Origin of the sequence: Streptomyces sp. NPDC048496, assembly GCF_043200055.1 — a bacterium.
Taxonomy (GTDB): Bacteria; Actinomycetota; Actinomycetes; order Streptomycetales; family Streptomycetaceae; genus Streptomyces.
Map to the genome: position 1 here is coordinate 54,652 of NZ_JBICXB010000007.1, position 53,318 is coordinate 107,969.

At 70.4% G+C, this 53,318-nt stretch carries 61 protein-coding genes, 1 tRNA gene and 1 pseudogene (1 of these 63 running past the window's edge); 40 read left to right on the forward strand and 23 right to left on the reverse strand.

The genetic code is table 11. The annotated features are described in order from the left end of the window. Positions 1 to 208: 208 nt before the first annotated feature. The 8 genes from ACGFSA_RS10040 to ACGFSA_RS10075 all read left to right on the forward strand — a co-directional run bounded on the left by ACGFSA_RS10040 (position 209) and on the right by ACGFSA_RS10075 (position 5,686). Positions 209 to 1,102 (forward strand): alpha/beta hydrolase family protein, encoded by an 894-nt coding sequence (locus ACGFSA_RS10040; RefSeq protein WP_393302383.1) that lies wholly within the window; start codon positions 209 to 211, stop codon positions 1,100 to 1,102. A 41-nt stretch (positions 1,103 to 1,143) separates the two neighbouring features. Then, positions 1,144 to 1,398: a MoaD/ThiS family protein gene (locus tag ACGFSA_RS10045; protein WP_393302386.1), complete on the forward strand. Its 255-nt coding sequence runs from the start codon at positions 1,144 to 1,146 to the stop codon at positions 1,396 to 1,398. Between the two features lie 10 nt (positions 1,399 to 1,408). Then, complete coding sequence (locus ACGFSA_RS10050; RefSeq protein WP_393302389.1) at positions 1,409 to 2,782, forward strand: hypothetical protein; 1,374 nt, start codon at positions 1,409 to 1,411, stop codon at positions 2,780 to 2,782. A gap of 135 nt (positions 2,783 to 2,917) precedes the next feature. Further along, the gene (locus tag ACGFSA_RS10055) at positions 2,918 to 3,634 is read left to right on the forward strand and encodes a DUF2993 domain-containing protein (RefSeq protein ID WP_393302392.1); all 717 of its coding nucleotides are present in this window, start codon (positions 2,918 to 2,920) and stop codon (positions 3,632 to 3,634) included. 212 nt (positions 3,635 to 3,846) lie between these two features. Continuing rightward, on the forward strand, positions 3,847 to 3,954 hold the full coding sequence (locus ACGFSA_RS10060; protein WP_393302395.1) for a putative leader peptide: 108 nt from the start codon (positions 3,847 to 3,849) through the stop codon (positions 3,952 to 3,954). Between the two features lie 144 nt (positions 3,955 to 4,098). Next, positions 4,099 to 4,944: a sulfurtransferase gene (locus tag ACGFSA_RS10065; RefSeq protein ID WP_393302398.1), complete on the forward strand. Its 846-nt coding sequence runs from the start codon at positions 4,099 to 4,101 to the stop codon at positions 4,942 to 4,944. 47 nt (positions 4,945 to 4,991) lie between these two features. Beyond that, positions 4,992 to 5,279, forward strand: coding sequence for a DUF1416 domain-containing protein (locus tag ACGFSA_RS10070; protein WP_393302401.1), 288 nt, complete (start codon positions 4,992 to 4,994; stop codon positions 5,277 to 5,279). A 146-nt stretch (positions 5,280 to 5,425) separates the two neighbouring features. After that, the gene (locus ACGFSA_RS10075; RefSeq protein ID WP_366691807.1) at positions 5,426 to 5,686 is read left to right on the forward strand and encodes a DUF3099 domain-containing protein; all 261 of its coding nucleotides are present in this window, start codon (positions 5,426 to 5,428) and stop codon (positions 5,684 to 5,686) included. 72 nt (positions 5,687 to 5,758) lie between these two features. Here ACGFSA_RS10075 and ACGFSA_RS10080 read toward each other — a convergent pair whose 3' ends face one another. Beyond that, entirely contained in the window at positions 5,759 to 6,121 is a 363-nt protein-coding gene (locus tag ACGFSA_RS10080) for a DsrE family protein (protein WP_393302404.1), read from the reverse strand. Between the two features lie 68 nt (positions 6,122 to 6,189). Here ACGFSA_RS10080 and ACGFSA_RS10085 point away from each other — a divergent pair, with 68 nt between their 5' ends. From ACGFSA_RS10085 to ACGFSA_RS10100, 4 genes are all read left to right on the forward strand, one after another. After that, on the forward strand, positions 6,190 to 6,465 hold the full coding sequence (locus ACGFSA_RS10085; RefSeq protein ID WP_393302406.1) for a hypothetical protein: 276 nt from the start codon (positions 6,190 to 6,192) through the stop codon (positions 6,463 to 6,465). Positions 6,466 to 6,744: 279 nt separating this feature from the next. Continuing rightward, a complete protein-coding gene (locus ACGFSA_RS10090; protein WP_393302409.1) occupies positions 6,745 to 7,317 on the forward strand; it encodes an FABP family protein in 573 nt (190 codons plus the stop codon). Positions 7,318 to 7,382: 65 nt separating this feature from the next. Next, a complete protein-coding gene (locus ACGFSA_RS10095) occupies positions 7,383 to 7,865 on the forward strand; it encodes a Fur family transcriptional regulator (protein ID WP_393302412.1) in 483 nt (160 codons plus the stop codon). Between the two features lie 219 nt (positions 7,866 to 8,084). After that, positions 8,085 to 9,050, forward strand: coding sequence for a YgfZ/GcvT domain-containing protein (locus ACGFSA_RS10100; RefSeq protein ID WP_393302415.1), 966 nt, complete (start codon positions 8,085 to 8,087; stop codon positions 9,048 to 9,050). A 232-nt stretch (positions 9,051 to 9,282) separates the two neighbouring features. Here ACGFSA_RS10100 and dtd read toward each other — a convergent pair whose 3' ends face one another. Then, on the reverse strand, positions 9,283 to 9,732 hold the full coding sequence (gene dtd / locus ACGFSA_RS10105; RefSeq protein WP_393302418.1) for a D-aminoacyl-tRNA deacylase: 450 nt from the start codon (positions 9,730 to 9,732) through the stop codon (positions 9,283 to 9,285). 117 nt (positions 9,733 to 9,849) lie between these two features. Between dtd and ACGFSA_RS10110 the strand changes: the two genes are divergently transcribed. From ACGFSA_RS10110 to ACGFSA_RS10120, 3 genes are all read left to right on the forward strand, one after another. After that, positions 9,850 to 10,470, forward strand: a complete 621-nt coding sequence (locus ACGFSA_RS10110; RefSeq protein ID WP_393302421.1) for an ABC transporter substrate-binding protein — start codon at positions 9,850 to 9,852, stop codon at positions 10,468 to 10,470. A gap of 48 nt (positions 10,471 to 10,518) precedes the next feature. Beyond that, positions 10,519 to 11,493: an asparaginase gene (locus tag ACGFSA_RS10115; protein ID WP_393302424.1), complete on the forward strand. Its 975-nt coding sequence runs from the start codon at positions 10,519 to 10,521 to the stop codon at positions 11,491 to 11,493. A 72-nt stretch (positions 11,494 to 11,565) separates the two neighbouring features. Continuing rightward, positions 11,566 to 12,816 (forward strand): GNAT family N-acetyltransferase, encoded by a 1,251-nt coding sequence (locus ACGFSA_RS10120; RefSeq protein ID WP_393302427.1) that lies wholly within the window; start codon positions 11,566 to 11,568, stop codon positions 12,814 to 12,816. A gap of 156 nt (positions 12,817 to 12,972) precedes the next feature. On the opposite strand, the gene ACGFSA_RS10125 is transcribed toward ACGFSA_RS10120, so the two are convergent. The 4 genes from ACGFSA_RS10125 to ACGFSA_RS10140 form a co-directional block, all read right to left on the reverse strand. Beyond that, complete coding sequence (locus tag ACGFSA_RS10125; protein ID WP_393302430.1) at positions 12,973 to 13,755, reverse strand: ABC transporter permease; 783 nt, start codon at positions 13,753 to 13,755, stop codon at positions 12,973 to 12,975. Beyond that, on the reverse strand, positions 13,752 to 14,741 hold the full coding sequence (locus tag ACGFSA_RS10130) for an ATP-binding cassette domain-containing protein (RefSeq protein WP_393302825.1): 990 nt from the start codon (positions 14,739 to 14,741) through the stop codon (positions 13,752 to 13,754). The genes ACGFSA_RS10125 and ACGFSA_RS10130 overlap by 4 nt, the downstream gene beginning before the upstream one ends. Before the next feature lie 81 nt (positions 14,742 to 14,822). Beyond that, positions 14,823 to 15,680, reverse strand: a complete 858-nt coding sequence (locus ACGFSA_RS10135; protein ID WP_393302433.1) for a DUF4097 domain-containing protein — start codon at positions 15,678 to 15,680, stop codon at positions 14,823 to 14,825. 81 nt (positions 15,681 to 15,761) lie between these two features. Next, positions 15,762 to 16,304, reverse strand: a complete 543-nt coding sequence (locus ACGFSA_RS10140) for a hypothetical protein (protein ID WP_393302436.1) — start codon at positions 16,302 to 16,304, stop codon at positions 15,762 to 15,764. A 487-nt stretch (positions 16,305 to 16,791) separates the two neighbouring features. On the opposite strand from ACGFSA_RS10140, the gene ACGFSA_RS10145 reads away from it, so the two are divergent. The 6 genes and pseudogenes from ACGFSA_RS10145 to ACGFSA_RS10170 all read left to right on the forward strand — a co-directional run bounded on the left by ACGFSA_RS10145 (position 16,792) and on the right by ACGFSA_RS10170 (position 20,012). Further along, positions 16,792 to 17,226, forward strand: coding sequence for a helix-turn-helix transcriptional regulator (locus tag ACGFSA_RS10145; protein WP_358860311.1), 435 nt, complete (start codon positions 16,792 to 16,794; stop codon positions 17,224 to 17,226). 10 nt (positions 17,227 to 17,236) lie between these two features. Continuing rightward, positions 17,237 to 17,653 carry a VOC family protein gene (locus tag ACGFSA_RS10150; protein WP_393302440.1) on the forward strand — a complete coding sequence of 139 codons (417 nt, stop codon included), beginning with the start codon at positions 17,237 to 17,239 and terminating at the stop codon, positions 17,651 to 17,653. 149 nt (positions 17,654 to 17,802) lie between these two features. Next, positions 17,803 to 18,213, forward strand: a complete 411-nt coding sequence (locus tag ACGFSA_RS10155; protein WP_393302443.1) for a VOC family protein — start codon at positions 17,803 to 17,805, stop codon at positions 18,211 to 18,213. Between the two features lie 186 nt (positions 18,214 to 18,399). Continuing rightward, positions 18,400 to 18,863: pseudogene (locus ACGFSA_RS10160) on the forward strand (helix-turn-helix transcriptional regulator). Between the two features lie 5 nt (positions 18,864 to 18,868). Continuing rightward, a complete protein-coding gene (locus ACGFSA_RS10165; protein ID WP_393302446.1) occupies positions 18,869 to 19,504 on the forward strand; it encodes a glyoxalase in 636 nt (211 codons plus the stop codon). 55 nt (positions 19,505 to 19,559) lie between these two features. Continuing rightward, positions 19,560 to 20,012, forward strand: a complete 453-nt coding sequence (locus tag ACGFSA_RS10170; RefSeq protein WP_393302449.1) for a pyridoxamine 5'-phosphate oxidase family protein — start codon at positions 19,560 to 19,562, stop codon at positions 20,010 to 20,012. A 113-nt stretch (positions 20,013 to 20,125) separates the two neighbouring features. On the opposite strand, the gene ACGFSA_RS10175 is transcribed toward ACGFSA_RS10170, so the two are convergent. Further along, positions 20,126 to 20,263, reverse strand: coding sequence for a hypothetical protein (locus tag ACGFSA_RS10175; protein ID WP_393302452.1), 138 nt, complete (start codon positions 20,261 to 20,263; stop codon positions 20,126 to 20,128). Between the two features lie 506 nt (positions 20,264 to 20,769). Between ACGFSA_RS10175 and ACGFSA_RS10180 the strand changes: the two genes are divergently transcribed. The 3 genes from ACGFSA_RS10180 to ACGFSA_RS10190 all read left to right on the forward strand — a co-directional run bounded on the left by ACGFSA_RS10180 (position 20,770) and on the right by ACGFSA_RS10190 (position 22,349). Beyond that, complete coding sequence (locus tag ACGFSA_RS10180; protein ID WP_393302455.1) at positions 20,770 to 21,210, forward strand: helix-turn-helix domain-containing protein; 441 nt, start codon at positions 20,770 to 20,772, stop codon at positions 21,208 to 21,210. 27 nt (positions 21,211 to 21,237) lie between these two features. Beyond that, positions 21,238 to 21,900 carry a hypothetical protein gene (locus tag ACGFSA_RS10185; RefSeq protein ID WP_393302458.1) on the forward strand — a complete coding sequence of 221 codons (663 nt, stop codon included), beginning with the start codon at positions 21,238 to 21,240 and terminating at the stop codon, positions 21,898 to 21,900. 113 nt (positions 21,901 to 22,013) lie between these two features. Then, on the forward strand, positions 22,014 to 22,349 hold the full coding sequence (locus ACGFSA_RS10190; RefSeq protein WP_266983191.1) for a DUF2516 family protein: 336 nt from the start codon (positions 22,014 to 22,016) through the stop codon (positions 22,347 to 22,349). Here ACGFSA_RS10190 and ACGFSA_RS10195 read toward each other — a convergent pair. The 3 genes from ACGFSA_RS10195 to ACGFSA_RS10205 all read right to left on the reverse strand — a co-directional run bounded on the left by ACGFSA_RS10195 (position 22,331) and on the right by ACGFSA_RS10205 (position 26,085). Next, positions 22,331 to 23,671 (reverse strand): PP2C family protein-serine/threonine phosphatase, encoded by a 1,341-nt coding sequence (locus ACGFSA_RS10195; protein WP_393302462.1) that lies wholly within the window; start codon positions 23,669 to 23,671, stop codon positions 22,331 to 22,333. The genes ACGFSA_RS10190 and ACGFSA_RS10195 overlap by 19 nt on opposite strands. A gap of 349 nt (positions 23,672 to 24,020) precedes the next feature. Next, on the reverse strand, positions 24,021 to 25,082 hold the full coding sequence (locus ACGFSA_RS10200; protein ID WP_393302465.1) for a C40 family peptidase: 1,062 nt from the start codon (positions 25,080 to 25,082) through the stop codon (positions 24,021 to 24,023). 217 nt (positions 25,083 to 25,299) lie between these two features. Then, positions 25,300 to 26,085: a class I SAM-dependent methyltransferase gene (locus ACGFSA_RS10205; protein WP_393302468.1), complete on the reverse strand. Its 786-nt coding sequence runs from the start codon at positions 26,083 to 26,085 to the stop codon at positions 25,300 to 25,302. Between the two features lie 193 nt (positions 26,086 to 26,278). Between ACGFSA_RS10205 and mshA the strand changes: the two genes are divergently transcribed. From mshA to ACGFSA_RS10220, 3 genes are all read left to right on the forward strand, one after another. Beyond that, on the forward strand, positions 26,279 to 27,631 hold the full coding sequence (gene mshA, locus ACGFSA_RS10210; RefSeq protein WP_393302471.1) for a D-inositol-3-phosphate glycosyltransferase: 1,353 nt from the start codon (positions 26,279 to 26,281) through the stop codon (positions 27,629 to 27,631). Between the two features lie 79 nt (positions 27,632 to 27,710). Beyond that, complete coding sequence (locus ACGFSA_RS10215) at positions 27,711 to 28,220, forward strand: YbjN domain-containing protein (RefSeq protein ID WP_345512378.1); 510 nt, start codon at positions 27,711 to 27,713, stop codon at positions 28,218 to 28,220. A 237-nt stretch (positions 28,221 to 28,457) separates the two neighbouring features. Continuing rightward, positions 28,458 to 29,246 (forward strand): hypothetical protein, encoded by a 789-nt coding sequence (locus ACGFSA_RS10220; RefSeq protein ID WP_393302475.1) that lies wholly within the window; start codon positions 28,458 to 28,460, stop codon positions 29,244 to 29,246. Between the two features lie 10 nt (positions 29,247 to 29,256). Here the strand turns inward: ACGFSA_RS10220 and ACGFSA_RS10225 are convergent, their stop codons facing one another. The 3 genes from ACGFSA_RS10225 to ACGFSA_RS10235 are packed head-to-tail and all read right to left on the reverse strand — an operon-like array spanning position 29,257 to position 30,131. Further along, the gene (locus tag ACGFSA_RS10225; RefSeq protein WP_266983174.1) at positions 29,257 to 29,499 is read right to left on the reverse strand and encodes a hypothetical protein; all 243 of its coding nucleotides are present in this window, start codon (positions 29,497 to 29,499) and stop codon (positions 29,257 to 29,259) included. Further along, positions 29,496 to 29,744 carry a hypothetical protein gene (locus ACGFSA_RS10230; protein WP_345512371.1) on the reverse strand — a complete coding sequence of 83 codons (249 nt, stop codon included), beginning with the start codon at positions 29,742 to 29,744 and terminating at the stop codon, positions 29,496 to 29,498. Before ACGFSA_RS10230 ends, ACGFSA_RS10225 begins: the two co-directional genes overlap by 4 nt. 60 nt (positions 29,745 to 29,804) lie before the next feature. Further along, positions 29,805 to 30,131 (reverse strand): hypothetical protein, encoded by a 327-nt coding sequence (locus ACGFSA_RS10235; RefSeq protein WP_393302479.1) that lies wholly within the window; start codon positions 30,129 to 30,131, stop codon positions 29,805 to 29,807. A 342-nt stretch (positions 30,132 to 30,473) separates the two neighbouring features. Here ACGFSA_RS10235 and ACGFSA_RS10240 point away from each other — a divergent pair, with 342 nt between their 5' ends. Then, positions 30,474 to 31,052: an FG-GAP repeat domain-containing protein gene (locus tag ACGFSA_RS10240; RefSeq protein ID WP_393302482.1), complete on the forward strand. Its 579-nt coding sequence runs from the start codon at positions 30,474 to 30,476 to the stop codon at positions 31,050 to 31,052. A 225-nt stretch (positions 31,053 to 31,277) separates the two neighbouring features. On the opposite strand, the gene ACGFSA_RS10245 is transcribed toward ACGFSA_RS10240, so the two are convergent. Then, on the reverse strand, positions 31,278 to 32,036 hold the full coding sequence (locus tag ACGFSA_RS10245) for a phosphoglyceromutase (RefSeq protein WP_327245113.1): 759 nt from the start codon (positions 32,034 to 32,036) through the stop codon (positions 31,278 to 31,280). Between the two features lie 206 nt (positions 32,037 to 32,242). On the opposite strand from ACGFSA_RS10245, the gene ACGFSA_RS10250 reads away from it, so the two are divergent. Next, positions 32,243 to 33,550 carry an MDR family MFS transporter gene (locus tag ACGFSA_RS10250; protein ID WP_393302486.1) on the forward strand — a complete coding sequence of 436 codons (1,308 nt, stop codon included), beginning with the start codon at positions 32,243 to 32,245 and terminating at the stop codon, positions 33,548 to 33,550. A gap of 84 nt (positions 33,551 to 33,634) precedes the next feature. Here ACGFSA_RS10250 and ACGFSA_RS10255 read toward each other — a convergent pair whose 3' ends face one another. Further along, a complete protein-coding gene (locus ACGFSA_RS10255) occupies positions 33,635 to 34,420 on the reverse strand; it encodes an ABC transporter permease subunit (protein ID WP_393302489.1) in 786 nt (261 codons plus the stop codon). Then, positions 34,417 to 35,358, reverse strand: coding sequence for an ABC transporter ATP-binding protein (locus ACGFSA_RS10260; RefSeq protein ID WP_393302492.1), 942 nt, complete (start codon positions 35,356 to 35,358; stop codon positions 34,417 to 34,419). The genes ACGFSA_RS10255 and ACGFSA_RS10260 overlap by 4 nt, the downstream gene beginning before the upstream one ends. A 189-nt stretch (positions 35,359 to 35,547) precedes the next feature. Here ACGFSA_RS10260 and ACGFSA_RS10265 point away from each other — a divergent pair, with 189 nt between their 5' ends. Together ACGFSA_RS10265 and ACGFSA_RS10270 are read left to right on the forward strand one after the other, a co-directional pair. Then, on the forward strand, positions 35,548 to 36,762 hold the full coding sequence (locus ACGFSA_RS10265) for a sensor histidine kinase (protein ID WP_393302495.1): 1,215 nt from the start codon (positions 35,548 to 35,550) through the stop codon (positions 36,760 to 36,762). Continuing rightward, positions 36,762 to 37,463: a response regulator gene (locus tag ACGFSA_RS10270; RefSeq protein WP_393302499.1), complete on the forward strand. Its 702-nt coding sequence runs from the start codon at positions 36,762 to 36,764 to the stop codon at positions 37,461 to 37,463. The genes ACGFSA_RS10265 and ACGFSA_RS10270 overlap by 1 nt, the downstream gene beginning before the upstream one ends. Before the next feature lie 9 nt (positions 37,464 to 37,472). Here ACGFSA_RS10270 and ACGFSA_RS10275 read toward each other — a convergent pair whose 3' ends face one another. After that, entirely contained in the window at positions 37,473 to 37,709 is a 237-nt protein-coding gene (locus tag ACGFSA_RS10275; RefSeq protein WP_393302501.1) for a hypothetical protein, read from the reverse strand. Between the two features lie 463 nt (positions 37,710 to 38,172). Continuing rightward, positions 38,173 to 38,850: a phosphate signaling complex protein PhoU gene (gene phoU / locus ACGFSA_RS10280; protein ID WP_384379681.1), complete on the reverse strand. Its 678-nt coding sequence runs from the start codon at positions 38,848 to 38,850 to the stop codon at positions 38,173 to 38,175. A 196-nt stretch (positions 38,851 to 39,046) separates the two neighbouring features. Here phoU and ACGFSA_RS10285 point away from each other — a divergent pair, with 196 nt between their 5' ends. Continuing rightward, positions 39,047 to 40,321, forward strand: coding sequence for a sensor histidine kinase (locus ACGFSA_RS10285; protein WP_393302506.1), 1,275 nt, complete (start codon positions 39,047 to 39,049; stop codon positions 40,319 to 40,321). After that, positions 40,318 to 40,998, forward strand: a complete 681-nt coding sequence (locus tag ACGFSA_RS10290; RefSeq protein ID WP_030929487.1) for a response regulator transcription factor — start codon at positions 40,318 to 40,320, stop codon at positions 40,996 to 40,998. Before ACGFSA_RS10285 ends, ACGFSA_RS10290 begins: the two co-directional genes overlap by 4 nt. A 93-nt stretch (positions 40,999 to 41,091) precedes the next feature. Here the strand turns inward: ACGFSA_RS10290 and ACGFSA_RS10295 are convergent, their stop codons facing one another. Then, the gene (locus ACGFSA_RS10295; protein WP_393302509.1) at positions 41,092 to 41,748 is read right to left on the reverse strand and encodes a DUF461 domain-containing protein; all 657 of its coding nucleotides are present in this window, start codon (positions 41,746 to 41,748) and stop codon (positions 41,092 to 41,094) included. A 610-nt stretch (positions 41,749 to 42,358) separates the two neighbouring features. Between ACGFSA_RS10295 and ACGFSA_RS10300 the strand changes: the two genes are divergently transcribed. The 6 genes from ACGFSA_RS10300 (at position 42,359) to ACGFSA_RS10325 (ending at position 48,863) form a co-directional block, all read left to right on the forward strand. Beyond that, positions 42,359 to 42,841, forward strand: a complete 483-nt coding sequence (locus tag ACGFSA_RS10300) for a CarD family transcriptional regulator (protein WP_006380568.1) — start codon at positions 42,359 to 42,361, stop codon at positions 42,839 to 42,841. Positions 42,842 to 43,129: 288 nt separating this feature from the next. Then, positions 43,130 to 43,876 carry a 2-C-methyl-D-erythritol 4-phosphate cytidylyltransferase gene (ispD, locus tag ACGFSA_RS10305; protein ID WP_393302514.1) on the forward strand — a complete coding sequence of 249 codons (747 nt, stop codon included), beginning with the start codon at positions 43,130 to 43,132 and terminating at the stop codon, positions 43,874 to 43,876. Next, positions 43,866 to 44,363 (forward strand): 2-C-methyl-D-erythritol 2,4-cyclodiphosphate synthase, encoded by a 498-nt coding sequence (gene ispF / locus ACGFSA_RS10310; protein WP_393302516.1) that lies wholly within the window; start codon positions 43,866 to 43,868, stop codon positions 44,361 to 44,363. Before ispD ends, ispF begins: the two co-directional genes overlap by 11 nt. A 242-nt stretch (positions 44,364 to 44,605) precedes the next feature. After that, positions 44,606 to 46,009, forward strand: coding sequence for a cysteine--tRNA ligase (cysS, locus tag ACGFSA_RS10315; RefSeq protein WP_393302519.1), 1,404 nt, complete (start codon positions 44,606 to 44,608; stop codon positions 46,007 to 46,009). Positions 46,010 to 46,089: 80 nt separating this feature from the next. After that, positions 46,090 to 47,046 (forward strand): 23S rRNA (guanosine(2251)-2'-O)-methyltransferase RlmB, encoded by a 957-nt coding sequence (gene rlmB / locus ACGFSA_RS10320; protein WP_393302523.1) that lies wholly within the window; start codon positions 46,090 to 46,092, stop codon positions 47,044 to 47,046. 203 nt (positions 47,047 to 47,249) lie between these two features. Next, the gene (locus ACGFSA_RS10325; RefSeq protein ID WP_393302526.1) at positions 47,250 to 48,863 is read left to right on the forward strand and encodes a DoxX family membrane protein; all 1,614 of its coding nucleotides are present in this window, start codon (positions 47,250 to 47,252) and stop codon (positions 48,861 to 48,863) included. A gap of 276 nt (positions 48,864 to 49,139) precedes the next feature. Here ACGFSA_RS10325 and ACGFSA_RS10330 read toward each other — a convergent pair whose 3' ends face one another. The 3 genes from ACGFSA_RS10330 to ACGFSA_RS10340 form a co-directional block, all read right to left on the reverse strand. Beyond that, a complete protein-coding gene (locus ACGFSA_RS10330) occupies positions 49,140 to 49,850 on the reverse strand; it encodes an NDP-sugar synthase (protein WP_393302529.1) in 711 nt (236 codons plus the stop codon). Between the two features lie 35 nt (positions 49,851 to 49,885). Continuing rightward, positions 49,886 to 50,299 carry a hypothetical protein gene (locus ACGFSA_RS10335; RefSeq protein WP_393302532.1) on the reverse strand — a complete coding sequence of 138 codons (414 nt, stop codon included), beginning with the start codon at positions 50,297 to 50,299 and terminating at the stop codon, positions 49,886 to 49,888. A 231-nt stretch (positions 50,300 to 50,530) separates the two neighbouring features. Then, a complete protein-coding gene (locus tag ACGFSA_RS10340; RefSeq protein ID WP_393302535.1) occupies positions 50,531 to 51,667 on the reverse strand; it encodes an ABC transporter ATP-binding protein in 1,137 nt (378 codons plus the stop codon). A 545-nt stretch (positions 51,668 to 52,212) separates the two neighbouring features. Between ACGFSA_RS10340 and ACGFSA_RS10345 the strand changes: the two genes are divergently transcribed. After that, a tRNA-Thr gene (locus ACGFSA_RS10345) sits at positions 52,213 to 52,285 on the forward strand. Between the two features lie 164 nt (positions 52,286 to 52,449). Here the strand turns inward: ACGFSA_RS10345 and ACGFSA_RS10350 are convergent. Further along, positions 52,450 to 53,318, reverse strand: the 3' portion of a protein-coding gene (locus ACGFSA_RS10350; protein WP_393302538.1) for a hypothetical protein. 97 nt of this gene lie beyond the right edge of the window; 869 of the gene's 966 nt are visible here — the last part of the coding sequence; its start codon lies off the right edge, out of view; the stop codon is at positions 52,450 to 52,452.

The following is a 53,318-nucleotide window of genomic DNA, read 5'->3' on the forward strand; positions in this document are numbered from 1 at the left end:
GGGTGGGGCCCGGGGGAGATCTGTGCGGCACTTCTTCGTACGTTTGTCGTGCTGCTGCCGTACGACGATTGTCATACGTGTTTTATGGTGCGGTCCCGCGCCCCGGGACCGCTGAGCTTGTCGAAACGTCGTCGTAACAACGCGCGTAAAGCACAAAAGGACCCGGGGGCTGCATTGCCCGGATCCTCTTCCCAGCAGAATAGCCCACATGAGTTCTGTGTCCGAGAGTTCGTTTCGCAGTTCTTCTGTTTGCTTGATCACGCCGGGAGTCCGGCGCGCCACATTGCGGACGGATGACGGGCTGCCGATCGAAGCGGTGTACGAACCGTGTACGACCGGTGCCGCCTCCGGCGCCGATGCCGGGGACGCCGGCCCGGCGATCGTGGTCGCGCACGGATTCACCGGTTCGCTGGACCGGCCCGCCGTGCGGCGCGCGGCGGGGGTGTTCGCCCGGCGTGCTGCCGTGATCACGTTCTCCTTCCGGGGGCACGGAGGATCCGGTGGCCGGTCGACGGTCGGTGACCGCGAGGTGCTGGATCTGGCGGCCGCGGTGGCGTGGGCGCGCTCGCTCGGACACCGGCGGGTGGTGACGGTCGGGTTCTCGATGGGCGGGTCCGTGGTGCTCCGGCACGGGGCGCTGTACACGGCTCCCGGAACCTCTCCGGACACGGCACAGCTCGCTCGTCCGGTTCCCGCGCACAGGGGGCGGATCGAAGCGCACGCGGACGCGGTGGCAGCCGTGAGTGCTCCCGCCCGTTGGTACTACCGGGGTACGGCCCCGATGCGGCGCCTGCACTGGGTGGTGACCCGGCCCACCGGCCGGCTGGTCGGCCGGTACGCCTTCCGCACCCGGATCGACCGCAAGGAATGGGACCCCGTGCCGCTCTCCCCGGTCGAGGCGGTCCCGCTGATCGCCCCGGCGCCGCTGCTCATCGTGCACGGCGACCAGGACCCCTACTTCCCGCTCGACCACCCCCGCATGCTCGCCGACGCGGCACAGGGCGGTGCGGAACTGTGGCTGCGGCGCGGCATGGGGCACGCCGAGAACGCGGCGGACGAGAGCTTGCTCACCCGGATCGCGGACTGGGCGGTGGCGGAGTGATTCATCATGGACAGCTGACGCGAGACGAAGGGAGCGTCGCCATGCCAGCGGGAACCATCCGCTACTGGGCCGCCGCCAAGGCCGCCGCCGGGACCGCGGAGGAGCCGTACACAGCCGCGACGCTCGCCGAGGCGCTCGACGCGGTGCGCGAGCGGCACCCCGGTGAGCTCATCCGAGTGCTGCAACGGTGCTCGTTCCTGATCGACGGTGAACCCGTGGGGACCCGCAGCCATGAGACCGTACGCCTTGCCGAGGGCGGCACGGTCGAGGTGCTCCCGCCGTTCGCAGGAGGGTGAACCGCAGCACATGAGCAACAGCGATCAGCAGCATCCGTACGGGCAGGAGCCCGGGACCGGGACCGGTCACGGGTACGCCAACGGGTACGGAAACGGGTACGGAAACGGGTACGGAAACGGCCAGGAACCGCAGCCGTACGGGCAGCAGGTCCCGTACGACCCGAACCAGGCGTTCCAGGGCCCCGGGGTCGCACAGACCTGGGAGGGCCAGACCTGGGACACCCAGTACCAGCCGGCCGTCCAGCCGACGCCGCAGCCGCAGCAGCCCCAGTACGAGCAGCCGCAGCAGTATGCGCAGCCCTACGCCCAGCAGTACGAGCAGCCTCAGTACGAGCAGCCTCAGTACGAGCAGCCCCAGTACGAGCAGCCCCAGTACGAGCAGCCGCAGTACGAGCAGCCCCAGCACCAGCAGCCCCAGCAGCCCCAGCAGCCCCAGCAGCCGTACCCGGCGCAGGCGCCGCAGCAGCCCGTCGCGGCCGCCGCCGGCCCCGCCGGATATCCGATCCCGCAGGGCGCCTCCGGCTCGTACCCGCTGCCCCCCGAGGTCCCGGCCGCCCCGGCACCGGACGCGGCGGCCGCGCGTGACGCCTCCGGCTACAGCGCGCCCACCACCGTGGGTAACAGCCGCATCACCGACGCCCAGCGCGCCCGCGCCGAGGGCCGTTCGCCGATCATCGCGCCGGGGATGCAGCCGGCGGCGATCACCGCGGGGCTCGGGCTGCTGCTCGCCCTCGGTGCCGCGATCGGGCAGTACGCGCTCTTCGTACCGCTGGTGCTCCTCCAGGCCGTGACCGCCGCCGGCTGGTTCCGGCTCAACGGCATGTGGCCCGCCCGGCAGGGCATCGCGCTCGCCTTCGCCGGCGGGTTCGTCGCTGATGTCGTGCTGCTCGTCGCGGGCCGGGAGAACGCCCCGGCGGCGATCCTCGGCACCCTCGGCATCTGGGTGCTGCTCACCGTCATCCTGCAGCTGCGCAGCCACGCGGGCGCCGACGAGCGGATGTACGGGCTGATGGCCACCGTCGCCTCGGCAGCCCTGGCGATCCTTGCCGCCGGGCATCTCGCGGCGGCGCCGGACGCCGTGACGGCCGGCTGTGCGGCTGTCGCGGTCGCCGTGCTCGTCCGGGCGCTGCCGCTGCCCGGACCCGCCTCGGTCGTGGTGGCGCTGCTCGCCGCCGCGGGTGCCGGTGTCGCGGTCGGCGGACTCACCGACCTCGGCGCGAAGGGCGCCTTCCTCGGGTTCGCGGCCGGTGGCTGCGCGCTGATCGGGCTGCGGGTGGCGAGCTACGACTACCCGTCACGTTTTGTGCACATGACGGCCGGGGTGGCGCTGCCGCTCACCGCTGCGGCCCCCGCCGTGTATCTGATCGGCCGCGCGGTCTCCTGACCCGCGGGACCCGCCGCGGACCGGGAACCGCGGAGGGGCTCCGGCTCGTCGATCACCCCGGGCGTGCCGTGCAGCCGCAGCAAGCTCACGGGCGCCAGGGGGTCCGGGCGGACGCGGGGTGGGGGAAGAACGGGCATGCGTGCACTGCGAATACTGCTGGTCATCGTGGTGGTCCTGGGTGGCATCTTCATCGTCGTCGACCGGGCCGCGGTGTACTTCGCCGAGTCCGAGGCGGCGGGCCAGGTCGAGGTCATCGGGGGCACGGTCGACTCGACGGACGTCTCCATCAGGGGTTTCCCCTTTCTGACCCAGGTCGCCGGATCGGCACTCGACCAGGTCGACATCAGGCTCACCGGCATCGAGACCGCCGCCGGCGGGCGCAGGATCCGGATCAGCGTGATGAACGCCGAACTCCACCACGTCACGCTGGCCGACGGCTTCTCCAGCGCCATCGCCGCCCGGGCCACGGGCACGGCGACCATCTCGTACGAGGATCTGACGCACGCGGCCGACGACGGCGTCGTCGTCGAGTACGGCGGCAACGGCAAAGTGAAGGTGACCGGCGCCATCGACATCCTCGGCCGCACCCTCACGCGCAGCGTGACCTCCACCGTCACCCTCGTCGACGGCCGCACCGTGCGGGTGCACGCGGACGAGGTGCCGGGCGAGGGCATCCCCGGACTCGAAGGCCTGGTGCGCAGGAAGACCGACTTCGAGCGGGAGATCGGCGCCCTGCCGAGCGGGCTGAAGCTGCAGCGGATCGAGCCGACGAAGGACGGTCTGGAGATCTCGGTGACGGGCTCGGACATCCGACTCGCGGGATATCGGACATCCGACTCGCGGGATAGATGAACCGCGTGCAGGCTGGGTAGGGCATTCCACAGCCGTTGCGCCACATAGTGAGACGGACCCGTCCGATCCGCAGATGACCGAGCGGCGCGCTCCTCCCGGTGCCGGTCTCTGCGGCACCGGGATCGCTCGACTGTCCCGCATTGCGGACGATCGTGTCTCAAGATGCGACACGACGGTGACATGTCCGCCCGCACGTCCCTACGATCGGTCCTATGCAGTGCACTATCAGCGGCCTCCGTCAGCGGGGCCAGGCGGATCTCACGAAGCGGCGGGCAGTAGACCTGTGCCGCGTCGCCGCCATGCTCTGTCGCACTGTCTGAGCGGGATCGTCGCATCCCGCATTCCCCCGGCCCTTCGACCGCTGTCAGGGCCCATTTCCGTGCATGTGTGTACGTGCAGAAATGCGCCCCCGTACATCCGCACCCCGCGTCATCTCGCCGCAGACTGCCCCGGAGGAGAAAAGAATGAGCCGCAGTGACGTCCTCGTAGACGCCGACTGGGTCGAGGCCCACATCGACGACCCGAAGGTTGCTCTTGTCGAGGTCGACGAGGACACCTCGGCGTACGAGAAGAACCACATCAAGAACGCGATCCGGATCGACTGGACCAAGGACCTCCAGGACCCGGTCCGCCGTGACTTCATCGACCAGGCCGGCTTCGAGAAGCTCCTGTCCGAGAAGGGCATCGGCAACGACACCACGGTCGTGCTCTACGGCGGCAACAACAACTGGTTCGCGTCCTACGCGTTCTGGTACTTCAAGCTCTACGGTCACCAGGACGTCCGCCTGCTCGACGGCGGCCGCAAGAAGTGGGAGCTCGACTCCCGCGACCTGGTCGACGGCGACCAGATCCCGTCCCGTCCCGCCACCCAGTACAAGGCCCAGGCACAGGACCAGTCGATCCGCGCCTACCGCGACGAAGTGGTGGCGGCGATCGGCAACCAGAACCTGGTCGACGTGCGTTCGCCCGACGAGTTCAGCGGCAAGCTGCTCGCCCCGGCGCACCTCCCGCAGGAGCAGTCGCAGCGTCCGGGTCACATCCCGACCGCGCGCAACATCCCGTGGTCGAAGAACGCCAACGACGACGGCACCTTCAAGTCGGACGACGCGCTCAAGGCCCTCTACGAGGACGAGCAGATCGACCTGTCGAAGGACACCATCGCGTACTGCCGCATCGGTGAGCGCTCCGCCCTGACCTGGTTCGTGCTGCACCAGCTGCTCGGCCAGGAGAACGTCAAGAACTACGACGGTTCGTGGACCGAGTACGGCTCCCTCGTCGGCGTGCCGATCGAGCTCGGCGCCAACAAGTAACTCCGCGACCTGGACCAGCCCGACCCCGACCAGAAGGACAGAACACCATGTGTGGAGCAAAGGCCGGCGGCCCCGACGCTTCGACCATCAAGCCCGGTGAGACCACGATCCAGGGCAGCGTGACCCGCGACGGCGAGCCGGTGACCGGTTACGTCCGTCTGCTGGACTCGACCGGCGAGTTCACCGCGGAGGTCCCGACCTCGGCGACCGGACAGTTCCGCTTCTATGCGGCCGAGGGCACCTGGACGCTGCGCGCCCTCGTCCCGGGCGGCACCGCCGACCGCACGGTCGTCGCGCAGACCGGTGGCCTCTCCGAGGTGGCCATCGCCGTCTGATCCGCGGCACAGATCGGCCGGAGGGCCGTACCCCAGGGGGTTGGACGCCTTCTGAACCGGGGTACGGTCCTTCGCGCCGTCCACAGGGTGTGCGCGGGCCCGTTCGCGCCGGGTGCACGGGCCGGGATCGGGCCTACGCTTGAGTTATGTACGCCCGGCGCCGTCGCCGCTACTTCCTGATGATGGGCGGATGCATAGTCCTTTTCGTCTCCGCCTGGGCCTTCGTGCGGCTCTGGTCGATGCCCGTCGCCGTCGGAATGTGCGTGGTCGCCATGGTCATCCCGCCCGTCGCGGCGATGGTCGCCAACCGGCGGGGGCCGGAGGACCGCTGGTGGGACGATCCGTCCGGCGACCCGCAGTCGGACGAGTGGTGGGACGAGCTCGACGGCAAGAAGCGCCGCCAGTAGCAGAACCGTCCGTCGTCGGCAGGAAGTGCCGTCAGTGGACGAGGGCCTGGACGCCCTCGGCAGGAAGTGCCATCAGTAGACGAGGGCCTGGACGCCGTCCGCCATGACCTCGCTGACGAAGACCTGGGCGCCCGCGATCCGTACGCCTTCCAGTACGTCGTTCTCGGTGATGTCGCGCCGAGCCGCGCACTGGGTGCAGAGGGTGATCAGGCCGCCCGCCTGAATCGACTCGATCAGGTCCGGCAGCGGTGCGGCGTGCGGAAGTTCGAACTCGGCGGCGCGGCCCGGCAGGGCGAACCACGCGGATTCGCCGGTCAGCCAGAGCGAGACCTCCACACCGCTGGCGACGGCGACCGCCGCCACCGTGAACGCCTGCGAGCAGCGCTCGGCGGAATCGGCACCTGCGGTCACCTTGATCACGAGCTTCTTCGGCATATGCCGAACTGTAATCGTCGGCCGCACAAACCCACCCCACCGCCATGGGTCAGTTGGGTGCGCAGGTAATGGAGACCTCCGAGAACTCGTCCATCGGTGCTCAGTTCGGCGGGTCGCCCCGTACGGACTTCGACGAGACGTGGTCGGGCAGCGGGCGGGTGGAAAACACCGCGGCCTCTGTGTACGCCGAGGGCAAGCCGTACGGTTCCGAGCAGGTCCGCCACGCACATGTGCTCTCCGGCGACACGCTCGCCCTCGTCATCCAGTCCCGCAAGGGGAAGGCCGGCACGGAACGCGTCCCGTTCCACCAGACGCTGATCCTGCAGAACCAGCTGCTGGGCTGACCCGCACGCCGGGGAGCCCCTTCCCTCGGCACGCCCCGAACCGTCGCGCCGGGCCCCTACCCATTAGGCTGGGGCTCGGCCCCGTATTGCCGCCATACCGCTCGTTATCGCTCGTCCGAGGAGCTCCCGTGCTTGAGGCATTCTTCTCCACCCTGCTGGTTCTGGTCTGCGTCGGCGTTCTTGCCTTCGCGGCCCTGACCGTGAAGAAGCTGTACCAGGGCCAGCGCTGACCCGAGTCCGCACCACTCACCACTCCCTCACAGATCGTCTGAGCCGCTCATGATCGAGATCCCGTCCGACCTCCACCCGGACCTCGTCCCGCTTGCCTTCCTGCTCGGCAACTGGGCGGGCGCGGGTGTGTCCGACTTCCCCGGCGCCGAGAAGTGCAACTTCGGCCAGGAAGTCTCCTTCAGCCACGACGGCCGGGACTTCCTGGAGTACGTCTCGCACTCCTGGGTGCTCGACGCCGAGGGCAACAAGGTCAAGCCGCTGGAGACCGAGTCCGGTTACTGGCGCATCGACAAGGACCGCAAGGTCGAGGTCGTCATGTCCCGCGACCAGGGGGTCATCGAGATCTGGTACGGCGAGCTCGCCCACCAGAAGCCGCAGATCGACCTGGTCACCGACGCGGTGGCGCGGACCGCGGCCTCCGGCCCGTACAACGGTGGCAAGCGCCTCTACGGCTATGTGAACAGTGACCTGATGTGGGTCGGGGAGAAGGCCACCCCCGACGTGGAGCTGCGCCCGTACATGTCGGCGCACCTGAAGAAGGTCGTCACCCCGGAAGAGGTCGAGGCGATGGCGAAGAGCCTCGGCGACCTGCCGGACGACGGCATCGCGTTCTTCAAGTAGCCGCACGCCTTCCAGGTACGCGCACGACCTGCGGTCAGGTGGTCACCCGGTCCTACACTGGGCCTGTGGTGAGCACCGACTGGAAGACCGATCTTCGGCAGCGCGGCTATCGGCTGACGCCGCAGCGGCAGCTTGTCCTGGAAGCCGTCGACACACTGGAACACGCGACGCCCGACGACATCCTCGCCGAGGTGCGCAGGACGGCGTCCGGTGTGAACATCTCGACCGTCTACCGGACCCTGGAGCTCCTGGAGGAGCTCCAGCTGGTCAGCCATGCCCATCTGGGGCACGGGGCGCCGACGTACCACCTGGCCGACCGCCACCACCACATCCATCTGGTCTGCCGGGACTGCGCGGACATCATCGAGGCCGATGTCGACGTCGTCGCCGAATTCACCGCGAAGCTGCGGGACAGCTTCGGCTTCGAGACCGACATGAAGCACTTCGCGATCTTCGGCCGCTGCGCCGGCTGCACGGCGAAGGCGGCGGCCGGTGAGCCGGGCGATCGAGCGGCCGATCGGCCCGGGCCGCCCGCGTCCGCGCAGTAACGGCCTCCCCACGGCAGGGAGTGGGCTCCCGGCGCCCTGCCACTCCTCCCCCAAGCTCTCGGCTTCGCTCGAGCAGGGAGGGACCCCCTTCCGCGTTGTCGTCGGTCACCGACGCTCCGCGTCGACTCCGTCCTCCGCCTTGCCATCGAAGCCGCACTCCGCTCGCTGATCCACTCCCTACCGCGGGGGAGGCCGTGAACCGAGTCGTACGCTGGTCGCATGAAGAGCCCCCTGCTGTCCCTGCCCGGCGCCGTCCCCGCCGAGGGCCGCGACGAAGGCGTCGCCGCGCACTACGGTGACCTGTTCCGCGAGCAGCGAGCCCTCGCCGACGGCACCGGCCTCGTCGACCTCTCGCACCGCGGCGTCGTCACCGTCACCGGAAGCGACCGGCTGGCCTGGCTGCACCTGCTGATCACCCAGCACGTCAGCGAACTCGCCCCGGGGGAGGCCACCGAGGCGCTGATCCTCACCTCGCACGGGCACATCGAGCACGCCCTCTATCTCGTCGACGACGGCGAGACGGTGTGGATGCACGTCGAACCGGGCACCCAGGGCGACCTGATCGCCTATCTGGACTCGATGAAGTTCTTCTACCGGGTGGAGGTCGCCGACCGCACCGAGGACTTCGCCGTCGTGCACCTGCCGGCCGGCTCCATCGCGGAGGTCCCCGAGGGCGTCGTCGTACGGGAGGCGCCGCACGGCCGTGACCTGTTCCTGCCCCGCGCCGACCTGGAGACCTACGCCGCCGAGAACGGCCCGGTGGCCGGCATCCTGGCCTACGAGGCGCTGCGCGTCGAGGCTCACCGCCCCCGGCTCGGCTTCGAGACCGACCACCGCACCATCCCGCACGAGCTGGGCTTGATCGGCACCGCCGTCCACCTTCAGAAGGGCTGCTACCGCGGTCAGGAGACCGTGGCCCGGGTGCAGAACCTGGGGAAGCCGCCGCGTCGGCTGGTCTTCCTGCATCTGGACGGCAGCGACGTGATCCTGCCCGGACACGGCACCCCGGTGCGGCTCGCAGCGGACGGGGCGGAGGGACGCCAGCTCGGCTTCATCACGACGTCCGCCCGCCACCACGAGCTGGGCCCGATCGCGCTGGCGCTGGTCAAACGGAACGTGGCGGTGGACGCGGAACTACTCGCGGGGGACACCGCGGCGGCCCAGGAGACGGTCGTCGAGCCGTAGATGCGCTACGCACGGCCCGAACCCGGCTCAGAGCCTGTCGGGTGACCTCTGATCGGGCGGCCACGCCCTGGCGCGCACGCTTCCCGCGTTGCCGAAATGCCCTAGTAGCTCCTTCCCCAGGCTCTCAGCTTCGTTCGAGCAGGGGAGACCTCATCCGAGGACCTTCCAGCGCCTTGGAATCGCACGCACCAGACCGCGTCCGCTTTCCGATCGAAGGTCACCCGACAGGCTCTCAGACCTCGATCAGTACGGTGAACGGGCCATGGTTCGTGAGCGAGACCCGCATGTCCGCTCCGAACCGGCCCGTCTCCACCTGCGCGCCCAGCGCCCGCAGCTGCGCCACCACCTCGTCGACCAGCGGTTCGGCGATCTCGCCGGGCGCCGCGGCGTTCCAGGTGGGCCTGCGCCCCTTCCGGGCGTCCCCGTAGAGAGTGAACTGCGAAATCACCAAAAGCGGTGCATTCACATCGGAGCAGGACTTCTCACCCTCCAGAATGCGCACCGACCAGAGCTTGCGGGCGAGCTGCGCCGCCTTCTCCACGGTGTCCCCGTGGGTGACTCCGACCAGCACACACAGCCCTTCGCCGACGATTTCGCCGACCACCTCGGGCCCGTTTCCGTCGCTCGCGCCGTCGGCCACCGTGACGCTCGCGCCGTCCACTCTCTGTATCACCGCACGCATACAGACCAACCTATCTTGGGCTGAACGGGTACAGAGCATCTGCATAGGCACGGTGTGGGGTGGCACCATGCACGGGAGGCGGTGTGCCGACGCACCGGTCGAGGGGATGGACAGAGCATGAGTACATATGGAACCGGGCAATCCCCCGGTGTCGTACCCGTCACGCGTGCCGCCGCCGGGACCAGTACGGGTACCAGCACCATGCGTCCGCCCGTGCAGCGGACCGGTCCCGGCCCGGGTGACGGCCTGCCCGGGCCCTCGCAGCCGGAGCTGGGCGCCCTGCGACTGCCGGAACTGCGCGCGCTGCGCCGTGACGCGCAGCGCGATGAGGCAGACCTCAGTTACGTACGCCGTCTGGTCCAGGGGCGGATCGACATCCTGCGGGCCGAGCTGGCCCGCCGCCGGGCCCCCGAGACACCGGTCGTGGACCGGCTCTCCGAAATCCTCGCCGACACCCCGTCGCGGCACCGCTCGTCCGCGCGGCACGTGACGCTGACCACGCCGCGGAGCGACGAGTTCCGCCGGCTGGCCGCCGAGACACTCGCCGAGGTCGAACTCTCCGACCTCGACGCCCGTACGGACGCAGAGCTGGACGCCGCGATGGGACGGCTCGTCCGCTACGAACAACAGGTCTCCCGCCGCCGTCACCGGCTGCAGTGCACCACGGACGATTGCAGCGCGGAGATCGCCCGCAGGTACCGTGACGGGGAAGCACAAGTAGACGACCTGCTCGCCTGAAGCGATCCTTCCGGGGCGGGTCCCGCACAGCCCCGGAAGGCCGCCACGATGAGCTCCACACCCTTCATATCCCCGGCGGCCCCCGCGCTGCCCGTTCTGGCCGAGGTCGTACGGTCCGGCTTCGTCGAAGGCCACCACCGGGGCTCGCTGGTCGTGCTGGCCGCCGACGGCAGTGTGGAGCAGGCGCTGGGAGACCCGGCCGCGGCGGTCTTCCCGCGCTCCTCGAACAAGCCGATGCAGGCCGCCGCCGTGCTGCGGGCCGGGCTCGACCTCTCCGGGGAACGGCTGGCGCTGGCCGCCGCGAGCCACTCGGGCGAGGGGTTCCACCTCGATCTCGTACGCAAGATGCTCGCCGAGCACGGACTGACGCCGGACGATCTGCAGACCCCGCCCGATCTGCCGCTGGACCCGGCGGAGGCGGAGACCTATCTTGCCGCGGGCGGCGTCCGCGAGCGGATCACCATGAACTGCTCCGGCAAGCATGCGGCGATGCTCGCGGTGTGCGCACGCAACGGCTGGGACCCGGCGACCTATCTGGACCCCGCCCACCCGCTCCAGCAGCTGGTCCACCAGGTGGTCGAGGACGCGGCGGGCGAGCCGGTCACGGCGGTGGGTACGGACGGCTGCGGGGCCCCGCTGATGGCGATCAGCCTGGTCGGTCTGGCGCGGGCGTTCCGCTCGTTCGTGCTGGCCGAGGCGGGCACCGCGGAGCGCCGGGTGGCGGATGCGATGCGCGCCCACCCGGAGTACGTCGCGGGTACCCGGCGCCCCGACACGTGGCTGATGCGCGAAGTGCCGGGCACGCTCTCCAAGATGGGCGCGGAGGCGGTCCAGGCGGTGGCGCTGGCGGACGGCCGGGCACTGGCATTCAAGATCGACGACGGCGGCGGGCGGGCGCTCGGCCCGGTGCTGGCCAGGGCGCTGGAGCTGCTCGGCATCGACGCCCCGGTGGTGGACCGGATCGGCCGGGCGCCGCTGCTGGGCGGCGGCGCGGAAGTGGGCGTGATCCGGGCGGCGTTCTGACCGTCCGGGTTCCCCGGGGATGCCCGGAAAACCTGGCGACATTCCCCGTCCCGCATGCCTAGCCTGGGGCGCATGAGCCTTGAGATCCGTACCGTCACCGAATCCGAGTTCCCCAACTGGCTGCGCGCCGTGAACACCGGCTTTCTGCGCCCGCCGACGGTGACGGACGGGGAGATCGCGGGCCGCCTCCCGCACATGGATCTGGCCCGTACCCAAGGGGTGTTCGACGACGGGCGGTGCGTGGCGTCGTTCCGGTCGATCGCGCAGGAGCTGACGGTCGTCGGCGGCGCCGCGGTGCCGTCCGACGCGGTCACCAACGTCACGGTGTCGCCCACGCACCGCCGGCGCGGGCTGCTCAGCCGGATGATGGCCACGGACCTGGCAGCGGCGAAGGAGCGCGGCGACGTGGTCGCGACACTGATCGCCGCCGAGTACCCGATCTACGGGCGGTACGGGTTCGGCCCGGCCACCTGGACCACCGAGTGGGAGATCGACGTCCCCCGGGCCGGCCTGGACCCGCGCTGGTCGGGCCCGTCCGCGGCGGACGGCGGCCGGATCGACCTGGTGGACGCGGCGGACGTGCGCAAGCTCGGCCCCGCCCTGCACGACCGGCTGCGCGCCCGGCAGCACGGCGTGGTCAGCCGCGGAGACCGCTGGTGGCAGCTGAACACCGGCGAGGACCTGCCCGTGCCGGGTTCATGGACGGAACCGTTCTACGCGGTGTACCGCAACGCGGACGGCGAGGTCGACGGCCTGCTCGTCTACCGCGCCGACGACAAGTGGGGCGATGCGAAGCAGCCGCTGAACCGGGCGTCCGTCGTCGGTCTGATCGCCGAGACGCCGGCGGCGGAACGTGCGCTGTGGCACTTCGTCTGCTCGATCGACTGGGTCACCACGGTCCGCTCCGGCTACCGCGCCCCCGACGACCTGCTCCCCCTCCTCCTCCCGGACCCGCGCGCGGCCCGCGTCGTCACGCAGGCGGACTGGATGTGGGTGCGCGTCCTGGATGTCGTACGAGCCCTGGAGGCACGCGCCTACGCCGTGCCGGCCACCCTGACCCTGGACGTCCACGACCCGGCCGGCCTGAGCGGCGGCCGCTTCCGCCTGAACGCCTCCCCGGACGGCGCGTCCTGCACGCCGACCACGGAGAGCGCCGATCTGGCCCTGGACGTACGGGAGCTGGGGACGCTCTACCTCGGCGACGAATCGGTGCTCCGGCTCGTGGCACTGGGCCGGATCGACGAACTCACGCCGGGCGCGGCGGCGGTGGCGGACGGGGTGTTCCGGGCGGGACGGCGCGCCTGGTGCCCGGATGTGTTCTAACGGCCTCCCCCGGTTGCCCCGTTGACCCGCCGGGGTGCTCCTCCAACGGCCTCCCCCACTCCCTGTCGTGGGGGAGGCCGTAAGTGCGGACATGCAAGGGCGGGGTGCTCACTCCCTGCCGGTGAGTGAGCACCCCGCCCCTGTGCGTTCCGGTGCTCAGCGCGTGGTGCCGCTGTTGAAGAGCGAGCGCGACCAGACGTAGCCGACCAGGGCGATACCGGCGCACCAGGCCAGCGAGATCCAGCCGTTGTTGCCGATCTCCGAGCCGGAGAGCAGGCCGCGCAGTGTCTCGGTCATCGGCGTGAACGGCTGGTACTCGGCGAACCAGCGCAGGCCCGGCGACATCGACTCGGCCGGCACGAACGCCGAGCCGAGGAACGGCAGGAACTGGACGAGCAACGGCTTGTTGCTCGCCGACTCGACCGTCTTGGAGATCAGGCCGAGCGCCGCGGACAGCCAGGTCACCGCGAAGGCGATGGCCGTGAGGAGGCCGGCCGCGGCCAGCCACTCCAGCGGGGTCGCCCCGGACCGGAAGCCGACGGCGAGCGCGACGCCGACGACCAGCACGGCGCTCACCATCGTCTGGATGACGCTGCCGATGACATGCCCCGTCATGAACGACGAGCGCGTGATGTTCATGGTGCGGAAGCGGTTGATGATGCCCTCGGTCATGTCGGAGCAGACCGCGATCGAGGTCGACATCGAGCCGGCGGCCACCCCCATGATGATGATGCCGGGCGTCAGGTAGTTCAGATACGCGTCCCGGCCGCCGCCCATGCCGGCGCCGATCGAGTCGCCGAAGGCGTACACGAACAGCAGCAGCATCAGGATCGGCGTCATGGCGGCGCCGAACCCCACGGACGGATAGCGGATCGCGTGCTGCAGATTCCGCCGCAGCATCGTCATCGAGTCGTGCACGGCGTAGGTGAGGGTGCTCATCGCAGGGTCTCCTTCACGTGGAGCGCGGTGTTGGTGCTGCCGTCGCCGGTCAGGGCGAGGAACACGTCGTCGAGGTCGGGGGTGTGCACGGAGAAGTCGGCGGCGCGGATACCGGCGGCGTCGAGCCGGTCGAGCAGGGAGCGCAGCGCGTCGAGGCCACCGTCGCCCGCGATGCGCAGGGCGAGCTCCTCGCCGTCGCGGGCCGCGCCGGGGAAGGCGGCGGCCGCGCGCTCGTACTCGTCGGGGTCGGTGAACCGCAGGCGTACATGGCTGCCGGGGATCTGCGCCTTGAGCTCGTCGGCGGTGCCCTCGGCGACGATCCGGCCTCCGTCGAGCACCGCGATCCGGTCAGCCAACTGGTCGGCCTCCTCCAGGTATTGCGTGGTGAGGAAGACGGTGACGCCGCCGGCGACCAGTGAACGCACGGTCTCCCACATGGTGCGGCGGCTGCGCGGGTCCAGCCCGGTCGTCGGCTCGTCGAGGAAGATCACCTGCGGGTCGCCGACCAGCGTCATGGCGAGGTCGAGCCGGCGCCGCATGCCGCCGGAGAAGGTCACGGCGCGCTTGTGCGCGACGTCCGCAATCTCGAACCGCTCCAGCAACTCCTTGGCCCGCTTGCGTCCTTCGCGCTTGCCGAGCCGCAGCAGGTCGGCCATGAGGAGCAGGTTCTCCTCGGCGGTGAGCAGGTCGTCGAGCGCGGCGAACTGCCCGGTGACGCCGATCGCGGCGCGCACACCGTCCGGCGCTGTGGCGACGTCGTGGCCCGCGACCTGGGCCTGCCCGCCGTCGGCGGAGATGAGTGTGGACAGGATCTGCACGGTGGTGGTCTTGCCGGCGCCGTTCGGTCCGAGCAGCGCGAACACGGTGCCGGACGGGATCCGCAGGTCGATGCCGTCGAGGACGGTCTTGTCGCCGTACGACTTGCGCAGATCGACGGTGGAGACGGCGGTGGGCGGCTGCTGGCCGTCCTGCCTGGGCATGGGCATGACAGAAGAAGGCATGGGGCCCTCCCATTCGAAGGCGTGATGAGCGGTGAAGTGGCCTTGGTTGTAAGGAGAGTGGGCGGGTCAGGCCCGGGCGCGGCGGATGTCGATGTTGCCGTAACGGGTACGGGCTTTGACCTCGACCCTGTCCTCGGTCTCCTCCGGGCTCTCGGACGCGGTGAGCGCGTTGTGCACCTGGCCGGAGCCCGAGCTGGCGTCGAGCCAGGCGGCCGTGCCCTCGCGGATGCCGATCTCGATGGCTCCGTAGGAGGTCTCCAACTGGACGGTGCCGCGGGTGACTTCGTCGAGGCGCAGGGTGCCGTGGGCGGTGGTGGCGGCGACCGATCCCTCGGCGCGCTCGATGAGGATGTCGCCGTTGGCGCCGCTCACGCGCAGATCGCCCAGGGCGTCGCCGACGGTCGTGGTGCCGTGCGAGTTCTTCAGGACGGCGGTGCCGTCGACGGTGCCGACGCGCAGGCTGCCGGAGCTGGTGGTGATCTCGGCGGGCCCCTCGACGCGGTCCACGGTGATGCTGCCGTGGGACGCGGTCAGGTGCAGCGGCCCGGTGGTGTCGAGGCGGACGTCGCCCATCGAGGTCTTCACACGGACCTCGCCGAGCCGGCCCTCGCCGTGCACCTGGGCCCAGGCGCCGGTCATCTCCACCTGCGAGCCCGTGGGCAGTTCGACCGTCACGTCGACGGTGCCGGTGCGCCCGATGAGATAGCGCTGCTTGGGCGTCCTGATGGTCAGCAGGCCGCTCGCGTACCCCACGTCGGTCTGCTCGGCTGCCCGTACGTCCTGGTCCTTCTTCGGGTCGCGCGGCTGCACATCGACGAGGGTGTCGAGCCGGTCAGCGGCGATGAACCGGATGGATCCGGCGTCCACGTGGGCGGTGACCGAGATCGGTTCGGGAGTGTCGAAAGGAGCGTCGAAAGAAGGCATGGCTGTCCCGTCCTCTTGGGTCTTCGCGGCGTCCCTGCTGGTGGGACGTGGTGTGGGTGAAGTGGGGCGGGCGGGGCGCGGCTAGCGCACCCAGCCCGTGAAGCTCTGTCCGACGGTGCGGGTGGTGCGGGTCTTCTCCGTCGTACGCGACTGGGTGCCGCCGTCGACCGCGGCCGACACGGCTCGTACCAGCCACGCGTTGACCGACAGGCCCTCGCGGCTCGCGGCCTCCTCGGCCCGCGCCTTGAGGTGGGCGGGCAGGCGCAGATTGACGCGGGCGGTGCCGCCGCCGCCGCCGCCGTCGTCGCCGTCGGCGGGTGCCGGGGCCGGGGCCTTGAGCGGCTCGGCGGGCCCGCTCTTGTCCTCGTACGTCTCGTCGCGCGGCGGCGGCGTCACCACGAAGTCCGGGTCGAGCCCACGCAGCCGTACGTCGACCGAGCCCGGGGCGAGTTCACGGGTGATCTCGTCCATCGCGGCGGAGAGCACATTGAGCATCGTCAGGCGGGTCGCCGACTCCAGGGGAGCGGTGAGCCGCTCGGCCAGCTCGCGGGCTTCTTCGCCGCCGGCTTCGGCGGCCACCGCGAGTTCGCGGCGGAGGTTGTCGACATACGGCGTGAGGTCCATGACGTCATAGTGGCATCACGATGGCTCCATGTACAAGCCTGTGGGGGGAGTGATTCTGGGTCGGAGCTATTCTGACGGCCCTGACCTGCGAAAATATGTTTGGCATCAAGTTGCTTCAATGTGGTGCCACGTGGAGTCTCGACCTCTCTGGCACCTCTAGTGGCGCCACGTGATGCCACTAGGTGCCGCACTCCTCCCACTCGGTGGCGGGACCCGCGAGGACGGCCTCGGCTGCGGCAAGCAGATCGGCCCCGCAGTCGGCGGCCGGCCGACGGAGGAACGCCCGGTGCACTTCGGCGAGCCGCGCCGACGGCTCGACGGCATCAGGCAGAAGAGCCTGCCGAGACCCTGCGAAATCTGGAGCGGATCGGCCTGGCCGGCCGGACCGTGATTCGCGGCGGCCGCGGAGGTGGCGTCGGCGTTGGCCTGCGGCAGCCCGCCGCCCGACGGCCCAGGAGCACTGACCTGACGGCGTTAGGCTGGCCCGGTGACGCTTGAGGATCTCGTACGGCTGCGCCGGGCCCGTGACGTGATGGACCGCGACTACGCCCAGCCCCTCGACGTCCCGGCACTGGCGCGCGTCGCCCTCATGTCGCCCGGGCACTTCTCCCGCAGCTTCCGGGCTGCCTACGGGGAGACCCCGTACAGCTACCTGATGACCCGCCGTGTCGAGCGGGCCAAGGCGCTGCTGCGGCGGGGCGACCTGAGTGTGACGGAGGTCTGCTTCGCGGTCGGCTGTACGTCGCTGGGGTCGTTCAGCTCGCGCTTCACCGAGCTGGTCGGCGAGAGCCCGAGCGCGTACCGGGCCCGCCGCCACGACCCGGGCGCCGCCATTCCGGCGTGCGTCGCCAAGATCCTCACGCGGCCGGTCAGGAACGGACCGGTCAGGATCGGGGAAGCGGAATCCGCCGACCGCCCGTAGCGTCGAAGGCATGAACATCAAGCTGTCCCAGTGCTTCATCGCAGTCGACGACCATGACAAGGCGCTCGCCTTCTACCGCGACGTTCTCGGCCTGGAGGTACGCAACGACGTGGCGTTCGAGGGGATGCGCTGGGTGACCGTCGGCTCACCCGCGCAGCCGGACGTGGAGATCGTTCTCGAACCGCCGGCCGCGAACCCGAACGCCTCGCCGGAGGACAAGCAGGCGATGGCCGAGCTGCTGGCCAAGGGCATGCTGCGCGGCGTGATCTTCTCCACCGACGACTGCGACGCCACCTTCGAGCGCCTCCGGGCCGCAGGCGGCGAGGTGCTCCAGGAGCCGGTCGACCAGCCCTACGGCGTCCGCGACTGCGCCTTCCGCGACCCGGCCGGCAACATGCTGCGCTTCACCCAGCCGCGCGATCGGTGACGTCCGCTCGCGCCGGCGCGGCTTGTGATCGCCTGGGAGCCGTTGCGGGAACCCTGACTGACGCAACGTCAGGCGGCGTGCGCGACAGGTGGCCGGGCGGATCAGGAATCGAGAAGCGTGGTCACCGACCCGCAGTTAACGTGACGGGCATGGACATCACCATTCACACGACCTTCCTCCCGCATGACGACCCGGACGCCGCCCTGGCCTTCTACCGTGACACCCTCGGCTTCGAGGTCCGCAGCGACGTCGGACACGGCAAGATGCGCTGGATCACGGTCGGCCCCGTCGATCAGCCCGGCACGTCCATCCTCCTGGCGCCGCCGGCCGCCGACCCCGGGGTCACCGAGGACGAGCGCCGCACCATCGTCGAGATGATGGCCAAGGGCACCTACGGCTGGATCCTGCTGGCCACCCGGGACCTCGATGGCACCTTCGAGAAGGTGCAGGCCGGCGACGCCGAGGTCGTCCAGGAGCCGACCGATCAGCCCTACGGCGTTCGCGACTGCGCCTTCCGCGATCCCGCGGGCAACCTGATCCGCATCCAAGAGCTTCGCTGAGCCGTTCGGTCATCGATCTGCCCTCGGTGGCCGGCGTCGCGACCACTGCGAAGAATGCGGCGGCCGGCGCTTCCGTGCTCCTGCGCCCCGGGCGAGCCGACCACCGGCCCCCACCTGGCCGCCGCCCGCTCCACCCTCAGCAAGTACCCAGGTCCTCGCACACATGGATGAAAGGAGCTCTCTCTCATGTGTCACCCCGCGTGGATGCGCGCACTTACCGCCGCGCAGCGCCTGAGCGACCTCGCGCGACTGCGCCGCGTCCGCGACCGGATCGACCGGGAGTACGCGCAGCCGTTGAACGTCGAGGCGCTCGCCCGCGGCGCGAACATGTCGGCCGGGCATCTCAGCCGGCAGTTCCGCTCGCCTACGGCGAGTCGCCGTACGCCTATCTGATGACGCGTCGCATCGAGCGCGCGACGGCGCTGCTGCGGCGCGGCGATCTCAGCGTCACCGAGGTCTGCTTCGCGGTCGGCTGCTCATCGCTGGGCACCTTCAGCACCCGCTTCACCGAGCTGGTCGGCATGCCGCCCAGCGCCTACCGGCGCCGCGCGGCGGGCTCTGCGGATGGGATGCCGTCGTGCGTGACGAAACAGGTGACCAGACCGGTCAGGAATCGAGAAGCACCGGCAGCCGAGCCGCAACTAGCGTGACGGACATGACCTCCATCGAATCCATCACTCTCGAGGTGGCCGACCCCGCGGCCGCCAACCGCTTCTACACCACCGCCTTCGGTTTGGGTACTCAGCTGCGCCTGCGGGCCTCCGAGGCGCCGACGACCGGCTTCCGCGGGTTCACGCTGTCGCTCACGGTGTCCCAGCCGTCCACCGTCAACAGCCTCATCGACGCCGCCCTCGACGCCGGTGCCACGCCGCTGAAGCCGGCCTCGAAGTCGCTCTGGGGTTATGGCGGCGTCGTACAGGCCCCGGACGGGACGATCTGGAAGGTCGCGACCTCGGCGAAGAAGGACACCGGCCCGGCCACCCGGGAGTTCGACGAGATGGTGCTCCTGCTGGGAGTCGCCGACATGACCGCGAGCAAGCGGTTCTACGTCGACCGCGGCCTCGCCGTGGCGAGGAGCTTCGGCAGCAAGTACGTCGAGTTCGCCGCTGGGTCGGGTCCCGTCAAGCTGGCGCTGTACAAGCGCCGTGCCCTTGCCAAGGACGCCGGCGTCCCTGCCGACGGCACCGGATCGCACCGTCTCGTGCTCGGCGGCGACGCCGGGGTCTTCACCGACCCGGACGGGTTCGCCTGGGAGGCCGCGTCGCTGACAGGCACGCCGTCCGACCGATGACCGACGGAGCCCCTCCCTCGGCGGAAGGGCTCTCCACGATGTGACTGGAGGAAGCATGACAGGCACGCCGCCGCGTGGGCTCGAGGAGAGGCTGCGGGACACTCGCGCGAAACTGGAGAGCGACGTCGATCTCTGGGTCGCGACGCCGGGCTCCCCGGGCGTCCACCTCATCCCGCTCTCGTACCGCTGGGACGGGACCGCGTTCCTCATCTCGACGCCGCGTGCCTCGATCACCGGCCGCAACCTGTTGGCGGACGGGCGGGTGAGACTCGGCCTCGGGCCGACGCGCGACGTCGTCGTCGTCGACGGCGCCGCCGAACCGGTGGACATCGCGGACCTCGCGCCGGGGGCGGGCGACGCGTTCGCGGCCAAGACCGGTTTCGACCCGCGCGAACTCGACGAGCCCTACCAGTACTTCCTGATCCGGCCGCGGCGCATCCAGGCCTGGCGGGAGGCGAACGAGCTGCAGGGACGAGACCTCATGCGCGACGGCCGCTGGCTCGGCTGACCGCCGCACGGGAACGCAGACTCCGTACCTCCAGCCTGACTCTCGGCATCAAGGGCCCTGCCACCAGGTATTTCCGGTGGCAGGGCCCCGCCCGTGCGATGACTCGCCGCTGATCAGTTCAGGATGGTGTACGTGTTCCAGCCGCCGCCGACCTTGACCCGGGCACCGAAACCGCTGCCCGTGCCGTTGCCGGGGTGGATGTACAGATTGCCGCTGGTGTCGCGGGCCAGCAGGTCACCCTTGCCGTCCACCGACCGTGATGTTGTAGCTTCCCCAGCTGCTGCTGATCTTGGGAACGTCGTCCGGCGAGTAGCTGTAGTTGTAGACCCCGCCGTCGAACACCTCCAGCAGATCGACCAGGGTGTTCTCGTTGAGCGAGGACGCGTAGAAGGGCTTGGCACCCTTCCAGCTGCCGTCGTCGCTCGTCTTGTCGGGTGGGTTCCACAGAAGACAAAGCCCCGCCAGGGGTAAGTGGTGGAACCGGGTCGAGCGGATTCACAGATGCGTTACATGCATGGTGAATCGGTGCCCGGGGTGGTCACAGACCCCACAGCTGTGACGCACGGGACCGAAAGGGTTTAACGATGAACTACAAGGTGGCTGCCGAAACCGTCGGTGACGGCGAGCGGGCGGGGTTCGGCGTAGGCGGTGTCGTGGTTGCTCTCGCGGACAAGGCCCGGATCGGCCGCACGTGGCGCGGAACACTTTTGCAAGCATGTGCTTGCAATAGTTAGCAGTGAAGGCGCACTATCGAGTCATGGCATCACTCAACGTCGGCAATCTCGGTGAGTACCTGCGCGAGCAGCGTCGCAATGCGCAGCTGTCGCTGCGGCAGCTCGCCGATGCCGCCGGGGTGTCCAATCCGTATCTCAGCCAGATCGAACGCGGGCTGCGCAAGCCGAGCGCCGAGGTGCTGCAGCAGGTTGCCAAGGCCCTGCGGATCTCCGCCGAGACCCTCTACGTACGGGCCGGGATTCTGGACGAGCGGGAGCGGGAGGAGCTGGAGACCCGGGCGGTCATTCTGGCCGATCCCTCGATAAACGAGCGGCAGAAGAACGTGCTGCTGCAGATCTACGACTCCTTCCGCAAGGAGAACGGGTTCGAGACCGCCCCGGGGGAACCCGGTGACGAATCCGGCTTCAGCGCGGACGGCACGGATGCCGATACAGCTTCAAAGCCTTCACCACCCTCACACTGAGTCTGATGATCCGGGAGGACCACAGTCATGGCCATCACCGATGACCTGCGTAAGACCCTCACCGACCCGACCCCCCTCTACTTCGCCGCCGGTACGGCGGACCTCGCCGTGGAGCAGGCCCGGAAGGTTCCGGCCCTGATCGAGCAGCTGCGGGCCGAGGCGCCCGAGCGGATCGAGGCCGTGCGCAACACGGACCCCAAGGCCGTCCAGGAGAAGGTGACCACGCAGGCCAGGGAGGCGCAGGCCACCGTGCAGGCCAAGGTCTCCGAGGTGCTCGGGTCGCTCGACACCGATCTGAAGAAGCTCAGCGAGTCGGCCCAGGACCTGGCGCTGCGCAGTCTGGGAGTGGCCGCGGAGTACGCGGTACGGGCCCGGGAGACGTACGAGAAGGTTGCCGAGCGCGGCGAGCAGACGGTGCGGACGTGGCGCGGCGAGACCGCCGAGGAGATCGTCGAGATCGCTGTCGTCGTCGAGCCGCGGCGGGAGTCCGAGCCGAAGCCGAAGCCGAAGGCGGAGCCCGCCGCCAAGAGCGAGCCGAAGACCGCTGCCAGGACGGAGCCCCGCACGTCGGCCGCGCCCGCCAAGAAGGCGCCCGCACGCAAGCCCGCGGAGGCGCCTGCGAGCAAGCCCGCGGAGGCGCCTGCGAGCAAGCCCGCGGCGAAGAAGACCACGCCGCCGACCGCCAAGTAGCACTGCGGACGGTGTGTACCGGGGCGCGGGGCGGGCACCTTTCGGGGTGGCCGGCTCGTTGTCCCGGTACCTTGGCCGCGAGGCGCTCATCCACTTATTAGGCGGTGCACACCATGTTGCTCACAGGATTCAGCACGCTCGTCTGGCTGCTCTACATGATCATGCTCGTCCTGGCCGTGGTCGCACTGTTCCTGGCCGCGACGGCCCGCGAGGACGCGTACCGTGCCGCGGACAAGCAGAAGAAGTCCTTCTGGCTGATCATCCTCGGCATCACCGTTGCCGTGAACCTCTTCGTGCCGATGCTGTTCCTGCAGCTCGCGGGCGCGGTCGCATCGATCGTCTTCATGGTCGACGTACGGCCCGCGCTCAAGGCGGTCTCCGGCGGCGGTGGCCGACGCGGCGGTTCCAGCAGCGACGGGCCGTACGGGCCCTACAACGGCGGGCGCTGAGCGTTCGCGGGTGACGGCGCCGATCCGGGACGGGGGCGGGGGAGCGACGTGCTCCGGCTGCGGCCCCGGTTGCCGCTCCGGTCACGGTCGAGCAGCAGGACCGCCACGTCGTCGGTCAGTTCGCCGCCGTTCAGCTCCCGGACCTCGGCCACGGCGGCTTCCAGCAGCGCCTCTCCGGTGAGCCCCTCCGCCAGTTGACGGTTGATCATCGCGACCATGCCGTCCTGGCCGAGCCGCTGCGTCTCGTTCGCCCCGACGCGGCCTTCGATCAGACCGTCCGTGTACATCATCAGGCTCCAGGAGCCACCCAGTTCGACCTGCCTGCGCGGCCAGCGGGCACGCGGCAGCAGCCCCAGGGCCGGGCCGCCGTTCTCGTACGGGAGCAGCTGTGCCGCCCGTCCGTGGCGGGCGACCAGCGGCGCGGGGTGGCCCGCCAGGCAGAGACCTGCGTGGCGCCCGTCGGGGGTGATGTCGACGGTGCAGAGCGTCGCGAAGATCTCCTCGCTCTCCCGCTCGTGCTCCAGGACCTGCTGGAGCGTGGAGAGCAGCTCGTCCCCGCAGAGCCCGGCGAGCGTCAATGCCCGCCACGCTATGCGCAGTTCGACGCCGAGTGCCGCCTCGTCCGGGCCGTGGCCGCAGACGTCGCCGATCATCGCGTGGACGGTGCCGTCGGGCGTGCGCACCGTGTCGTAGAAGTCCCCGCCGAGCAGTGCGCGGCTGCGTCCTGGGCGGTAGCGGGCGGCGAAGCGGAGGTCGGAGCCCTGGAGCAGGGGGGTGGGCAGCAGTCCGCGTTCCAGCCGGGCGTTCTCCTGGGCGCGCAGCTTCGACTCGGTGAGCTGGTGCTGCGCCACGTCGGCGCGCTTGCGTTCGACGGCGTAGCGGATGGCGCGGGTGAGCAGCCGTCCGTCGAGCTCGCCGCGGAGGAGATAGTCCTGGGCGCCGACACGCACCGCCTCGGCGGCCAGCTCGGTGTCGTCCTCCGCGGTGAACGCGAGGACGGCGTGGCGCGGTGCGATGCGCAGGACGTGCGTGAGGGTGGCGAGCCCGGCATGCCCCTCGGCGCCCTCGCCGGCGCGTGTCTCGCTGCTGGGCGGCAGAGCCAGGTCCAGCAGGATGCAGTCGACGTCGTCCGTGAGGAGCCGGCCCGCCTCGGTCAGATTGCGGGCGGTGCGGATGCGCACCCGGGTGCCGGCCGCGACCGGGAGCTCGGGGACGGTGAAGGTGCCCGCCGGGTCGTCCTCGATCACCAGGAGGGTGAGGTCGGCGACGTGGGTGGTTTCCACAGCGGGAACGGCTTGCTGCTGGGGTACGGGTACGGGCATCGGTTCGGTTTCCTTCCCTCCCCCCGAGGGCGCGGCGGAACGACGATCGACGATCCGCCAGACCGGGACGATAGCGGTACCGGACAGGCGAACGGAATGGCGAACGGCAACCGACCCCTGGCATATGCGGAGCCATAAGCCGCGTCCCGTCACGGATCCGGCGCGATGTGCCCGCCCGGGACCGGGTGGGGGGCCATGACGAACATCACCCTGCGGTGGGGCCGGGGGTGGCGTGGCTCACGGCGCGGGCGCATGGTCCCGGTCGCTGGGTGCGGGTGTGGGCGCGTGGTCCGTTGGTCCGGGTCACCGGACGCGGGTCACTGGACGCGGGTGGCCGGCGCGGGGGCCCTCACTTGTCCGGGCGGACCACCCCGAGTATCTCCATCGAGCCCGCGCCCGCCAGCGTGACATTCCGGCCCGGGCGCGGTGCGTGCACGATCGCGCCGTCGCCGATGTACATCCCCACATGGCTGGCGTCACCGTGGTAGATGATCAGGTCGCCGGGGCGCATGTCCTTGATCGCGATGTGCGGGAGCTGCCGCCACTGTTCCTGTGAGGTGCGCGGGATCGGCCGTCCCGCCGCCGCCCACGCCTGGGACGTCAGCCCGGAGCAGTCGTACGATCCCGGGCCTTCGGCCCCCCATTCGTACGGCTTGCCGATCTGCGACGTCGCGAAGGCCACCGCCTTCTTGTCGCGCTCGCTCGCCTCGCGGTTGATCTCCTTGAGGGCGCCGGAGCCGAGCCAGGCGGTCTGTGCCCGGTACTCCGCATCCTGCTCCAGCTCGAGGAGGCGGGCCCGCTCCTCCTTCTTCAGCTGTGATTCCAGCTTCTTCGCGGCGGCGATCTGCGCGTTGATCTGCTTCTTGGCCTTGGCCTGCTTGATCCGGTTGGCTTCGAGTTTCGTCCAGTTGGTGCTCGCGTCCTTGGTGTACATCTCCAAGTCCGCCTGGGTCCTGGTCAGGTCACCGAGGACACCCTTGGCTGCCTGCTGGCCCTGCCAGACCCGGTTGATGCCGTCCATGAACATCTGCGGGTCGTCGCTGAGCATCAGTTGCGCGCCCGGCGGCAGCCCGCCGGTCCGGTACTGCTCGCGGGCCTGGGCGCCTGCCTTGCTCTTGAGGTCGGCGATCTTCGCCTGTCCCTCGACGATCGCCTTCGCCAGTTCGACGATCTCGCCGGACTGCTTCTTGGCCTGCTCGTCGGCGAGGTTGTACGCGTCGGTGGCCGCCCCGGCCTTGCGGTAGAGGGCGTCTATCTCCTTGCGCACCTCTTCGAGGCTTTTCTTCGGTGCCCCGGCAGAGGCGGTGGGGGAGGGTGGTGCGGGCGCCGCGAATGCCTGGGTCGGCGCGGTCAGTACGGTCAGCGTGCAGACCAGAATGATCGCGGCAGCGGCACAGTGGCGTCGGTTCACAAGCTCCCCCTACGAACGGATCTGATTTACCGTCAGTAACTTTTCGCGACGTCGAGATCGTGCCATGCCGTACCGAAAAGCAACAGAGGCGGCCAGCTCCTGTCCTGACGGGCACTCGGGTCACACGGGTCATGCCGGTCGTGCGGGATCGCTCCCCCTCGTCTGGGACGAACGACGCCCCGTCCACGTTCCCGGGTGTCCCTCGAAGCACTCTCGTTCAGAAACTGTCGGGTTCGGGCCGCAGCGCCGCCCATTTCACCGTGACCTCACCCTGCCGCCACCGCCGTACCCCGTCCGTCAGCGGCCAGTCGCCGGAAAGCGAACGCACCGCGGTGATCCAGCGCTGTCGCGCGCCCAGCGAGGCGTACGGCGCCGCGGCGGCCCACGCCCGGTCGAAGTCGCGCAGGAACGCGTGGACCGGTTCGCCCGGCACATTGCGGTGGATCAGCGCCTTGGGGAGTCGTTCCGCGAGATCGGAGGGGCGGTCCAGGGAGCCGAGGCGGGTCGCGAACGTGACCGTGCGCGGGCCCTCCGGGCCGAGCGCCACCCACACATGGCGGCGCCCGATCTCGTCGCAGGTGCCCTCCACCAGCAGCCCGTCGGGTGCGAGCCGGGCGCAGAGCCGCTGCCAGACCGCGGCGACCTCACCCTCGTCGTACTGGCGCAGTACGTTCGCCGCCCGGATGAGAGTGGGGCGGCCGGCCAGCGGTATCTCGAAGCCGCCGTGGACGAAGGTGAGCCCCTCTTCCTCGTACGGTTTCGCCGCCGCGACCCGCTCCGGGTCGATCTCGATGCCGACGACCGCCGTGCGCGGATCGGCGGTGCGCAGGCGGTGCAGCAGCTCCACGGCGGTCCAGGGCGCGGCCCCGTACCCGAGGTCGACGGCGACGGGGGCGTCGGAGCGGCGCAGGGCCGGACCGTGCGTGGCGGCGATCCAGCGGTCCATGCGGCGGAGCCGGTTCGGGTTGGTGGTCCCGCGGGTCGCGGTGCCGATGGGGCGCATGACAGCGAGCCTAACGATCCCTGGGGCGGCGGCCTGCAGGACCGTCGACTCCGGGCGGGCGTGGTGACGCGCCGTGGCCGAGCGTAATGATTTGGTAAAGCGGAAATGAAAGGGCGTATTCCGCTGTTCCAGCCTTTCGAAGGGGCTCCGTGTCCCTTCGGTGCCATGCCCTGAGCGAGGAGGACCGGACGACGTGAGCCAGTACGTCTCTCGGCTCGGCAGCAGCCGTATGGCGCCGCGCCTCAGGTTCCCCGGCACCTTTCCCGGCGGCCACCGCAAACCCCGCCGCATCGCGATGCTCTCCGTCCACACGTCCCCGCTGCACCAGCCGGGCACGGGCGACGCGGGCGGCATGAACGTCTACATCGTGGAGCTGGCCAAGCGGCTCGCCGCGATCGGCATCGAGGTGGAGATCTTCACCCGGGCCACCACCGGCGCACTGCCCCCGGCGGTCGAGCTGTCGCCCGGCGTCCTGGTCCGGCATGTCGACGCGGGACCGTACGAAGGCCTGGCCAAGGAGGACCTGCCCGCCCAGCTCTGCGCCTTCACGCACGGCGTGATGCAGGCCTGGGCGGGCCAGCGGCCCGGCTACTACGACCTGGTCCACTCCCACTACTGGCTCTCCGGCCATGTCGGCTGGCTCGCCGCGCAGCGCTGGGGCGTTCCGCTCGTCCACGCCATGCACACCATGGCGAAGGTGAAGAACGCCGCGCTCGCCGAGGGCGACACCCCCGAGCCGGCCGCCCGGGTCATCGGTGAGACGCAGATCGTCAATGCCGCGAACCGGCTGATCGCGAACACCGTGGAGGAGGCGGACGAGCTCGTCCGCTTCTACGAGGCCGATCCGGCGGCGGTCGCCGTCGTGCACCCCGGGGTCAACCTCGACCGCTTCCGCCCCGCCGACGGGCGGGCCGCCGCCCGGGCCCGCCTCGGACTGCCCCAGGACGCCCTCATACCGCTCTTCGCGGGCCGCATCCAGCCGCTGAAGGCTCCCGATGTGCTGCTGCGCGCGGTGGCCGTGCTGCTGGACCGGAACCCCTCGCTCCGTTCCCGGATCGTCGTTCCGGTGGTCGGCGGCCCCAGCGGCAGCGGGCTCGCCAAGCCGGAGGGCCTGCAGAAGCTGGCGGCGCGGTTGGGGATCGCCGATGTCGTACGGTTCCACCCGCCGGTCGGTCAGGATCAGCTCGCCGACTGGTTCCGGGCGGCGTCCGTGCTGGTCATGCCCTCGTACAGCGAGTCCTTCGGTCTGGTCGCCATCGAGGCGCAGGCGGCGGGCACCCCCGTCGTCGCGGCGGCCGTGGGCGGGCTGCCGGTGGCGGTACGGGACGGGGCGAGCGGTTTCCTGATCCCCGGGCACGACCCGGAGGCGTACGCACAGGCGCTGGCCCGGTTCGCCGAGTCGCCGGAGCTCGTCGCCCGGATGGGCGGGGCGGCGGCCGCGCACGCGCAGGGCTTCGGCTGGGACACGGCCGCGTCCGCGACCGCGGACGTGTACACCGCGGCGATGCACGAACACCGCCGGCGCGTCCGCGTCCACCACGTCTGACGTACGCGCCCACCACGGCCGACGCGCACCCGCGCCGGGGCGACGTACGCCCGCACCACACCTCACGTACGCTCACCCCATGGCTGACGTATCCGCCGAAGCGGCAACAGCGCAGGTCATCGAGGCGACGCTGAAGGACGCCGGGCTCGAATGGGAGAGCCCCGACCGCGGTACCTACGTGGTGAAGCTTCCCGGTACCCGCAAGCTGTCCACCACCTGCTCGCTCATCGTCGGCAAGCACTCGCTCTCCCTCAACGCCTTCGTCATCCGCCACCCGGACGAGAACGACGCGGCGGTCCATCGCTGGCTGCTGGAGCGCAACCTCCGCCTCTTCGGCGTGAGTTACGCGATCGACCGGCTCGGCGACATCTACCTCGTCGGCCGGCTGCCGCTCTCCGTGGTCACGCCCGAGGAACTGGACCGGCTGCTCGGCACGGTCCTCGAAGCGGCCGACGGCTCCTTCAACACGCTGCTGGAGCTGGGCTTCGCGAGCGCGATCCGCAAGGAGTACGCGTGGCGGGTGTCGCGCGGCGAGTCCACGCGGAACCTGGACGCGTTCACGCATCTGACCCAGCGGCCCGCCAACTGACCTCCCTCGCCGACGCCCTGCACCACGACGCCGTACCCGACGACTCCGCCGACGCCGCCCCGCAATCAACCGCATCACCGCCGTGCACGGAGACCGGGTCGCCCCGGAGCGCCCGCTCCCGCTCGGCTCGGCATGGGAGAGAGCCCCTTCACGGGATGATCACAACGCAATCACGATCAAGCGCTGTACCCTAATTGGTTGATCGTCAAACCATGGCTCGCGCATAGGGTTTGCGACATGAGACCCACTGCCATACGCCGTACCGCCGTTGCCGCCGCCTGCGCGATCTCCCTGACCCTGCTTGCCACCGCCTGTGGGGGAGACTCCGACTCCGGCAGCAAGGGCGCCGACGGCAAGGGCAAGGAGGGCGCCGCGGCCCAGCCTGCTGCCAAGGCGCTGACCGCCGCCGAGCTGGACAAGGTCGCGCTGGTCCAGGGTGACGTCAAGGGGTACAAGGTCGCCGATACGGGCAAGGCCGATGTCGTCTCGGCCTCCGACGTCACTGCGGACAAGGAGGCCTGCGAGCCTCTCGCCGACGCGCTGATGGGCGCCGAGCTCGGCACGCCCGCGGCGGTCAACCGGCGCAAGGTGATCAGCGAGCCCAAGAAGGGCCAGAAGGACAAGCTGGACAGCGCGGACGCCGGGGAGGCCTTCACCGCCGCCTTCGACATCACGACGACGCTGACGTCCCTCGCCTCGTACGACGGCAAGGGCGCCCAGGACACCGTCGGGAGCGTACGTACCGCGGCGACCGAGTGCTCCGGCGGCTTCACCCTCACCGCGGGCGGGACGAAGCAGAAGGTCGTCACGATCAAGGAGGAGAAGATCTCGGGCGGCGAGGAGGCCGCCGCCTGGACGCTGACGGTGGAGCAGGACGGCGAGAAGACCCCGCTCAAGCTGATCGTCGCACGCCAGGGCGCCACGGTCGCGTCGTTCAGCGCTCTCAACCTGGCCGCTTCCGGCACGGGCCAGGACTTCGAACTGCCGACCGCGGTGGTCGACGCGCAGCTCGCAAAGCTCGCCTGAGCGGCGGAAGTCAGGGAAGCGGGACAAGCCGCACCACGGTGACGGTGAGGACGGACCCGGAGACGTAATAGAGCACGATGGCACCGGCGACCGTCGCCTCACGCCGGTCGTGCTCACTCTTGACGGCGGACGACCCGTGCCCGTACGGGTCGCTCCCCAGGGTGCGCGCCATCTCGTCCCGGAAGGTGTCGCCTTCCCGCATCTTGGCCAGGGTGTCGTCGGCGGGCGGAGCGTAGGAAATACGGAAGCTCAAGCGACGCTCCGCCTCTCGGCCTCGTCCCGCGCCAGCCGGTCCAGGATCCGCTCGGCCTCGGGATCGGGCACGGCCTCCAGCATCCAGTGCCGCATCACGGCCTGGATCTCCTGCACTCCGGCCCCGTTGATGGCGCGGTCGAACTCCTCGCGTCTCTCCTCGGGCAGCGTGGCCCGGATGTCCGGAATGCTGTTGGGCACGTCGACTTCGGTGCCGCCGACAAACGTCTTCAGTGGCTCGCCCATGACCGTTCTCCCGATCGCCCAACGTGCTGTGCCACACAGTACGGCGGTGGGTACGGTCCGTCACCTAGCGTGCCGCCACCACCTCCTGGAGGGAGGTGGTGGGTCGTCAGAAGCCGGGGACGACGGCTCGGGCAGTTCCCGTACGGCGGACCGGCGCTCTGGCCGCAGCCGCACCTCGGCGATGTCGTACCGGGTCAACGCCCGGGCCGTCACCAGATATTGCCGGACGGTCTCCGTGTCACCCTGCGTGTCGACGAGGTCGTTGTACCAGAACGCCGTCCCGAAGTCCGTTCCGCGATGGGCCTGTTGGTACGGCAGAGTGGAGCGGGCGGCGTTGGCGGTTATGGCGTTGGTGATCGAATGGTGATCAGCGGTCTGTGCGGACATGAGGCCGCACCCCAGCGGAGCGGATCGGAGTCGACGCCGGACATCTCCGCGCGGTCAGCGGGGGGCTGTTGGCGTCCGGCCGAGCGGTGGCGATCGGGAGAGGTGGGCTCATGGGCGCATCGGCATGGAACTACTGCGTGCCGTACGAGCCGGACCTGCACAAGGCGTTCGAGGGCTTGCGGCGGAAGGTGTTCAAGGAGCGGGACTACCTCAGGGCCGGGAAGTACTGGGGGCGGCGGTGGCCAGCTGACGGCCCAGCCGCGCCAGCTGATCGGCGGCTGGGACATCTACGACCGGATCGAGGCGACGGGGAACCTCGGCGGCTCGGCGTTCGGCGACCTCGTGGCCCGGGACAAGGCCGGCGTGCTGTGGCTCTACCAGGGGACGGGCCGCGGCGGCTTCGCCACCCGGGCGAAGGTCGGCGCGGGCTGGCGGATCTACGACAAGATCGCGGGCGGCAGCGACCTGAACGGGGACGGGCGTCCCGACCTGCTCGCCACCGACACCGCCGGGGTGCTCTGGCTCTACAAGGGCACCGGCTCCGCCACCACCCCGTTCGCCGCGCGGACGAAGATCGGCGCGGGCTGGGGGATCTACAACGAGCTCGCGGCCGTCGGCGACATCGCGGGCGCCCCGGCGGGCGACCTCCTCGCCCGGGACAAGGCCGGTGTCCTCTGGCTGTATCTGGGCAAGGGCGACGGGACCTTCGCGCCGCGTACGAAGGTCGGCGCCGGCTGGAACGAGTACGGCCAGCTCGCCGGCATCGGCGACGGCGACCGCGACGGCCGCCCCGACCTCCTCGCCTTCAGCGCGGCGTCGCAGTACCTCTACGGGGGTACGGGAAGCGTGAGCGTTCCCTTGCGGCGCAGGCAGCTCGCGTCCCTGCCGTACGTGAACGACCGGGGCAACCTCATCGCCTGACAGCCCCGACCGCCCTGGCCGCGCCCCCGCTCCGGGGCGCGGTCGGGACGGGGCCGCGTCCGTGATGCCGACCAGCCGAGCGCACGCGGAAGGCCATCGTCTCGGTCTACCCAGGGCCCAGGACGCCTCCCGAGGCACCCTGACGGCCCACAGGCGGCCCCAGAACAACGACAAGCCCCCTGCCGGCGGAGAAACCGCAGGCAGGGGGCTTGATCACGTGTGAAGCTACTTCTTGCCCTGGTTCTTCACGGCCTCGATGGCGGCCTTCGCCGCGTCCGGGTCGAGGTACGTGCCGCCCGGCTTCAGCGGGCGGAAGTCGGCGTCCAGCTCGTAGGCGAGCGGGATGCCGGTCGGGATGTTCAGGCCCGTGATGTCGGCGTCCGAGATGCCGTCGAGGTGCTTGACCAGGCCGCGGAGGCTGTTGCCGTGGGCGGCGACCAGGACCGTGCGGCCGGCCAGCAGGTCCGGGACGATGCCGTCGTACCAGTACGGCAGCATGCGCTCGACGACGTCCTTGAGGCACTCGGTGCGCGGACGCAGCTCGCTCGGGATCGACGCGTAGCGCGGGTCGTCGCTCTGCGAGAACTCGGCGCCGTCCTCGAGGACGGGCGGCGGGGTGTCGTACGAGCGGCGCCAGAGCATGAACTGCTCCTCGCCGAACTCGGCCAGGGTCTGCGCCTTGTCCTTGCCCTGCAGGGCGCCGTAGTGGCGCTCGTTCAGGCGCCAGGAGCGGTGGACCGGGATCCAGTGGCGGTCCGCGGACTCCAGCGCGAGCTGCGCGGTGCGGATGGCACGCTTCTGGAGGGAGGTGTGCAGGACATCGGGGAGCAGACCGGCGTCCTTGAGCAGCTCACCGCCGCGGACTGCCTCCTTCTCGCCCTTCTCGGTGAGGTTGACGTCCACCCAACCGGTGAACAGGTTCTTCGCGTTCCATTCGCTCTCGCCGTGGCGGAGGAGGATCAGCTTGTACGGTGCGTCGGCCATGAGCCCGAGCGTAATCGAACCCGTGCGGGCACCGCGCAGCCGGTCACAGGGCGGACAGGCGGCGGGGGAGTGGCGGGTGGGGCGGCTTCGATTGACGGCAGCCGTCAAACGAGTGGCGGTCCGGAAGCAGAGCTTCGTAATGTGCTGATAGCCATCGGGCCACTTACCGCTCGAACCCGTTCCGTACGCCCCCGGGGGGAACCGTTATGTCTGTCGCCGGTCTCAGACGGGCCGCACACGAGACCGTGTCCGGTCTCCCCAGGGAGTTCTGGTGGCTGTGGACCAGCACTCTGGTCAACCGCCTCGGGGCGTTCGTCGCCACCTTCATGGCCCTCTACCTGACCCTGGACCGGGGCTACTCCGCCTCGTACGCGGGGCTGGTCGTCGCGCTGCACGGACTCGGCGGGGTCGTCTCCTCGCTCGGCGCGGGGGTGATGACGGACCGGCTCGGGCGGCGGCCCACGATGCTGATCGCGCAGAGTTCGACCGCCGCGTCGGTCGCGTTGCTCGGGTTCATGGTCCATCCGGTCGCGATCGCCGCGGTCGCGTTCCTCGTCGGCATGACGAGCAACGCGTCCCGCCCCGCCGTGCAGGCGATGATGGCCGACATCGTCCGGCCCGAGGACCGGGTGCGGGCGTTCTCGTTGAACTACTGGGCGATCAACCTGGGCTTCGCGGTGTCGTCCGCGGGCGCGGGGTTCATCGCCGAGTACAGCTATCGGGCCGGGTTCATGGCCGAGGCCACGATGACGCTGTTCTGCGCGGTCGTCGTCTTCCTGAAGGTGCCGGAGTCCCGGCCGGAGCGGACACCGAGAATCGCGAAGGGCGGGGCGGCCGAGTCCGAGGTCCGGCTCTCCACCGTGCTGCGCGACGGCCGCTTCATGAGCGTCGTCGGACTGTCGTTCGTGGTCGCGCTGATCTTCCAGCAGGGGTACGTGGGGCTGCCGGTGGCGATGGGTACGGACGGGCTCTCCAGCTCCGACTTCGGCACCGCGATCGCCGTCAACGGTGTGCTGATCGTGGCGCTCCAGATCCCCGCCACCCGCTTCATCCAGCACCGCGACCCGCGCGGGCTGCTGGTCGTGTCGTCGTTGCTGGCGGGGTACGGATTCGGGCTGACCGCGTTCGCCGGGTCGGTCGCCGTGTACGCGCTGACGATCTGTGTCTGGACGATCGGCGAGATCATCAACGCACCGGTCCAGAGCAGCCTGGTCGTCCGCCTCTCCCCGGCCCACGGCCGGGGCCGCTACCAGGGCATGTACACGCTGTCGTGGTCCGCGGCCGCGCTGGTCGCTCCGCTGATGTCCGGTCTGGTGATCGACCACTACGGGGCGACGTGGCTGTGGGGGATGTGCGGGGTGCTGGGGACGGTCGCAGCGCTCGGGTACTGGGTGCTCATGCGCGGGATTCCGGCGGAGGAGAAGGTGACCGAGGTGGTGGCGGTGACGGCTGCGGAGGCCGAGCCGGATGCGGCCTCGGGTGCCCCGCAGGGTGTGGTGGAGCGGGCGGTCTGACGGCCGGCGGCCCCCCGACCCCCGTCGGCAGCCCCCCGGGCGGTGCTTGCCCGCGTCCATGGGCAGGACCGGCAAAGACGCCTGTCAGGCGTCGCGGCGCTTGACCAGGACCACCGCCAGGCCCCCGAGGACCGCGAGGTACACCCCGCAGACCGCGAAGGCGAGGCCCGGGGAGGGGGAGTCCGGGCCAGGGCGCGCCACCGTGCCGCTGAGCGCTTCGAAGGCCGACTGCAGCGTCCATGTGCCGGGCGTCGTGCTCCAGTTGTCGAGCGTGGAGGCGAGCATGGGGAGGACGAAGAACAGGCCGAACAGGGTGGCGATCGCGCCTGCCTGGCTGCGCAGGATCGCCCCGAGGGCCAGCCCCAGCAGTGCCATGACGCAGAGGAACAGACCAGTGGATGCCACCGCCCGGAACACGCCCGGGTCGGCGAGCCCCATCGCGAGGTGCCTGCCGGACAGCGCGCTGCGGCCGAGGAGATAGGTGGTGAAGGCGAGCAGTTCCCCCACCGCCAGGGTGAGCGCGCCGGTGACGACGGCTTTCGCCGTCAGGACGGCGCCACGGTGCGGGGCGGCGGTGAAGGTGGTGCGGATCAGGCCGCTGCTGTACTCCGAGCCGGTCGCCAGGACACCGAGCGTGCCGAGGGCGAGGACGGCGAAGTAGAAGCCGCCGCTGAAGCCGTAGCGGACCGGGTCGATGCGGGCCCGTTCCGGGGCGGTCATGGTGTCCCAACTGCCGGCCAGGGAGTGGTAGTCGAGGATGCCGACGATCGTCGCCGCAGCCATCGCGACGAGCAGGGTCAGGTAGGTGGAGCGGACGCTGCGTAGCTTGATCCACTCGGAGGTGAGCAGGCCTGGGCCGAGGGGTGTCACTGGTGCTGGTCCTTTCGGTGGGAGGTGCCGGCGGTGGCGCCGGCCCGGTACTGCACGCTGCCGGCGGTAATGTCCATGAAGGCTTCCTCCAACGAGGCCTGCCGGGTGGACAGTTCGTGGATCGTCAGGCGGTTGGCGGCCGCCAGGTCGCCGATGTCCTGGGGCTGAAGCCCGGCCACGGCCAGGACGCCGTCCGGTTCCGGGGTGACCCGGGCGCCGCGTGCGGTGAGCAGCCTGGTCAGCGCGGCGCTGTCGGCCGTGCGCACCAGGACCGCGCCGCGCGCGCTGCCGCGGGTGAACTCTTCGGTGCTGGTCTCGGTGATCAGCCTGCCCCCGCCGACGATGACGAGGTGGTCGGCGGTGAGCGCCATCTCGCTCATCAGGTGGCTGGAGACGAACACCGTGCGCCCTTCGGCGGCGAGCGATCTCATGAGGGTGCGGATCCACAGGATGCCCTCCGGGTCCAGCCCGTTGACCGGCTCGTCGAACATCAGCACCGGCGGGTCGCCGAGCAGTGCCACGGCGATGCCCAGACGCTGCTTCATGCCCAGCGAGAACCCGCCCACCCGGCGGCGGCCCACCTCGGCCAGCCCGGTCATTTCGAGGACCTCGCCGACCCGCCGGGCGGGGATGTCGTTGCTCGCCGCGATACTCGCCAGATGAGCACGGGCGCTGCGCCCCCGGTGCACGGCGTGCGGGTCGAGCAGCGCGCCGACCTCACGCAGCGGCCGGGCCAGCGAACGGTAGGGGCGGCCGCCCACCAGGGCCAGCCCGGCGGTGGGCGCGTCCAGGCCCAGGATCATCCGCATCGTGGTGGACTTCCCCGCCCCGTTCGGGCCGAGGAAGCCGGTCACCCGTCCCGGACCGGCCTCGAACGTGAGGTCGTCCACGGCAGTGGTGGACCCGTAGCGCTTGACCAGCCCTTCGGCCTCGATCATGAACACTCCTTCGCTCCGCGAGCGGTGACCGGCAGCTGTTTGCTTGCCGCTCCCCACCGTGCCGTTCCCGCCGCCGCCGGGCCTCTGGCCACGGTCGGAGATCCATCGCGTCCGCCGGGCCGGTCTACGACCAGGGACGTATGCCCGCGGGCGGAGGGCGCGCGAGGAGGGCGTCGCTACGCTGGGGCGATGCCCACCGCGCCGCATCCGCCCCTGACGAAGAGGCTGCGCCCCGGCCACTGGACCGTCCTGGACGCCCTCGCCGGAGCGCTACTGACGTACGTCGCATGGCTGGGCACTCTGGACACCTACCGCGTCTTCGACCCACACCACCGGGGGTATCCCCGGCCCAGTGCGGCCATGCTCGTCGTCGCGCTGGCCGCCACGGTGGTCGTGGGGTTGTCCGTGGCGCTGCGCCGCCGCTTCCCGCTGTCCGTCTGCGCCGCCGTGTTCGCGTCCTGGACCGTGGTCGTCGCCGTCCTCGGCCAGACATCCATGGCCCGCGTGGTCGGCACCCAGATCGTGGTGGCCTCCGCACTGCTGCTCTACCTCGTCGCGGCCACCCGCAACCGCCGGACCGCTCTGCTGGCACTGGGCGCGGGACTGGCGGGCGTGGCCGCCGCCGGGTTCGGGTCCGGCGAGCTGCGGCACAACATCCCCGTCGCGCTGGCCGCCCAGACCGCCTTCTGGGCGGTCGGATACGCCGTCGGACGGCACCGCGCCTACGCGGCCGAGCTGCGTGCGTATCAGGCCCGCGACGCGCTGACGGAGCGGACCCGGGAGCGGCTGCGGCTGGCCCGGGAGCTGCACGACGTGATCGCGCACAGCATGAGTGTGGTGACCGTGCAGGCCGGATACGGCCACTTCGTGATCGACGAACACCCGCAGGAGGCCAAGGCAGCGCTGACCACGATCCAGGCGGTCGGCAGGGACACCCTGCGGGAACTGAGCGGGCTGCTCTCCGTACTCCGCGAGGGCGGCACCGACGACTGCCTGCCCGTGCTGCCCGCCCCCGGGCTCGGCGAGCTGGGCCGGCTGATCACCCGGACGGCCGAGGCAGGCGTCAAGGCAGACCTGCGGGTCCGCGGCCGACGGCGTGAGCTGTCCCCGGGGATCGAACTGTCCGCCTACCGGATCGTCCAGGAGGCGCTGACCAATGTCGTGAAGCACGCCGGAACCGGGGAGTGCCGGGTCACCGTCGGATACCAGGAGGGCGAACTCACGGTGGAGGTCGTCGATGACGGCGCGGGCGCGGCTGCCCCGAGCCGGGACGGGCAGGGCCTGGCCGGGATGCGTGAGCGGGTGGGCCTGTACGGCGGGGAGTTCAGCGCCGGGCCGCTGCCCGGGCGGGGATTCAGGGTGGCCGCACGGCTGCCCATGGCCGGAGCCGAAGGGAACGCGTGATGGTCGTCCGCGTCGTGGTCGCCGACGACCAGACCCTTGTCCGTACGGGCTTCAAGGGCATCGTCTCCGCCGCACCGGGCTTCACCGTGGTCGGCGAGGCCGGCACCGGCCTGGCCGCAGTCGAGCTCGCCCGGCGGGAGCGGCCCGACGTCGTCCTGATGGACATCCGCATGCCCGACATGGACGGGCTGGAGGCCACCCGCCTCATCACCGGCAAAGCCGGCCGCACGGCCGCCGCCCCTGGCGTGCGGGTGCTGATGCTCACGACCTTCGGCATGGACGAGTACATCTTCGCCGCCCTGCGCGGCGGCGCCAGCGGCTTCCTCCTCAAGGACGCCCCCGCCGACGAACTCCTCACCGCGATCCGGGTCGTTGCTTCCGGCGAGGCACTGCTCGCACCTCAGGTCACCCGCCGGCTCATCGAGGAGTTCGCCGACCGGCCCGCCTCAACGGGCACGACAGCACCGGCATCAGTGCCTCCCGGCCGGGAGGAGAACCTACGAGGCGTCAGCCCACGCGAGCGCGAAGTGCTCACCCTGATCGGCCAGGGCCTCACCAACACGGAGATCGCGGCCCGGCTGCACATCACCCCCGGTACCACCAAGACGCACGTCGGGAACCTGCTGACCAAGCTCGACGCACGCGACCGCGTCCAACTCGTCATCACCGCCTATCGGGCCGGACTGGTCACCCCGCGCTGAACACGGTTGTCAGTCGCCGAAGTCGGCTGTGTGGATGACCGGAGTCAGCTGCCCGCGGGGGCGGCGGTGATCGCCCGGGAGCCCATCCATGACACGCAGGGGCTGAATCGGCCGTTTCTGCCCCCACCCGCCGACAACACCCGCCTCCTGGTCGACGCCTCGATCGCCGAGGAGTTCACCGCGCGGGTCGTCGACCACACCGCCGCCCACGTCCCCGGCGGCCGCTCGCCCCTCTGCAACGGCCACATCGACGTCTTGTCCGCCGCGCCCCGGAGCCTGTCATCGCCTGAACGGCACTGCCTCAAACGCACCGGACCGGCGCCCCAGGGGGTGCCGGTCCGGTGGTGTCCGGTCAGCCGCAGTCAGCCACCGCACTGGCACGGGGCGCCCGACTGGCAGCCGCACCCGCAGCCCGATCCGCAGCCACAGGCACCGAGCACCGTCAGATGGACCACTTCAGCGGGTGTCTCCTGCTGCGGGTCGGTCGTGGGGGAGTCGGCCATCGTTCCTCCTCAAGGACGTACATCCAGGCGTACGACAGGGCCGTACGACAGGGCCGTACGACCGACAGCGACGTACGACCGGGGCGTACCACCAGGCGTACCGCCTGCCGCCCCACCCCATTCATGCCCACTCCGGCTGCCCCATCAACGGCGCACAGACGGCGCATCCAAGGCACACCCGCGCAAAACGCGCCGTCCCCTGCCCGTTACGCGCCCTCTACCGACGTCGCGTTCTGGATGTCGTCCGCGTGTTCACCCGTCACCAGATAGACGACCCGCTTGGCGACCGACACCGCGTGGTCGGCGAAGCGCTCGTAGTAGCGGCCGAGCAGCGTCACGTCGACGGCGGTCTCGATGCCGTGCTTCCAGCGGTCGTCCATCAGGTGCTGGAACAGCGTGCGGTGCAGCAGGTCCATCTCGTCGTCGTCCTGCTCCAGCTGGAGCGCCAGGTCGACGTCCTTCGTGATGATCACCTCGGCGGCCTTGGCCATCAGGCGCTGCGCCAGCTGCCCCATCTCCAGAATGGTGGCGTGCAGGTCGTGCGGCACCGCCGACTGCGGGAAGCGCAGCCGGGCCAGCTTGGCCACGTGCTGGGCCAGGTCACCCGAGCGCTCCAGGTCGGCACTCATCCGCAGCGACGTGACCACGATCCGCAGATCGGTCGCCACGGGCTGCTGGCGCGCGAGGAGGGCGATCGCCCGCGCCTCCAGGTCGTGCTGGAGGTCGTCGACCTTCTGGTCCGCGGCGATCACGCTCTCCGCGAGCTTGAGGTCGGCGTCGAGCATGGACGTCGTCGCCCGCCCGATCGCCGACCCGACCAGCCGGGCCATCTCGACCAGGCCCTCTCCGATCGAGTCGAGTTCCTCGTGGTAAGCGTCACGCATGGAAGTCCCTCTCCAGTCCTTACTAAGGCCGGGGCCAGATCTGGACCCCACGCTCTCACCCTGTGGGGCGTACGCGTCCGGATCCGGCCGACCAAGTGAACCGGCCCTTGCTCCTCGGTGAACTCTGGGCGACGAGTGTTCGAGTACGCCCTCGGATGGCTGGGAGAGCGCTGCCGCACCCGCTTAACCTTGACGCATGGACGTGAACGCGGCGGTCGCCGCAGCTGCAGCGATCGCCGGGTTGTGTACCGGTGTGATCGCCATGCTGGCGTTCCGCTGGAGCGAGCGCGACCTGAAAAGACCCACGCGCACGTCCCTGCGGCCCGACAGCAACGGTGCACTGCCCCCCGGGGTCGACACGGTGCTCTCCGTGCTCTCCTCCTCCGCGGTCGTGCTCGACGAGAGCGACAGTGTCGTCAAGGCCAGCTCCGCCGCGTACGCGCTGGGACTGGTCAGGGGCGGCCGGCTGGCCGTCGAACCCATGCTGCACATGGCCAGGGACACCCGCCGGGACGGTGAGATACGGCAGGTCGAGCTGGACCTCCCCCGGCGCGGCACGGGCCGGGGCGAGGCTCTCGCAGTCTCGGCACGGGTCGCTCCGCTGGGCTCCCGGCTGGTGCTCCTGCTGGTCGAGGACCTCACCGAGGCCCGCCGTATCGAAGCGGTACGACGCGACTTCGTCGCCAACGTCAGCCATGAGCTCAAGACCCCGGTGGGAGCGCTCTCGCTGCTCTCCGAAGCCGTCATGGACGCGTCCGACGACCCGGAGGCGGTCGAGCGGTTCGCGGGCCGGATGCAGATCGAGGCGACCCGGCTGACCAACCTCGTGCAGGAACTCATCGACCTCTCCCGGGTGCAGAACGACGACCCGCTGGAGGACGCCGAGCCGGTCCGGGTCGATGAACTGGTCGCCGAGGCCATCGACCGCTGCCGGCAGCAGGCCGGCGCGAAACAGATCACCATGGCCGCAGGCGGCACCGCGGAGCTCCGGATCTGGGGCAACCGCGGCCAGCTCGCCGCGGCGCTCGGCAATCTCGTGGAGAACGCCGTCAACTACAGCCCCGCCCGCACCCGCGTCGGCATCGCCGCGAGGCGCCTGGCCGTACCGGGCGGGGACGAGATCGAGATAGCCGTGACCGACCAGGGCATCGGCATCTCGGAGAAGGACCGCGAGCGGGTCTTCGAACGCTTCTACCGCGTCGACCCGGCCCGCTCACGGGCCACCGGTGGCACCGGTCTCGGCCTCGCCATCGTCAAACATGTGGCCGCCTCGCACGGCGGGGAGGTCACGGTCTGGAGCTCGGAGGGACAGGGCTCCACCTTCACCCTGCGGCTGCCCGAAGCGGGCTCCGTACGGGACCGAGACCGTACATCGGGCGGACCGCTCATCGTCAACGGTGACGACGGGACCTACCGGACCGCCGACCCCGACACTCTCGAACCATTTCCTGCCCCGGAGGTCCTTCCGTGACCCGAGTGCTTGTCGTCGAGGATGAGGAATCCTTCAGCGACGCCCTGTCCTACATGCTCCGCAAGGAAGGCTTCGAGGTCGCGATCGCGGCCACGGGCCCCGACGGGCTCGACGAGTTCGAGCGCAACGGCGCCGACCTCGTCCTCCTCGACCTGATGCTGCCGGGCCTGCCCGGCACCGAGGTCTGCCGCCAGCTGCGCAACAGGTCCAACGTCCCCGTGATCATGGTCACGGCCAAGGACAGCGAGATCGACAAGGTCGTCGGCCTGGAAATAGGAGCCGACGACTACGTGACCAAGCCGTTCTCCTCGCGGGAGCTCGTCGCCCGCATCCGCGCGGTGCTGCGGCGCCGCGGGGAGCCGGAGGAGGTCACTCCGGCCGCCCTGGAGGCGGGCCCGGTCCGGATGGACGTGGACCGCCACGTCGTCACGGTCTCCGGCGGCAAGGTCGACCTCCCGCTCAAGGAGTTCGACCTCCTGGAGATGCTGCTGCGCAACGCGGGCCGGGTGCTGACCCGGATGCAGCTGATCGACCGCGTCTGGGGCGCGGACTACGTGGGCGACACCAAGACTCTCGACGTCCACGTCAAGCGCCTGCGCGCCAAGATCGAGCCCGACCCGGGGGCGCCGCGCTTCCTGGTGACGGTGCGCGGCCTGGGCTACAAGTTCGAGCCGTAAACCCGGGCCCGTACGGCAGACGGCCGGGCGGAGCACATACGACGGAGGCGCCTCCCGCTCGGGAGGCGCCTCCGTCGTGCGTATCCGCGGACGTCAGCCGGCCGACTGCGAAGCCGACGCGGCGTCCGTCGGGCCCGCCGCGCCGCTCGCCGACTCGGACGGGCTGCCCGACGGCGCGCCCGGCGTCGCGGACCCGGACGGCGTCGTCGCGGGCGTCTCGGACGGCACCGCCGGCAGCGAGCTCGGGCCGAAGCCCGTGAAGTAGCTGGTGGCCGGGACGACGAACACGCCGAGCGGGACGTCGCCGGTCCTGCTGAGCTTGAAGACGACCGACTGCACGTTGCCGTTCCGCGCGGCCTCGCGGCCGTTCTCGATCACGGCGGCGGCATTGCCCGTGCCGCCGAGGACGACCTTGCCCCCGGCCGGGACGACGATCGGTCCCGCACCCTTGGCGGCGTGCAGTTGCACCGTCGCGCCGCTGCCGGGCAGGGTGATCGCGTCCAGCGTCTGCCCTGCGACACCGTTGTTGAACAGCGTCGCGGTGACGACGGCCGGACCCGCGGCGTTGCGCTCGGGCTGGGTGATGACGTTCGCGTTCTGGATCCGGATGTCACCGATGGTGGTGGCAGCGCTGTCCGGCTTGATTTCGAGCGTCTGCGCGTCATTGCCGGCACCACACGCGGAAAGTGCACCGATCGAGATCACGATGGCAGTGGCGGCAAGGGCGCCGCGTCGAAGGCTGCGGCTCACGGCTGCGGCAACTCCTTGAACGTACGGACTTCACGGACGGGAGGGGCGAGCGACGTAAAGCCGCCCTAAGGGTGTGTCAGCGGGCTTAGGTTACCGAGCCGTCGTCCCCGCCCCGCACCCGACCCGCCCCTACCGCCCCCGGGCATCACGAGCCGTGTCCGCAGCCGGGCCCCCGATCCGCCGGTATGCCGCCCCGCCCCCGCGATTCGTGCGCTGTTCACATAACAGGCTTGATCAATTCCTCGGACCGTGACGCATTCCCTGCGCATAATCTCCGCGACCCCTGCCGTTGACCAATTCCATTGGTCAACGGCACTTACATCCGTACGGGTGATCGATCTCCGAACGGAGTACGGAAAGTTCACCATCTGGAATCCGGCAAACCGGGACGTTCGGTCACTTCGGAGGGGGTTCGGGTGTGTGTGACGCAGGTGTTTCACCCTGCCCGTACAGCCGCTCCGACCTGCGAATACCGCCCTCCCGATCTCTTCCGCAGCACGTTCGTGTTGCTGTTGTCAAGCCCCGAGATATGCCCTGACCTGCGAAAACGCCATTCAGGAGAAGCTGTTCTCGTGTTACCCTTGATAGCCACGGAAGGGGTACCTGTCACATGACGTTCAAGGTTGGCGACACCGTGGTCTATCCCCATCACGGGGCCGCGCTGATCGAGGCTATCGAAACTCGCCAGATCAAAGGTGTGGACAAGACCTACTTGGTGCTCAAGGTCGCCCAGGGTGACTTGACGGTTCGTGTCCCGGCGGACAATGCGGAGTTCGTGGGCGTGCGCGACGTAGTCGGGCAGGAGGGCCTGGACCGGGTCTTCGAGGTGCTGCGCGCACCGTACGCCGAAGAGCCGACGAACTGGTCCCGGCGCTACAAGGCAAATCTGGAGAAGCTCGCCTCCGGCGATGTCATCAAGGTCGCCGAAGTCGTTCGCGACCTGTGGCGTCGTGAGCGTGAGCGCGGACTTTCCGCAGGTGAGAAGCGCATGCTCGCCAAGGCTCGCCAGATCCTGGTGAGTGAGCTCGCTCTCGCGGAGAACACGAACGAAGACAAGGCCGAGGCTCTGCTCGACGAGGTCCTCGCGTCCTGACCCGGATCGCACCGGTCGTAAATAAATGTGCCGCGGTGCCCGCTGACCAGCCGTATTCACGGTGTGTCGTCGGGCGCTGCGGCATGTCCGGATTCGGATCCGGCTGTCCCATCGATACTTTGCTCGCGATCTTGTAAAGCCGACCCCGAGCAGCCACTGCGGCTTGCCCGAACTCGACCGGGTGTCACGGAAAGGGTCCCGGTCAAGTCAAGGCGTCGCCCGGCTCGCTTGTGGCCATACCCATGTCGGCCGTGGAAACAAACATGCTGATGCTTCGGAGTGCAACCGATGTCTGATCAATCGCGTCCGTACCGTACCGCCGCGGTGATTCCCGCCGCCGGCCGAGGCGTACGGCTCGGCCCGGGCGCCCCCAAGGCGCTCCGTGTGCTGAGCGGCACGCCCATGCTCATCCACGCGGTACGGGCCATGGCGGCGTCCCGGTCCGTCTCCCTCGTCGTCGTGGTCGCCCCGCCGGACGGCGCGTCCGAGGTCAAGAACCTGCTGGACGAACACGCCCTGCCCGAGCGCACCGACTACCTCGTCGTGCCGGGCGGCGACACCCGCCAGGAATCGGTCGGCCTCGGCCTCGCCGCGCTTCCCGAGGACATCTCCGCCGTCCTCGTCCACGACGCGGCACGCCCGCTGGTGCCGGTCGACACCGTGGACTCGGTGATCGAGGCCGTACGCGACGGTGCACCCGCCGTCGTCCCCGCGCTGCCGCTCGCCGACACAGTCAAGGAGGTCGAGCCCGGCGCGCCCGGCGACCCGGAGCCCGTGATCGGCACGCCCGTACGGGCCAGGCTGCGCGCCGTGCAGACCCCGCAGGGCTTCGACCGGGACACCCTGGTCCGCGCCCACGAGACCCTCGCCGTCGACGGCGAGGGCGCCACCGACGACGCGGGCATGGTCGAACAGCTCGGGGCGCCCGTCGTGGTCGTACCCGGGCACGAAGAGGCATTCAAGGTGACCCGGCCGCTCGACCTGGTGCTGGCCGAGGCGGTTCTCGCACGCAGGAGGGCGAACGATGGGTTCTGAGCACGCACCGGTGATTCCGCAGGTCGGCATCGGCACGGACATCCACGCCTTCGAGGAGGGCCGCGAGCTGTGGTGCGCGGGCCTGCTCTGGGAGGACGAGGGCCCCGGTCTCGCCGGCCACTCCGACGCCGACGTCGTGGCGCACGCCGCCTGCAACGCGCTGTTCTCGGCCGCCGGGCTCGGCGACCTCGGACAGCACTTCGGGACGGGGCGCCCCGAGTGGTCCGGCGCCGCGGGCGTCACGCTGCTGACCGAGGCGGCGCGGATCGTACGGGCCGCGGGGTTCGAGATCGGGAATGTCGCCGTACAGGTCATCGGCGTGCGCCCGAAGATCGGCAAGCGGCGCGACGAGGCGCAGAAGGTGCTGTCGGCAGCGGTGGGCGCCCCGGTCTCACTCTCCGCCGCCACATCGGACGGGCTCGGATTCACCGGCCGTGCGGAGGGGCTCGCGGGGCTCGCGACGGCGCTGGTCTACCGGGTGGGCTGACCGCGTGCGGCGCCCGGGTCCGGGGTGCGGGGTCGCCCCGGCGGGCGGTGTGGTTCTCGTCCCCGCCCCCCGGACCGGGGCACCGCACCACGCAACGCCCAGGGGTCCCGCGCCGAAAAATGGAGCCCGTCCGGCGATTGAGGACAAAGACGGCGGCCGCTTCCGGGCGCCGACAACACGAAGTTGTTCCGCTAGTCCCAAGGGGGCACTGCGCACAGGTGCGGGCCCACTACCCTTGAGGGGTGACTATTCGCCTGTACGACACCAGCGCCCGGCAGATCCGTGACTTCGTCCCGCTCACAGCGGGCTGTGTCTCGATCTACCTCTGTGGCGCGACCGTCCAGGCCGCCCCGCACATCGGGCACATCCGGTCCGGGCTGAACTTCGACATCATGCGCCGCTGGTTCGCCTACCGCGGCTACGACGTCACGTTCATCCGGAACGTCACCGACATCGACGACAAGATCATCGGGAAGTCGGCCGAGCAGGGCCGCCCCTGGTGGTCGATCGGGTACGAGAACGAGCGTGCGTTCAACGACGGCTACGACGCGCTCGGCTGCCTCCCGCCCACCTACGAACCGCGCGCCACCGGCCACATCACCGAGATGATCGAGATGATGCGCGGCCTGATCGAGCGCGGTCACGCCTACGAGGCCGACGGCAACGTCTACTTCGACGTGCGGTCGTTCCCCGGCTATCTGGAGCTCTCCAACCAGGACCTGGACGACCTGCGCCAGCCGTCCGGCGAGGGCGAGACCGGCAAGCGCGACCAGCGCGACTTCGCGATGTGGAAGGCGACCAAGCCGGGCGAGCCCAGCTGGGAGACCCCGTGGGGCCGCGGCCGCCCCGGCTGGCACCTGGAGTGCTCCGCCATGGCGCACAAGTACCTCGGCACCGCCTTCGACATCCACGGCGGCGGCATCGACCTGATCTTCCCGCACCACGAGAACGAGATCGCCCAGGCGAAGGCCTACGGCGACGCGTTCGCGAAGTACTGGGTGCACAACGGCTGGGTCACCATGTCCGGCGAGAAGATGTCGAAATCGCTCGGCAACTCGGTGCTCGTCAGCGAGATGGTCAAGGCGTGGCGACCCATCGTGCTGCGCTACTACCTCGGCACCCCGCACTACCGGTCGATGATCGAGTACAGCGAGGAGGCGCTGCGCGAGGCGGAGTCCGCGTTCGCGCGGATCGAGGGCTTCGTCCAGCGGGTCATCGAGAAGGCCGGCGGCGAGGTCGTGGCCGCCTCCGAGGTGCCGCCCGCGTTCGCCGAGGCGATGGACGACGACCTGGGCGTCCCCCAGGCGCTCGCGATCGTCCACACCACCGTCCGGCAGGGCAACTCCGCCCTCGCCGCCGACGACAAGGAAGCGGCAGTCGCCAGGCTCGCGGAGGTCCGCGCGATGCTCGGCGTCCTCGGCCTCGACCCGCTCGACGAACACTGGGCGGGCGAGAGCGACCGCGGCGAGGATCTGCACGGGGTCGTCGACACGCTCGTACGCCTCGTCCTGGACCAGCGCCAGTCGGCCCGCGACCGCAAGGACTGGCCCGCCGCCGACGCCATCCGCGACCAGCTCAACCAGTCGGGCCTCGTCATCGAGGACAGTCCGACGGGCCCACGGTGGACGCTCGGCCCGCGCCAGTAGTCCGCCCATGTGCCGCCCGGCGTTCCGGGCGGCACACTTCACTTACATACGCACGTCTGAAGCAACGAAACAGGTAGGTCATGGCCGGGAACAGCCAGCGCAGGAACCGCCGCACGTCCAACAAGAAGGGCATGCAGGTCGGCAGCGGTGGGCAGCGTCGCCGTGGCCTGGAAGGCAAGGGACCGACGCCGCCCGCCTCCGCCCGCAAGGGACACAAGAAGAACCGGGTGGCGAACGCCCAGGCCCGGCAGGCCGCTGTCCGCCGACCCGCCCCGCGGCGCGGTGGCGCCAAGGGCACGTCCGAGATGGTCGTGGGCCGCAACCCGGTCTACGAGGCGCTGCGCGACGGCGTCCCGGCGACCACTCTCTACGTCCAGCAGTACATCGACAACGACGAGCGGGTGCGCGACGCGCTCCAGCTCGCCGGCCAGCGCGGCAACATCAACCTGATGGAGGCGCCGCGCCCCGAGCTCGACCGGATGACGAACGGCCTGAACCACCAGGGCCTCGTCCTGCAGGTTCCGCCGTACGAGTACGCGCACCCGGAGGACCTCACCGCTGCCGCGTACGACAACGGCGAGGACCCGCTGATCGTCGCCCTCGACGGCGTCACCGACCCGCGCAACCTCGGTGCGATCGTCCGCTCCGTCTCCGCGTTCGGCGGCCACGGCGTCGTCGTGCCGGAGCGCCGTGCGGCCGGGATGACGGCGGGCGCCTGGAAGTCCTCGGCGGGCACGGCGGCCCGCACGCCGGTCTCCCGGGTGACGAACCTGACCCGCGCCCTGGAGGGCTACCAGAAGGCCGGCATCACGGTCGTCGGCCTCGCCGCGGACGGCGAGCACACCGTCCAGGACCTGGAGGCGCTCGGCGGCCCCGTCGTCATCGTCATCGGCAGCGAGGGCAAGGGCCTGGGCCGCCTGGTCGGCGAGACCTGCGACTACCTCGTCCGGATCCCGATGCCGGGCGGCGCGGAGTCGCTGAACGCCGGCGTCGCCGCGGGCATCGTGCTGTACGAGGCGGCCCGGCGCCGCGTCTGACCGGGGCGGCTCCCGGACGGGCCCGAGAGCGGCCGTCCGGGAGCCCGCACTGCCGGACGGCGGCGCAGGGCTCCGACCTCGGCAGACGCGGCGGCACCGACTGCCGCGCGCACCCCGGCCACCGCACCGCCCGGGCCTGTTGACGGGTCTCGGACACATCGGGGCCGTCAAGGCAGTGTCCTAATCACACATCACTCGGTTAGATGAGTGTGGACACCAGAACGCCTCGGTTCGACGAACTACCCGCCCTGAGCATGGCCAAGGTGGACTGCGACCCAGCGCAGGTCATCGTCAACCACGCCAGCTTCCGGGTGCAGCTCGCCCCCGGCCAGCGCGCACGGGTGCGCGGTGCCGCCCCCGCGGGGTCCGCCAGGGTCCCCGCCATGAGCGGCAGCGGGGCGGGACGCGGCAGGCGCTCGCCCGTCGTGTGGAGCGGCAAGTCCGCCCCCGGCGACCCCGGCGCCACCGGACTCCTCCAGGCCGTACGGAACTCCACCGCGGTCGGCCTCGACGGCGGGTACGGCCCGTACGGCGACGAGTTCGGCGCCACCCAGGTCATCCCGCGCCTGGACGAAACCCAGCCCACCCCCATCATCCCCGCCCCCCACCGGTCCGGCGGCCGCCACGGCAGAGGCCCGCTGCTGCCCCCGATGCGACAGGCGGTCGGCGCCTACGACGCCGTCGACACCGGTCCGTACGACCATGAGCCGTACGAGGACGACGAGTTCGACGAGATCGTCGGGAGCAGGTCGGGGCGGCACAGCGCCGACACCGTCCGGCACGCGTACTACCCCGGACGCCGGATGAACCTCGGGGTCGTACTCCTGCCGATGCGGGTGTTCCTCGGCTTCATCTCCATCTACGCGGGCATGGGCAAGCTCTGCGACCCCGTCTACTTCGACGGCGGCGAGCGCGGCTCCATGGTCAAGTGGCTGACCTCGCTGCACCCTTGGGGACTCGCCGAACCACTGCGGGACTTCGCACTGTCGCACCCGGTCGGGGCCGGACTCACCGTCGCCTTCCTCCAGGTCGTCGTCGGCGTCCTCACCGTCCTCGGCCTCTGGCAACGGGTCGCCGCCTCGGTCGGCGCCCTGCTCTCCGCCGCGCTGCTGGTCACCGTCAGCTGGCGGACCGTCGCCGTCTACGACGCGCCGGACATCATCTACCTCGCCGCGTGGAGCCCGCTCGTCATCGCGGGCGCCCCCGTCTACTCCGTCGACGGGCGCCTGGCCGGCGAGGCGTGGCGCAGGCTCGGCCCACGCTCCGCGATCTGGGACCTGCGCCGCCGGGTGCTGCGCCGCGGCGCCGTCGTCGCCACCGTCGTCGTCGGGTTCACCCTGCTCATCGGTTCGATGCTCGGCGGCGCAGTCCGCTCCTCCGAGGTCGTCACCGTGCCCGGACCGAACGACAACCCGACCAACCAGCTCCCCGGCTCCCCGCTCCCGCACGAGTCGGGCAAGGGCAGGGCCTCGCGCAGCCCCGCCGGACAGAAGCCCTCCCCGTCGCGCTCCAGCGCCGCTGCCACGCCCTCCGCACCGGCTTCCACGCCCGGCACGGACAGCGTCCGCGAGTCCGGCCGGGCCGCCGGCGTCGCCGGACAGCCCAGCCAGACACAGGGCGCTGGGCAGCAGCCCCCGCAGCAGACGACCCCGCAGCAGCAGCCCCCGACGACCAGCGCCGGACCGGGCTCCTCCGGCTCCACCGGCACGGGCGGCGGCTCCACCAGCGGTGGTTCGACCGGCGGCGGGTCCACGGGCTCGACGTCCGGCGGCACCTCGGGCGGCGGCCGCAACCCGATCGGCGGCCTGCTCGGCTGAGAGCCTGTCGGGCGACCTCTGATCGGGCGGCCACGGCGTGGCACGCACGCTTCCGGCGTTGCCGAAATGCCCTAGTAGCTCCTTCCCCAAGCTCTCAGCTTCGTTCGAGCAGGGGAGACCCCATCCGAGGCCATCCCGGCGCCTTGGAATCGCACGCACCACGCCGCGTCCGCTCTCCGATCGAAGGTCACCCGACAGGCTCTGAGCCACACGCCACGCGGGAGGGGCGGTCACCGGAACTCCGGTGACCGCCCCTCTGCCGTGCCTGCCGCGCCGCTACCGGCCGTCCAGCTCCCTCGCCGCCTCGGCCAGGTCCTTCGCCGTGTCGATGGCCCGCCAGTACGCGCCGTGCGGCAGCGGGTATCCGGCCAGCCGCCGCTCGCGGGCCAGCCGGGGGAACGTCGTCCGCTCATGGTCGCCGCGTTCCGGCAGCAGCGTCGTGAACGCCGGCGAGAAGACGTACACACCCGCGTTGATCAGATACGGGGACGGCGGCGACTCGATGAAGTCGGTGATGTGCCCGAACGCGTCCGTCTCCACGGCACCCCACGGGATACGGGGACGAGCCAGAGCCAGCGTGGCGGTCGCATCGCGCTCCGCATGGAACGCGGCCATCTCACGCAGCGAGAAACGCGTCCAGATGTCGCCGTTGGTGGCATACCAGGGCTCCGACGGGTCCGGCAGCCGGGCGGCGGCATACCTCAGACCGCCGCCGCGGCCCAGCGGCTCCGACTCCACCACGGTGGTCACCCGGAGCGGCAGGACGGCCTCGGCGAGCCACTCCTGGAGCACCTCGGCCAGATGACCGCACGAGACGACGACATCGGTCACGCCCTCGGCGGCCAGCCAGGAAAGCTGATGGCCGATGATCGGGGTCCCGGTGCCCGGGATCTCGACCATCGGCTTGGGACGGTCATCGGTGTACGGGCGCAGCCGCGATCCCTGGCCACCTGCCAGGATCACGGCCTGCGTCGGATACGTATGCATGCCAGGCACGATAGGCCGTGCCCGGACCGGGCCGGTCAGCTGAACTGCGCGACACCCGAGGCGAACGACGTGTCGCAGACCGGGCGGGAGAACCGGTGCGCCCGCGTCGGGCCGTACTGCGCGACCGCGGCGCGGCCCAGCTCCCTGGCGATCGACATGCAGTGCCGGGCGAGCGAGGGGCGTCCCTCGACGGCGCGCTGGAGGGCCGTCAGCGCGACGCCCGGGTCCTTCTCCCGAAGCTCCACGAGAAGCCGGTCGCGCAGCACGTCCTGCGGCGTGCGCGACGTGGCGTGCTTCGATACGGTCCGAGCCGACGCGGTGAGGACCTGCGACTCGGAGTTGTGCGCTGCCCACGGCACACGGGTGACCGCGAGAGTCCCGGAGAGGACCATGACGACGGGCAGGACGAGAGCGAGAGTTCGGCCGATGCGGCGCGCGGTGTGGGTCACACAGCGAGCGTAGCGGGAGGTGATGGTGCGGCCACATTGCGTCACCCCCGTGGGGGATGGTTTGAGGCTGCTTTTCGAATCCCGCGTTGACGACTTCCGGTGAAATGACCGAAGTGCCAGGGTATTTATCGAAGATGCCGGGCGTCCGGGCCCAAACCCGTACACGCGCTTCGGTACGCGGACGGCCCCGCACCACGAGGGGTGCGGGGCCGTCGTACGGCGTGTGTGACGTCAGTCGGCGAGACGCTCACCCGTCGAGGTCGAGAAGACGTGCAGCTCGTCCGGGCGCGGCACGACGTGCAGCGTGGTGCCCTTCTCCGGCACGGCGCGGCCGCCGACGCGGACGACGAGGTCCTTGTCCGCACCGCCGACGCGCGCGGAACCGTAGACGAAGCCGTCGGCGCCGAGCTCCTCGACGACGTTGACCGAGACGGCCAGACCGGCCGGGGCGTCGGCGCTGTCCTTGGAGAGCGACTTGGCGGCGGCGCCACCGTGCTCGACGATGTCGAAGTGCTCCGGGCGGATGCCGACCGTGACCGTGGTGTCGCCCTTGTCCGCGGCGGCGGTGAGCGCCTCGCGGGAGACCGGGACGACGCTGTTGCCGAACTTCACGCCACCGTCGGTGATCGGCACGTCGACCAGGTTCATGGCCGGGGAGCCGATGAAGCCGGCGACGAAGAGGTTGGCCGGGCGGTCGTACATGTTGCGCGGCGAGTCGACCTGCTGCAGCAGACCGTCCTTGAGGACCGCGACGCGGTCACCCATGGTGAGGGCCTCGACCTGGTCGTGCGTGACGTACACGGTCGTGATGCCGAGGCGGCGCTGGAGCGACGCGATCTGCGTACGGGTGGAGACACGGAGCTTGGCGTCGAGGTTCGACAGCGGCTCGTCCATGAGGAAGACCTGCGGCTCACGCACGATGGCGCGCCCCATCGCGACACGCTGACGCTGACCACCGGAGAGCGCCTTCGGCTTGCGGTCCAGGTAGTCGGTGAGGTCCAGCATCTTGGCGGCCTCTTCGACCTTCGCCCGGATCTCGGTCTTGTTGATACCGGCGATCTTCAGCGCGAAGCCCATGTTGTCCGCGACGGACATGTGCGGGTAGAGCGCGTAGTTCTGGAACACCATGGCGATGTCCCGGTCCTTCGGCGGCAGGTGCGTGACATCGCGGTCACCGATGCGGATCGCGCCGCCGTTCACGTCCTCAAGACCCGCGAGCATGCGCAGGGAGGTCGACTTGCCACAACCGGAAGGACCGACGAGGACGAGGAACTCACCGTCCGCGATGTCGATCTCGAGCTGGTCCACGGCGGGCTTGGTGGAGCCGGGGTAGATGCGGGACGCCTTGTCGAACGTGACACTGGCCATGCTGAATCTTCTCCTCCACCGGCAGGAACGTGCCGGACGATCCGAGTAGGGAGTGGTCTGGTCCACCTGGGTGAACCTGCCGTGACGCTACCTGGCCATGTCGAATCTGTCAGTAGTTCGAGGGCGACTGATATCTCGCATCGGGAAGGGGCAGGCAGAGCAACGAACTTTTGACCTTGCGCCTGCGGGCAGAGCACCGGTTTTTTGACCCGCTGCTGGGTGCCCGGCTCCTTGGTACGGCTCTTCAGCCGGGTCGACGCCCGGCCGTGATGCTTCCGGCGGTCGGGGATGCCGAGTGCCTCCCGCTTGACGCGCTTGGCCTCTTCCCCTGTGACACGTATGTGCTGGTGACACGTATGTGCTGGTCCGCCGAATCTGCCATGTCCGCTCCCCGGGTCCAGCTGTCCGATAGTTGGGAAAGCGCGTCAGTCCGCTTAACGCACGGATGGTCGAGTGGTCACGGGTGCGGAAGAACTTCGTGGATCAGGAGGCGGGCCGCTGTGTAGAGTGAGGGAGCTTGCGCGCGCGGTTTCGCTGTGTGCGTTGCCGCCTTAGCTCAGTTGGTAGAGCAGGACCTTTGTAACGTTCAGGTCGTCGGTTCGATTCCGACAGGCGGCTCAAGCGGAACCCCAGCTCAGATGCGCTCTGAGCTGGGGTTCTTTTGTTCAGCGGACGCGGCGACGACGCCGGGAGCGGGCCAACCAGCTGCTGGAGCCTCTCCGTTCAGCGATCAAGGAGCTGCTCCACCACTGACCCCGACACCGCAAGCCCACCTGGCCTGGTCAGCTACCGACCTGGGAGTGTTCTCTTGCAGAACGCTCCCAGGGCTCGTCGGCGGTGGCCGGGGCCGCGGGCTCCTGCTGTCCGTCTGTCACGATCTGCGCGGGCGGCCGGACGTCGGCCATGCGCCGCTCCGGGCCGCGCCGCCGCAGCACGAGGTACCCGCAGAACGCGGCCGGGCCGAAGAAGATCTGCGCGGGCACGATCTGTGGAAGGTGTCCGGTGAGCGCCTCGACCGTGACGGGTGTCAGCGTCGGGACGAGCGCGCCGAACACGGCGACCAGCCCAAGAGCCCAGGTCAGCCCCGCTCGTCCGTACGCCTTGTAGGCCACGGTGGTGAAGAGGGCGTACACCAGGAGGTCGCCCATGCCCACGACGGCGCCGAACTCGCCGATGCGCAGCCCGGCCGACGGTGCGAAGGCGTAGCCCTGTACCGCGTCGAACAGCTTCTGGGTGAGGGGGACGACGGTGGCGAAGAACAGGTCGTACACGGCGAGCGCCAGCGCGAACCGGGAGACGTGCCGCAGCTTCAGGCCGCCCTGCGCGTTGAGGTTGGCGGCGCCGACCGCCATCAGCATGATGACCAGGCTGTTGACCAGCCAGTACGGCGTGGCATGGGTGGGATCGTCCTCGGCGCTGCGCGCGGCGAGCCAGTCGGCGACCAGCAGACCGGCGATGAGCGACCAGCGCACCGGTCCCCGGCGGATGGCCGGCCCGTAGCCGACCGCGAGACCACCGGCCAGGGTCAGCCCCAGCACAGGCGGCAGCAGCCAGCCCGGAAGGGAGAGATACAGGAAGGGCAGTACGACGACGAAGCCCATCATGATGACAATGTCGTTGCCGTTGAACACGCCGACGGCCGGCCGGGGCA

Coding starts and splice junctions, on each gene's coding strand:
- ACGFSA_RS10040 (WP_393302383.1), top strand. CDS start 209: ATGAGTTCTGTGTCCGAGAGTTCGTTTCGCAGTTCTTCTGTTTGCTTG.
- ACGFSA_RS10045 (WP_393302386.1), top strand. CDS start 1,144: ATGCCAGCGGGAACCATCCGCTACTGGGCCGCCGCCAAGGCCGCCGCC.
- ACGFSA_RS10050 (WP_393302389.1), top strand. CDS start 1,409: ATGAGCAACAGCGATCAGCAGCATCCGTACGGGCAGGAGCCCGGGACC.
- ACGFSA_RS10055 (WP_393302392.1), top strand. CDS start 2,918: ATGCGTGCACTGCGAATACTGCTGGTCATCGTGGTGGTCCTGGGTGGC.
- ACGFSA_RS10060 (WP_393302395.1), top strand. CDS start 3,847: ATGCAGTGCACTATCAGCGGCCTCCGTCAGCGGGGCCAGGCGGATCTC.
- ACGFSA_RS10065 (WP_393302398.1), top strand. CDS start 4,099: ATGAGCCGCAGTGACGTCCTCGTAGACGCCGACTGGGTCGAGGCCCAC.
- ACGFSA_RS10070 (WP_393302401.1), top strand. CDS start 4,992: ATGTGTGGAGCAAAGGCCGGCGGCCCCGACGCTTCGACCATCAAGCCC.
- ACGFSA_RS10075 (WP_366691807.1), top strand. CDS start 5,426: ATGTACGCCCGGCGCCGTCGCCGCTACTTCCTGATGATGGGCGGATGC.
- ACGFSA_RS10080 (WP_393302404.1), bottom strand. CDS start 6,121: ATGCCGAAGAAGCTCGTGATCAAGGTGACCGCAGGTGCCGATTCCGCC.
- ACGFSA_RS10085 (WP_393302406.1), top strand. CDS start 6,190: ATGGAGACCTCCGAGAACTCGTCCATCGGTGCTCAGTTCGGCGGGTCG.
- ACGFSA_RS10090 (WP_393302409.1), top strand. CDS start 6,745: ATGATCGAGATCCCGTCCGACCTCCACCCGGACCTCGTCCCGCTTGCC.
- ACGFSA_RS10100 (WP_393302415.1), top strand. CDS start 8,085: ATGAAGAGCCCCCTGCTGTCCCTGCCCGGCGCCGTCCCCGCCGAGGGC.
- dtd (WP_393302418.1), bottom strand. CDS start 9,732: ATGCGTGCGGTGATACAGAGAGTGGACGGCGCGAGCGTCACGGTGGCC.
- ACGFSA_RS10110 (WP_393302421.1), top strand. CDS start 9,850: ATGAGTACATATGGAACCGGGCAATCCCCCGGTGTCGTACCCGTCACG.
- ACGFSA_RS10115 (WP_393302424.1), top strand. CDS start 10,519: ATGAGCTCCACACCCTTCATATCCCCGGCGGCCCCCGCGCTGCCCGTT.
- ACGFSA_RS10120 (WP_393302427.1), top strand. CDS start 11,566: ATGAGCCTTGAGATCCGTACCGTCACCGAATCCGAGTTCCCCAACTGG.
- ACGFSA_RS10125 (WP_393302430.1), bottom strand. CDS start 13,755: ATGAGCACCCTCACCTACGCCGTGCACGACTCGATGACGATGCTGCGG.
- ACGFSA_RS10130 (WP_393302825.1), bottom strand. CDS start 14,741: ATGCCCATGCCCAGGCAGGACGGCCAGCAGCCGCCCACCGCCGTCTCC.
- ACGFSA_RS10135 (WP_393302433.1), bottom strand. CDS start 15,680: ATGCCTTCTTTCGACGCTCCTTTCGACACTCCCGAACCGATCTCGGTC.
- ACGFSA_RS10140 (WP_393302436.1), bottom strand. CDS start 16,304: ATGGACCTCACGCCGTATGTCGACAACCTCCGCCGCGAACTCGCGGTG.
- ACGFSA_RS10150 (WP_393302440.1), top strand. CDS start 17,237: ATGAACATCAAGCTGTCCCAGTGCTTCATCGCAGTCGACGACCATGAC.
- ACGFSA_RS10155 (WP_393302443.1), top strand. CDS start 17,803: ATGGACATCACCATTCACACGACCTTCCTCCCGCATGACGACCCGGAC.
- ACGFSA_RS10165 (WP_393302446.1), top strand. CDS start 18,869: ATGACCTCCATCGAATCCATCACTCTCGAGGTGGCCGACCCCGCGGCC.
- ACGFSA_RS10170 (WP_393302449.1), top strand. CDS start 19,560: ATGACAGGCACGCCGCCGCGTGGGCTCGAGGAGAGGCTGCGGGACACT.
- ACGFSA_RS10180 (WP_393302455.1), top strand. CDS start 20,770: ATGGCATCACTCAACGTCGGCAATCTCGGTGAGTACCTGCGCGAGCAG.
- ACGFSA_RS10185 (WP_393302458.1), top strand. CDS start 21,238: ATGGCCATCACCGATGACCTGCGTAAGACCCTCACCGACCCGACCCCC.
- ACGFSA_RS10190 (WP_266983191.1), top strand. CDS start 22,014: ATGTTGCTCACAGGATTCAGCACGCTCGTCTGGCTGCTCTACATGATC.
- ACGFSA_RS10195 (WP_393302462.1), bottom strand. CDS start 23,671: ATGCCCGTACCCGTACCCCAGCAGCAAGCCGTTCCCGCTGTGGAAACC.
- ACGFSA_RS10205 (WP_393302468.1), bottom strand. CDS start 26,085: ATGCGCCCCATCGGCACCGCGACCCGCGGGACCACCAACCCGAACCGG.
- ACGFSA_RS10215 (WP_345512378.1), top strand. CDS start 27,711: ATGGCTGACGTATCCGCCGAAGCGGCAACAGCGCAGGTCATCGAGGCG.
- ACGFSA_RS10220 (WP_393302475.1), top strand. CDS start 28,458: ATGAGACCCACTGCCATACGCCGTACCGCCGTTGCCGCCGCCTGCGCG.
- ACGFSA_RS10230 (WP_345512371.1), bottom strand. CDS start 29,744: ATGGGCGAGCCACTGAAGACGTTTGTCGGCGGCACCGAAGTCGACGTG.
- ACGFSA_RS10235 (WP_393302479.1), bottom strand. CDS start 30,131: ATGTCCGCACAGACCGCTGATCACCATTCGATCACCAACGCCATAACC.
- ACGFSA_RS10245 (WP_327245113.1), bottom strand. CDS start 32,036: ATGGCCGACGCACCGTACAAGCTGATCCTCCTCCGCCACGGCGAGAGC.
- ACGFSA_RS10250 (WP_393302486.1), top strand. CDS start 32,243: ATGTCTGTCGCCGGTCTCAGACGGGCCGCACACGAGACCGTGTCCGGT.
- ACGFSA_RS10260 (WP_393302492.1), bottom strand. CDS start 35,358: ATGATCGAGGCCGAAGGGCTGGTCAAGCGCTACGGGTCCACCACTGCC.
- ACGFSA_RS10265 (WP_393302495.1), top strand. CDS start 35,548: ATGCCCACCGCGCCGCATCCGCCCCTGACGAAGAGGCTGCGCCCCGGC.
- ACGFSA_RS10270 (WP_393302499.1), top strand. CDS start 36,762: ATGGTCGTCCGCGTCGTGGTCGCCGACGACCAGACCCTTGTCCGTACG.
- phoU (WP_384379681.1), bottom strand. CDS start 38,850: ATGCGTGACGCTTACCACGAGGAACTCGACTCGATCGGAGAGGGCCTG.
- ACGFSA_RS10285 (WP_393302506.1), top strand. CDS start 39,047: ATGGACGTGAACGCGGCGGTCGCCGCAGCTGCAGCGATCGCCGGGTTG.
- ACGFSA_RS10300 (WP_006380568.1), top strand. CDS start 42,359: ATGACGTTCAAGGTTGGCGACACCGTGGTCTATCCCCATCACGGGGCC.
- ispD (WP_393302514.1), top strand. CDS start 43,130: ATGTCTGATCAATCGCGTCCGTACCGTACCGCCGCGGTGATTCCCGCC.
- ispF (WP_393302516.1), top strand. CDS start 43,866: ATGGGTTCTGAGCACGCACCGGTGATTCCGCAGGTCGGCATCGGCACG.
- rlmB (WP_393302523.1), top strand. CDS start 46,090: ATGGCCGGGAACAGCCAGCGCAGGAACCGCCGCACGTCCAACAAGAAG.
- ACGFSA_RS10325 (WP_393302526.1), top strand. CDS start 47,250: ATGAGTGTGGACACCAGAACGCCTCGGTTCGACGAACTACCCGCCCTG.
- ACGFSA_RS10330 (WP_393302529.1), bottom strand. CDS start 49,850: ATGCATACGTATCCGACGCAGGCCGTGATCCTGGCAGGTGGCCAGGGA.
- ACGFSA_RS10340 (WP_393302535.1), bottom strand. CDS start 51,667: ATGGCCAGTGTCACGTTCGACAAGGCGTCCCGCATCTACCCCGGCTCC.